Source organism: Mycolicibacterium chlorophenolicum (assembly GCF_001044235.1).
GTDB lineage: Bacteria > Actinomycetota > Actinomycetes > Mycobacteriales > Mycobacteriaceae > Mycobacterium > Mycobacterium chlorophenolicum.
Genome location: NZ_JYNL01000030.1, coordinates 282819 through 336975 on the forward strand (window position 1 = coordinate 282819; position 54157 = coordinate 336975).

The 54157-nt window shown below is 67.1% G+C and carries 60 protein-coding genes and 2 pseudogenes (2 of these 62 only partly in view); 24 read left to right on the forward strand and 38 right to left on the reverse strand.

Annotated features, from left to right (window positions below):
• A protein-coding gene (locus MCHLDSM_RS16015; protein ID WP_048470980.1) for a GNAT family N-acetyltransferase crosses the window boundary here: on the reverse strand, positions 1-342 show its 5' portion. 165 nt of this gene lie to the left of the window's left edge; only the first 342 of its 507 coding nucleotides appear in the window; its start codon is at positions 340-342; its stop codon lies beyond the left edge, outside the window.
• A gap of 233 nt (positions 343-575) precedes the next feature.
• Here MCHLDSM_RS16015 and MCHLDSM_RS16020 point away from each other — a divergent pair, with 233 nt between their 5' ends.
• Positions 576-878: a WhiB family transcriptional regulator gene (locus tag MCHLDSM_RS16020; RefSeq protein ID WP_082168906.1), complete on the forward strand. Its 303-nt coding sequence runs from the start codon at positions 576-578 to the stop codon at positions 876-878.
• Here the strand turns inward: MCHLDSM_RS16020 and MCHLDSM_RS16025 are convergent.
• Genes MCHLDSM_RS16025 through MCHLDSM_RS16050 form a run of 6 tightly spaced genes read right to left on the reverse strand, consistent with a single transcriptional unit; the run spans position 859 to position 4890 of the window.
• Positions 859-1524 (reverse strand): O-methyltransferase, encoded by a 666-nt coding sequence (locus MCHLDSM_RS16025; RefSeq protein ID WP_048470982.1) that lies wholly within the window; start codon positions 1522-1524, stop codon positions 859-861. The genes MCHLDSM_RS16020 and MCHLDSM_RS16025 overlap by 20 nt on opposite strands.
• A 20-nt stretch (positions 1525-1544) precedes the next feature.
• Positions 1545-2246, reverse strand: a complete 702-nt coding sequence (locus MCHLDSM_RS16030) for an Ntn hydrolase family protein (RefSeq protein ID WP_048470983.1) — start codon at positions 2244-2246, stop codon at positions 1545-1547.
• 35 nt (positions 2247-2281) lie between these two features.
• The gene (locus tag MCHLDSM_RS16035) at positions 2282-2959 is read right to left on the reverse strand and encodes an arsenate reductase ArsC (protein WP_048470984.1); all 678 of its coding nucleotides are present in this window, start codon (positions 2957-2959) and stop codon (positions 2282-2284) included.
• A gap of 3 nt (positions 2960-2962) precedes the next feature.
• Positions 2963-4042: an ACR3 family arsenite efflux transporter gene (gene arsB, locus MCHLDSM_RS16040; protein WP_048470985.1), complete on the reverse strand. Its 1080-nt coding sequence runs from the start codon at positions 4040-4042 to the stop codon at positions 2963-2965.
• The gene (locus MCHLDSM_RS16045; RefSeq protein WP_048470986.1) at positions 4039-4395 is read right to left on the reverse strand and encodes an ArsR/SmtB family transcription factor; all 357 of its coding nucleotides are present in this window, start codon (positions 4393-4395) and stop codon (positions 4039-4041) included. The genes arsB and MCHLDSM_RS16045 overlap by 4 nt, the downstream gene beginning before the upstream one ends.
• Positions 4396-4452: 57 nt before the next feature.
• Positions 4453-4890: an ArsI/CadI family heavy metal resistance metalloenzyme gene (locus MCHLDSM_RS16050; RefSeq protein ID WP_048470987.1), complete on the reverse strand. Its 438-nt coding sequence runs from the start codon at positions 4888-4890 to the stop codon at positions 4453-4455.
• Positions 4891-4995: 105 nt separating this feature from the next.
• Between MCHLDSM_RS16050 and MCHLDSM_RS16055 the strand changes: the two genes are divergently transcribed.
• Positions 4996-5355: an Rv2640c family ArsR-like transcriptional regulator gene (locus tag MCHLDSM_RS16055; protein WP_048470988.1), complete on the forward strand. Its 360-nt coding sequence runs from the start codon at positions 4996-4998 to the stop codon at positions 5353-5355.
• A 3-nt stretch (positions 5356-5358) separates the two neighbouring features.
• Here MCHLDSM_RS16055 and MCHLDSM_RS16060 read toward each other — a convergent pair whose 3' ends face one another.
• The 5 genes from MCHLDSM_RS16060 to MCHLDSM_RS16080 all read right to left on the reverse strand — a co-directional run bounded on the left by MCHLDSM_RS16060 (position 5359) and on the right by MCHLDSM_RS16080 (position 9839).
• The gene (locus tag MCHLDSM_RS16060; RefSeq protein WP_048470989.1) at positions 5359-6156 is read right to left on the reverse strand and encodes an SDR family NAD(P)-dependent oxidoreductase; all 798 of its coding nucleotides are present in this window, start codon (positions 6154-6156) and stop codon (positions 5359-5361) included.
• A 30-nt stretch (positions 6157-6186) separates the two neighbouring features.
• A complete protein-coding gene (locus MCHLDSM_RS16065) occupies positions 6187-7212 on the reverse strand; it encodes a cation diffusion facilitator family transporter (RefSeq protein ID WP_048470990.1) in 1026 nt (341 codons plus the stop codon).
• Positions 7209-7622 carry an ArsR/SmtB family transcription factor gene (locus tag MCHLDSM_RS16070; protein WP_048470991.1) on the reverse strand — a complete coding sequence of 138 codons (414 nt, stop codon included), beginning with the start codon at positions 7620-7622 and terminating at the stop codon, positions 7209-7211. Before MCHLDSM_RS16070 ends, MCHLDSM_RS16065 begins: the two co-directional genes overlap by 4 nt.
• 78 nt (positions 7623-7700) lie before the next feature.
• The gene (locus MCHLDSM_RS16075; RefSeq protein ID WP_201780381.1) at positions 7701-8822 is read right to left on the reverse strand and encodes a hypothetical protein; all 1122 of its coding nucleotides are present in this window, start codon (positions 8820-8822) and stop codon (positions 7701-7703) included.
• A 597-nt stretch (positions 8823-9419) separates the two neighbouring features.
• Positions 9420-9839, reverse strand: coding sequence for a hypothetical protein (locus MCHLDSM_RS16080; protein WP_048470993.1), 420 nt, complete (start codon positions 9837-9839; stop codon positions 9420-9422).
• Positions 9840-10226: 387 nt separating this feature from the next.
• Here MCHLDSM_RS16080 and MCHLDSM_RS16085 point away from each other — a divergent pair, with 387 nt between their 5' ends.
• The 3 genes and pseudogenes from MCHLDSM_RS16085 to MCHLDSM_RS16095 all read left to right on the forward strand — a co-directional run.
• Complete coding sequence (locus MCHLDSM_RS16085) at positions 10227-10622, forward strand: ArsR/SmtB family transcription factor (RefSeq protein WP_063840634.1); 396 nt, start codon at positions 10227-10229, stop codon at positions 10620-10622.
• A complete protein-coding gene (locus MCHLDSM_RS16090) occupies positions 10619-12586 on the forward strand; it encodes a heavy metal translocating P-type ATPase (protein WP_011891568.1) in 1968 nt (655 codons plus the stop codon). The genes MCHLDSM_RS16085 and MCHLDSM_RS16090 overlap by 4 nt, the downstream gene beginning before the upstream one ends.
• A gap of 19 nt (positions 12587-12605) precedes the next feature.
• Positions 12606-13103: pseudogene (locus tag MCHLDSM_RS16095) on the forward strand (cadmium resistance transporter); the annotation flags it as partial.
• A 168-nt stretch (positions 13104-13271) separates the two neighbouring features.
• On the opposite strand, the gene MCHLDSM_RS16100 reads toward MCHLDSM_RS16095, so the two are convergent.
• The 8 genes from MCHLDSM_RS16100 to MCHLDSM_RS16135 all read right to left on the reverse strand — a co-directional run bounded on the left by MCHLDSM_RS16100 (position 13272) and on the right by MCHLDSM_RS16135 (position 21049).
• Positions 13272-14135, reverse strand: a complete 864-nt coding sequence (locus tag MCHLDSM_RS16100; protein WP_048470994.1) for a TniQ family protein — start codon at positions 14133-14135, stop codon at positions 13272-13274.
• A 2-nt stretch (positions 14136-14137) separates the two neighbouring features.
• Positions 14138-15151, reverse strand: coding sequence for a TniB family NTP-binding protein (locus MCHLDSM_RS16105; protein WP_011891572.1), 1014 nt, complete (start codon positions 15149-15151; stop codon positions 14138-14140).
• Positions 15139-17091 carry a TnsB C-terminal domain-containing protein gene (locus MCHLDSM_RS16110; RefSeq protein WP_036372924.1) on the reverse strand — a complete coding sequence of 651 codons (1953 nt, stop codon included), beginning with the start codon at positions 17089-17091 and terminating at the stop codon, positions 15139-15141. The genes MCHLDSM_RS16105 and MCHLDSM_RS16110 overlap by 13 nt, the downstream gene beginning before the upstream one ends.
• A 137-nt stretch (positions 17092-17228) precedes the next feature.
• Positions 17229-17960, reverse strand: coding sequence for a TnsA-like heteromeric transposase endonuclease subunit (locus MCHLDSM_RS16115; protein WP_235718637.1), 732 nt, complete (start codon positions 17958-17960; stop codon positions 17229-17231).
• A gap of 591 nt (positions 17961-18551) precedes the next feature.
• Positions 18552-18977, reverse strand: a complete 426-nt coding sequence (locus tag MCHLDSM_RS16120; RefSeq protein WP_053083004.1) for a PIN domain-containing protein — start codon at positions 18975-18977, stop codon at positions 18552-18554.
• Positions 18968-19174, reverse strand: a complete 207-nt coding sequence (locus tag MCHLDSM_RS16125; protein ID WP_048470995.1) for a hypothetical protein — start codon at positions 19172-19174, stop codon at positions 18968-18970. The genes MCHLDSM_RS16120 and MCHLDSM_RS16125 overlap by 10 nt, the downstream gene beginning before the upstream one ends.
• Positions 19175-19352: 178 nt before the next feature.
• The gene (locus MCHLDSM_RS16130) at positions 19353-19787 is read right to left on the reverse strand and encodes a pyridoxamine 5'-phosphate oxidase family protein (RefSeq protein ID WP_174545874.1); all 435 of its coding nucleotides are present in this window, start codon (positions 19785-19787) and stop codon (positions 19353-19355) included.
• A 56-nt stretch (positions 19788-19843) separates the two neighbouring features.
• Positions 19844-21049 carry an alpha/beta hydrolase gene (locus tag MCHLDSM_RS16135; RefSeq protein ID WP_327083154.1) on the reverse strand — a complete coding sequence of 402 codons (1206 nt, stop codon included), beginning with the start codon at positions 21047-21049 and terminating at the stop codon, positions 19844-19846.
• Here MCHLDSM_RS16135 and MCHLDSM_RS16140 point away from each other — a divergent pair.
• Positions 20954-21505: a YaeQ family protein gene (locus MCHLDSM_RS16140; protein ID WP_048470997.1), complete on the forward strand. Its 552-nt coding sequence runs from the start codon at positions 20954-20956 to the stop codon at positions 21503-21505. The genes MCHLDSM_RS16135 and MCHLDSM_RS16140 overlap by 96 nt on opposite strands.
• 70 nt (positions 21506-21575) lie before the next feature.
• Here MCHLDSM_RS16140 and MCHLDSM_RS16145 read toward each other — a convergent pair whose 3' ends face one another.
• Entirely contained in the window at positions 21576-22226 is a 651-nt protein-coding gene (locus tag MCHLDSM_RS16145) for an HD domain-containing protein (RefSeq protein WP_048470998.1), read from the reverse strand.
• Between the two features lie 129 nt (positions 22227-22355).
• Here MCHLDSM_RS16145 and MCHLDSM_RS16150 point away from each other — a divergent pair, with 129 nt between their 5' ends.
• Positions 22356-23309 carry a GlxA family transcriptional regulator gene (locus tag MCHLDSM_RS16150; protein ID WP_231508343.1) on the forward strand — a complete coding sequence of 318 codons (954 nt, stop codon included), beginning with the start codon at positions 22356-22358 and terminating at the stop codon, positions 23307-23309.
• Between the two features lie 23 nt (positions 23310-23332).
• Here the strand turns inward: MCHLDSM_RS16150 and MCHLDSM_RS39365 are convergent.
• The 6 genes and pseudogenes from MCHLDSM_RS39365 to MCHLDSM_RS16170 all read right to left on the reverse strand — a co-directional run.
• Positions 23333-23449, reverse strand: a pseudogene (locus tag MCHLDSM_RS39365) (SDR family oxidoreductase); the annotation flags it as partial.
• Positions 23450-23519: 70 nt separating this feature from the next.
• Positions 23520-23966: a cupin domain-containing protein gene (locus MCHLDSM_RS16155; RefSeq protein ID WP_053083010.1), complete on the reverse strand. Its 447-nt coding sequence runs from the start codon at positions 23964-23966 to the stop codon at positions 23520-23522.
• Positions 23963-24901 (reverse strand): NADP-dependent oxidoreductase, encoded by a 939-nt coding sequence (locus tag MCHLDSM_RS16160; RefSeq protein ID WP_048470999.1) that lies wholly within the window; start codon positions 24899-24901, stop codon positions 23963-23965. Before MCHLDSM_RS16160 ends, MCHLDSM_RS16155 begins: the two co-directional genes overlap by 4 nt.
• An 11-nt stretch (positions 24902-24912) precedes the next feature.
• On the reverse strand, positions 24913-25551 hold the full coding sequence (locus tag MCHLDSM_RS16165; protein WP_048471000.1) for an HD domain-containing protein: 639 nt from the start codon (positions 25549-25551) through the stop codon (positions 24913-24915).
• 184 nt (positions 25552-25735) lie between these two features.
• On the reverse strand, positions 25736-25882 hold the full coding sequence (locus tag MCHLDSM_RS38465; RefSeq protein ID WP_168440048.1) for a hypothetical protein: 147 nt from the start codon (positions 25880-25882) through the stop codon (positions 25736-25738).
• Positions 25883-26046: 164 nt separating this feature from the next.
• Positions 26047-26418 (reverse strand): VOC family protein, encoded by a 372-nt coding sequence (locus MCHLDSM_RS16170; RefSeq protein ID WP_201780383.1) that lies wholly within the window; start codon positions 26416-26418, stop codon positions 26047-26049.
• 131 nt (positions 26419-26549) lie between these two features.
• Between MCHLDSM_RS16170 and MCHLDSM_RS16175 the strand changes: the two genes are divergently transcribed.
• The gene (locus tag MCHLDSM_RS16175; RefSeq protein ID WP_048471001.1) at positions 26550-27392 is read left to right on the forward strand and encodes an alpha/beta fold hydrolase; all 843 of its coding nucleotides are present in this window, start codon (positions 26550-26552) and stop codon (positions 27390-27392) included.
• Between the two features lie 18 nt (positions 27393-27410).
• On the opposite strand, the gene MCHLDSM_RS16180 is transcribed toward MCHLDSM_RS16175, so the two are convergent.
• Positions 27411-28556 carry an LLM class flavin-dependent oxidoreductase gene (locus MCHLDSM_RS16180; RefSeq protein WP_048471002.1) on the reverse strand — a complete coding sequence of 382 codons (1146 nt, stop codon included), beginning with the start codon at positions 28554-28556 and terminating at the stop codon, positions 27411-27413.
• Positions 28557-28680: 124 nt separating this feature from the next.
• On the opposite strand from MCHLDSM_RS16180, the gene MCHLDSM_RS16185 reads away from it, so the two are divergent.
• Together MCHLDSM_RS16185 and MCHLDSM_RS16190 are read left to right on the forward strand one after the other, a co-directional pair.
• On the forward strand, positions 28681-30366 hold the full coding sequence (locus tag MCHLDSM_RS16185) for a GMC family oxidoreductase (protein WP_048471003.1): 1686 nt from the start codon (positions 28681-28683) through the stop codon (positions 30364-30366).
• 93 nt (positions 30367-30459) lie between these two features.
• Positions 30460-31269, forward strand: coding sequence for an LLM class F420-dependent oxidoreductase (locus tag MCHLDSM_RS16190; RefSeq protein ID WP_048471004.1), 810 nt, complete (start codon positions 30460-30462; stop codon positions 31267-31269).
• Positions 31270-31303: 34 nt separating this feature from the next.
• Here MCHLDSM_RS16190 and MCHLDSM_RS16195 read toward each other — a convergent pair whose 3' ends face one another.
• On the reverse strand, positions 31304-31777 hold the full coding sequence (locus MCHLDSM_RS16195; protein WP_048471005.1) for a winged helix-turn-helix transcriptional regulator: 474 nt from the start codon (positions 31775-31777) through the stop codon (positions 31304-31306).
• Positions 31778-31889: 112 nt separating this feature from the next.
• On the opposite strand from MCHLDSM_RS16195, the gene car reads away from it, so the two are divergent.
• From car to MCHLDSM_RS16210, 3 genes are read left to right on the forward strand one after another with little or no spacing between them, the layout of a single operon-like run.
• Positions 31890-35393 (forward strand): carboxylic acid reductase, encoded by a 3504-nt coding sequence (gene car, locus MCHLDSM_RS16200; protein ID WP_048471155.1) that lies wholly within the window; start codon positions 31890-31892, stop codon positions 35391-35393.
• Between the two features lie 26 nt (positions 35394-35419).
• Positions 35420-36232 (forward strand): oxidoreductase, encoded by an 813-nt coding sequence (locus MCHLDSM_RS16205; RefSeq protein WP_048471006.1) that lies wholly within the window; start codon positions 35420-35422, stop codon positions 36230-36232.
• Positions 36233-36276: 44 nt separating this feature from the next.
• Positions 36277-36777, forward strand: a complete 501-nt coding sequence (locus MCHLDSM_RS16210; RefSeq protein ID WP_234714004.1) for a DUF302 domain-containing protein — start codon at positions 36277-36279, stop codon at positions 36775-36777.
• On the opposite strand, the gene MCHLDSM_RS16215 is transcribed toward MCHLDSM_RS16210, so the two are convergent.
• The gene (locus tag MCHLDSM_RS16215; protein ID WP_048471008.1) at positions 36758-37660 is read right to left on the reverse strand and encodes a helix-turn-helix domain-containing protein; all 903 of its coding nucleotides are present in this window, start codon (positions 37658-37660) and stop codon (positions 36758-36760) included. The genes MCHLDSM_RS16210 and MCHLDSM_RS16215 overlap by 20 nt on opposite strands.
• A 13-nt stretch (positions 37661-37673) precedes the next feature.
• Positions 37674-38468 (reverse strand): SDR family oxidoreductase, encoded by a 795-nt coding sequence (locus tag MCHLDSM_RS16220; protein WP_048471009.1) that lies wholly within the window; start codon positions 38466-38468, stop codon positions 37674-37676.
• Positions 38469-38653: 185 nt separating this feature from the next.
• Between MCHLDSM_RS16220 and MCHLDSM_RS16225 the strand changes: the two genes are divergently transcribed.
• Together MCHLDSM_RS16225 and MCHLDSM_RS38470 are read left to right on the forward strand one after the other, a co-directional pair.
• On the forward strand, positions 38654-39301 hold the full coding sequence (locus MCHLDSM_RS16225) for a dihydrofolate reductase family protein (protein WP_048471010.1): 648 nt from the start codon (positions 38654-38656) through the stop codon (positions 39299-39301).
• 67 nt (positions 39302-39368) lie between these two features.
• A complete protein-coding gene (locus tag MCHLDSM_RS38470; RefSeq protein WP_168440045.1) occupies positions 39369-39518 on the forward strand; it encodes a hypothetical protein in 150 nt (49 codons plus the stop codon).
• Between the two features lie 26 nt (positions 39519-39544).
• On the opposite strand, the gene MCHLDSM_RS16230 is transcribed toward MCHLDSM_RS38470, so the two are convergent.
• Positions 39545-39991, reverse strand: a complete 447-nt coding sequence (locus MCHLDSM_RS16230) for a pyridoxamine 5'-phosphate oxidase family protein (protein WP_048471011.1) — start codon at positions 39989-39991, stop codon at positions 39545-39547.
• Positions 39992-40160: 169 nt separating this feature from the next.
• Here MCHLDSM_RS16230 and thiD point away from each other — a divergent pair, with 169 nt between their 5' ends.
• Positions 40161-41009: a bifunctional hydroxymethylpyrimidine kinase/phosphomethylpyrimidine kinase gene (gene thiD, locus MCHLDSM_RS16235; protein ID WP_048471012.1), complete on the forward strand. Its 849-nt coding sequence runs from the start codon at positions 40161-40163 to the stop codon at positions 41007-41009.
• Between the two features lie 49 nt (positions 41010-41058).
• Entirely contained in the window at positions 41059-41625 is a 567-nt protein-coding gene (locus MCHLDSM_RS16240) for a dihydrofolate reductase family protein (RefSeq protein ID WP_048471156.1), read from the forward strand.
• A gap of 16 nt (positions 41626-41641) precedes the next feature.
• Here the strand turns inward: MCHLDSM_RS16240 and MCHLDSM_RS16245 are convergent, their stop codons facing one another.
• On the reverse strand, positions 41642-42538 hold the full coding sequence (locus MCHLDSM_RS16245) for an LLM class flavin-dependent oxidoreductase (RefSeq protein WP_048471013.1): 897 nt from the start codon (positions 42536-42538) through the stop codon (positions 41642-41644).
• 146 nt (positions 42539-42684) lie between these two features.
• On the opposite strand from MCHLDSM_RS16245, the gene MCHLDSM_RS16250 reads away from it, so the two are divergent.
• Positions 42685-43914: a S1C family serine protease gene (locus MCHLDSM_RS16250; protein WP_063840635.1), complete on the forward strand. Its 1230-nt coding sequence runs from the start codon at positions 42685-42687 to the stop codon at positions 43912-43914.
• Between the two features lie 14 nt (positions 43915-43928).
• Here the strand turns inward: MCHLDSM_RS16250 and MCHLDSM_RS16255 are convergent, their stop codons facing one another.
• Together MCHLDSM_RS16255 and MCHLDSM_RS16260 are read right to left on the reverse strand one after the other, a co-directional pair.
• The gene (locus MCHLDSM_RS16255) at positions 43929-44966 is read right to left on the reverse strand and encodes an alcohol dehydrogenase catalytic domain-containing protein (protein WP_048471015.1); all 1038 of its coding nucleotides are present in this window, start codon (positions 44964-44966) and stop codon (positions 43929-43931) included.
• 13 nt (positions 44967-44979) lie between these two features.
• Positions 44980-45843: an NAD(P)-dependent oxidoreductase gene (locus tag MCHLDSM_RS16260; RefSeq protein WP_082168909.1), complete on the reverse strand. Its 864-nt coding sequence runs from the start codon at positions 45841-45843 to the stop codon at positions 44980-44982.
• Positions 45844-45902: 59 nt separating this feature from the next.
• Between MCHLDSM_RS16260 and MCHLDSM_RS16265 the strand changes: the two genes are divergently transcribed.
• Positions 45903-46433, forward strand: coding sequence for a nitroreductase family deazaflavin-dependent oxidoreductase (locus MCHLDSM_RS16265; RefSeq protein ID WP_048471016.1), 531 nt, complete (start codon positions 45903-45905; stop codon positions 46431-46433).
• Here the strand turns inward: MCHLDSM_RS16265 and MCHLDSM_RS16270 are convergent.
• The gene (locus tag MCHLDSM_RS16270; protein WP_048471158.1) at positions 46387-46854 is read right to left on the reverse strand and encodes an SRPBCC family protein; all 468 of its coding nucleotides are present in this window, start codon (positions 46852-46854) and stop codon (positions 46387-46389) included. The genes MCHLDSM_RS16265 and MCHLDSM_RS16270 overlap by 47 nt on opposite strands.
• Before the next feature lie 66 nt (positions 46855-46920).
• On the opposite strand from MCHLDSM_RS16270, the gene MCHLDSM_RS16275 reads away from it, so the two are divergent.
• Together MCHLDSM_RS16275 and MCHLDSM_RS16280 are read left to right on the forward strand one after the other, a co-directional pair.
• Positions 46921-47487 carry an FKBP-type peptidyl-prolyl cis-trans isomerase gene (locus MCHLDSM_RS16275; protein WP_048471159.1) on the forward strand — a complete coding sequence of 189 codons (567 nt, stop codon included), beginning with the start codon at positions 46921-46923 and terminating at the stop codon, positions 47485-47487.
• Between the two features lie 112 nt (positions 47488-47599).
• On the forward strand, positions 47600-49021 hold the full coding sequence (locus MCHLDSM_RS16280; protein ID WP_048471017.1) for a GGDEF domain-containing protein: 1422 nt from the start codon (positions 47600-47602) through the stop codon (positions 49019-49021).
• A 5-nt stretch (positions 49022-49026) separates the two neighbouring features.
• Here the strand turns inward: MCHLDSM_RS16280 and MCHLDSM_RS16285 are convergent, their stop codons facing one another.
• Together MCHLDSM_RS16285 and MCHLDSM_RS16290 are read right to left on the reverse strand one after the other, a co-directional pair.
• Complete coding sequence (locus MCHLDSM_RS16285; protein WP_048471018.1) at positions 49027-49887, reverse strand: MurR/RpiR family transcriptional regulator; 861 nt, start codon at positions 49885-49887, stop codon at positions 49027-49029.
• Positions 49888-49892: 5 nt separating this feature from the next.
• Positions 49893-50687, reverse strand: coding sequence for a class II glutamine amidotransferase (locus MCHLDSM_RS16290; protein ID WP_048471160.1), 795 nt, complete (start codon positions 50685-50687; stop codon positions 49893-49895).
• A gap of 126 nt (positions 50688-50813) precedes the next feature.
• Between MCHLDSM_RS16290 and MCHLDSM_RS16295 the strand changes: the two genes are divergently transcribed.
• The 3 genes in view from MCHLDSM_RS16295 to MCHLDSM_RS16305 are tightly spaced (at most 16 nt apart) and all read left to right on the forward strand, a layout consistent with a single transcriptional unit that may run on beyond the window.
• Positions 50814-52121 (forward strand): type I glutamate--ammonia ligase, encoded by a 1308-nt coding sequence (locus MCHLDSM_RS16295; RefSeq protein ID WP_048471019.1) that lies wholly within the window; start codon positions 50814-50816, stop codon positions 52119-52121.
• Positions 52122-52137: 16 nt separating this feature from the next.
• Positions 52138-53658, forward strand: a complete 1521-nt coding sequence (locus MCHLDSM_RS16300) for an APC family permease (RefSeq protein WP_109788858.1) — start codon at positions 52138-52140, stop codon at positions 53656-53658.
• Positions 53655-54157, forward strand: partial view of an aspartate aminotransferase family protein gene (locus tag MCHLDSM_RS16305; protein WP_048471021.1) — the 5' end (the start) only. It continues 805 nt past the right edge of the window; only the first 503 of its 1308 coding nucleotides appear in the window; its start codon is at positions 53655-53657; its stop codon lies off the right edge, out of view. The genes MCHLDSM_RS16300 and MCHLDSM_RS16305 overlap by 4 nt, the downstream gene beginning before the upstream one ends.

A 54157-nucleotide genomic window follows, 5' to 3' on the forward strand; every position in this document is an offset into this window, starting at 1 on the left:
TCCGCTGCCGCGGAAAGCCGGCAACACGCTCAGCGATTCGATCTCTCCGACGCGTGGTCCGGTCACCCACGTGTCGGCGATCCAGCTGTCGTCGACGGGCATCGGGTAGGCCAGTCCGTAGCCGACCAGCGTGTCACCGCTCGATGCGAGCAGCAGCAGTGTGTCGGGCTCGTCGAGCAAGCGCTCATACAGGGCGCGGCGGACGCGCCACGTCTCGGCGTCCGTCACGTACGGCGCCAGCTCAGGCATGCTCTCGACGTGGCGATGATGCACCGCCACCCACAACGGTCCCAGCGCATCGATATCGTCCGGGCCGCCGACGCTGATCTCCCAGTCCGGCATGCGACGACGCTATGCCGCCCGGCCGTGCCGTCACAAGCGACCATCCCGTGCCGACGCGATCGATGCGTGACGAAGGTCCTTGCGAATGAAGTACTTGGGTACTGACGACGCGTCGCCATTCCTCACTAACGTCGTTTGCGGTGAGTCGTGGACAGAGCGGTGCCCCATCGAGGGGGAATGGGGCACCGCGCGTCGGCCCGCCCGATGACGCCGTGACACGGGGGGATGAGCAGATGACGATCGTGGACGAAGCCCGTCAGCAGTGGGTGTCGCAGGCGCGGTGCCGGGACACCGACCCCGACGAACTCTTCGTCCGAGGTGCCGCGCAGAGGCAGGCCGTTCTGATCTGCCGCCGCTGTCCCGTCATCAGGGAGTGCGCCGCGGAAGCCCTCGACAACCGGCTGGAGTTCGGCGTGTGGGGTGGGCTGACGGAGAGGCAGCGCCGCGCACTGCTGAAGGCCAACCCGAACGTCACGTCGTGGGCCGAGTACTTCGCCGGGCGGGCCGCACGACACCTCAGCCGGTACGGCAACTGATCTCCATACTGTCGCCGCCGCGCACGGGGAAGCTCACGCTGACGTAGCCGCTCACCGGATCGCGGACGCGATCGAGGTACGGCGCCAAATCCGGCATCGACGTGTTGTCCGCAACCACGAGCGCACCCGATGACAGCCGGGGCTCCAGCAGGTCGAGGACGGGACCGTACAGCTCCTTCCATCCGTCGAGGAGCACGAAATCCACCGAACCCTCGAGGGTGGGCAGGGTCTCGAGCGCATCGCCCGCCAACACGGTGATGACGTCGTCGAGTCCGGTCTCGACGAATGTCTCGGTGGCGGCGGCGACCTTGGCCGAGCTCAGTTCGGTCGTGATGACGCGCCCGCCGCCGTTGTCGCGCACTGCCGCGGCCAGGTGCACGGCCGAGATGCCGAGCGACATGCCGAACTCGACCACCGTCGCGGGCTTGGCGGCACGCACCAGCGCATAGAGCAGGCGTCCGGCGTCCGGCGTCACGGGCAGGTAGAAGTCGCTCATCGCGTCCGCACGCTCTTGGGCGGTGGCCGCGGCGAGGCGGGCGAAGTCGGCACCCTTGTCGCCACGCAGTTGCGCCATCTGTTCCTCGGCCTCGCCGTACATCCGGTCGAGAGCTGCGGCGACGCGGGGATCGGTCAGCGTGGTGCCCATGACGTCGAACCTCCTTCCTGTCAGCTCTCGAAGAGCCTGTCGAGAGTCTCCCGCTCCAGATCGCGCCACCGCCGCACCTGGGCGCCCGCCTCGTCGATGTCGTCGGGGGAGAGGTGATCGGCGCCGTCCGGCGTGATGCGGCAGATGTCCATCGGGCCGCCGACCGTCGGTGACGTCTCGTCGAGCGCGTGCAGCACCCGCAGCGCCGCGATCACGCCGTACTCCACCGGCCGCTGGTTCATGCGGAAGTTCGACAACAGGGCACGCGCCTGCTGGGCCATCGGCGCGCCGCTGCCGATGGCCTGGAAGCCGATGTCCTCGTAATGGCCGATCAGCCCGTGCGGATCCAGGTCGACGATGAAGGGCTTGTCGTCGGAGTACCCGGCGGCGAGCACATACGTCGCCGGCGTGGCGCCGCTGGTCTTCTGCCCCGGCACGTCCTCGATGAAGTTCTCGTAGTGATGCTGCAACACCGGGACCACCCGCGCCTGCAGCGCCCGCCCGACGTCGCTCGCCTCGACGATCGTTTCGGGTTGGGCGTCGAACATCTGCTCCAGGTCGTAGAGCACTGCGCGCGAGCCGCTTCCGGCCCAGGCGGCGTGCTTGCCCAGGCCGTGCAGTTTCTGCGCCGGGTACGTCAGCCCTCGATCGGGCTCGGTGATCTGGGAGTCGGCGGCGAGCACAAGGCCGTCGGCGCATCGCAGGGCCAGGACAACGGTCACCTACGCGATCGTGTCATGCCGGGGTCCGGTCAGGTTCACCGGTGGGCGGTATCGACGCCGAGCTCGGCGAGAAGTCGGCGCACCCGTTCCTCGATGTCGTCGCGGATCGGCCGGACGGCGTCGACGGACTGCCCAGCCGGATCGGGGAGGTCCCAGTTCTCGTAACGCTTGCCCGGAAAGATCGGACACGCGTCCCCGCACCCCATGGTGACCACGACATCGGCGGCTTGCACGATCTCGTCTGTCCAGGGCTTGGGGAACTCGCCGGTGATGTCGATTCCGACTTCGGCCATGGCTTGGATCGCCGACGGGTTGATCGCCTCACCCGGCTCCGAGCCGCCGGACCATGCAACGGCATCATCGCCGGCCAGGTGCGTGAAAAAGCCCAACGCCATCTGAGATCGCCCGGCGTTGTGCGTGCACAGGAAGAGCACGGTGGGGCGCGCGTCGGTGATCTTGCCCTCTACGCGGGCCAGCGCGTGCAGGTGCTGGCGTGCGAACCGTTCGGCGAGCAGCGGGAGAAAGTTGGAAACGGTTGCATGGCTGGCGAATTGGTCATACGCCGAATGCAGGAACCGTTCGACGGTATCCACGCTGAAGGTCTCGCCGAAGTCGCGATGCAGACGCGTGGCGGCGGTGAGCAGTGCGTGCTGCTGATCGATGGACAGATCGTGGCGTATGTGCCGCTTGAACGAAACCGGGCTGTCGGTCATGGTCTACTCCTGTGTTGCGGGCGTTGGGTGAGTGAATCGGTGCCGCAGCGCCAGCGAGACGTAGACGAGGCCGACGAGGACCGGGACTTCGATGAGCGGTCCGACGACCCCGGCGAGCGCCTGTCCGGAGGTGGCCCCGTACGTCGCGATGGCCACCGCGATCGCGAGCTCGAAGTTGTTCCCTGCGGCGGTGAACGCGAGGGTCGTGGTGCGTTCATAGCCCAGCTGCAGCACGGCGCCGAGCAGGTAGCCGCCGCCCCACATGAGGGCGAAGTAGGCGAGCAGCGGGAGCGCGATGCGTGCCACGTCCCACGGCCGGCTGGTGATCTGATCTCCCTGCAGCGCAAAGAGAATCACGATGGTGAAGAGCAGTCCGTACAGTGCCCACGGGCCGATCCGGGGCAGGAACGTCGTCTCATACCAGTGACGTCCCTTGGTCCGCTCGCCCAGCCGCCGCGACAGGTAGCCGGCGAGGAGTGGGATACCGAGGAAGATCAGCACGGACTTGGCGATCTGCCACGGCGAGGTCGAGATGGTCGTCTGTTCCAGGCCCAGCCACCCGGGCAGCACCGACAGATAGAACCAGCCGAGGACGGCGAACATTAGCACCTGGAAGATCGAGTTCAGGGCGACCAGCACCGCGGCCGCCTCGCGGTCACCGCAGGCCAGGTCGTTCCAGATGATCACCATCGCGATGCACCGCGCCAGACCCACGATGATCAGGCCGGTGCGGTACTCGGGTAGATCAGGCAGCAGCAGCCACGCCAGCGAGAACATCAGGGCCGGGCCGACCACCCAGTTCAGCAGCAGCGAGCTGATCAGGAGTCTGCGGTCGCCGGTGACGCTGTCGAGGCGGTCGTAGCGCACCTTGGCGAGCACCGGGTACATCATGATCAAGAGGCCGAGAGCGATGGGCAGTGAGATTCCGTCGATCTCGATCGCGTCGAGCGCGGTGTTCAGTCCCGGCACCAGACGACCCAGCAGTAGGCCGGCGGCCATCGCCAGGCCGATCCACACCGGCAGGAACCGATCGAGACGCGAAAGCTTCTCCACCACAGCAGAATCCGCAGTCGTACCGGTCACGTCAGTGCTCCGTCGTCGACAACATCGAGGACGGCGGCGAGAGAGCGCAGCGTGTGGGGGACCACGGAGTAGTACACCCAGGATGCGCGCCGTTCGGCCGCCAGCAGTCCGGCCTCTTTGAGGACCTTGAGGTGATGGGAAATCGTCGGCTGGGTGACGTCGAGGCCGGCCGAGATGTCGCAGACGCAAGCCTCGCCACCGGCGTGGCTGGCGACGAGGCTGAACAGGCGTAACCGAACGGGGTCGGCGAGCGCTTTGAGCTTGCCGGCGACGTCCGCCGCGGCCTCGGCCGACAGGGGTTCACGCACGACGGGCGCGTACGCGCACACATCCTCCCGCAGTGACTTCGACATGCGTCGATATTGATGGATGTCGAATCGGGCGTCAAGCGAACGTGTCGTGAACGCGGGTCAGCAGCAGTCGGCGGCGGCGTGCGTGTTCCCTTCCGAGGGCTCGAGATGATCGGGGCTGCGGCCGAAGGTCTCCGAATCTGCCAACACCGTGTACACCTCCCACCTCTCACCGCCGGGGCCGGTCACCCAGACCTTGTCCTGGGTGGCGAAACAGCACGTGGTGCCGATCTCCTCTTCGGTGAACATGCCTTCGCCGGCGAGCCGGGCGATCTCCGCGTGCACCGTCTCGCTGGACTCGACCTCGACGCCGAGATGGTTGAGTGTGCCGCCTCTGCCGGGATTTTCGAGCAGCACCAGTTTCAGCGGTGGTTCGGCGACGGCGAAGTTCGCGTACCCCTCTTTCACCTTGGCCGGCGGCGTGTTGAAGAGCTTCGAGTAGAACGCGATGGCCTGGTCGAGGTCATCGACGTTGAGAGCGAGCTGGATGCGGGACATGGGTGCTCCTTCCGGGAACCTCTGCGACTTATGTCGAATTCAAGTCCTGCGGTGAGCGTGCCAACCTTTTTGACTTAAGTCAAGATCCTCGGCCATACTGGTCGGGTGCCGAAAGCTCTGCCGATGATCGACATGTCAGCCCCGGTGTGCTGCGCACCCGTGGCGTCCGGGCCGATGAGCGATGCCGATGCGTTGCAGATTGCGTTGCGCCTCAAGGCGCTTGCCGATCCGGTCCGGGTCAAGCTGATGTCGCTGCTGTTCAGTTCGACCGAGGGGGAGCAGAACAGCGGCGATCTCGCTCGGGCGCTGGAGGTCACCGAGTCGACGGTGAGTCACCACCTGAGTCAGCTCCGGAGGGCCGGCCTGGTGGAATCCGAACGCCGGGGCATGAGCGTGTTTCACCGACCGCACGCCGACGCGGTCGCGGCGCTGTGCGTGGTGCTGGATCCGAACTGCTGCCGGTAGCTTTCAGGAGTTTCCCCACGTTTCGGGCAAGTTGTGCCCGCCGTCGACCACGAGTACGGAACCGGTGACGAAGGATGCGGACTCGTGGGCGAGAAAGGTGACGCACGAGGCGATCTCGTCCGGTGTCGCGCTGCGCCCGATCGGTCCGGCTTGCGCTGCTGCGGCTTCGAACGGCAGTTGTGAACCCGTCGCGACATAGCCGGGTGCGACGACGTTCACCGTGATCCCGCGTCCGATGACCTCGAGTGCGAGAGATCGGCTCAGCCCGACCAGCCCCGCTTTCGCGGTCGTGTAGGTCGATTGACCGGGCATGGCATTCACCGTGCCGGTGGTGGAACCGACGGACACGATGCGCCCGTACCCGCGCCGCGCCATCTCCGGGACGGCCGCTCTGCACATGACGAACGCGGTGGTGAGGTTGCGTCCGATCGCTTGGTTCCATTCGGCAAGCGACAGGTCGGCGACGTGAGCGTCGGCATCCCAGCCGGCCGACACGGACGTCATACCAGCGTTGTTGACCAGGATGTCCAGCCGGCCCCACCGGCTTGTCGCGGCCCGCACGATCTCTTCCGCCGAGCCGTCCCGGGTGAGGTCGCCGACGACGCCGATCGCCGAATCGCCCAACTCCGAGGCGCGGTCGTGGACTCGCTCTGAGGTTGCGCCGAGGACCACCCGCGCGCCTTCCTGAACCAAGTGTCGGGCGACTGCTGCGCCGATTCCGTCCTCGGCTCCGGCGCCGGTGACGATGGCGACCCGATCGGCGAAGCGCGGCGAGCTGGGCGATGTTGACGGTGTGGACACGAGTTCACGGTAGGCGCTGAGCGAACGCGGTTACAGCAGGGGGCGTTCCGTGTCCGGTCCGCCGTGAACGCTCGACGGGTAGGCGTGGACGAGGGCGCTGGCGAGTTTGGGCACCGCATGGGTGAGGGCGTGTTCGGCGTCGTGGGCGATCCGATGGGCGTCGGCCAGGCTGGTGGCCGGGTCGATGTCGAGTTCGGCGTCGGCGTGGATGCGGTGGCCGATCCAGCGCATCTTCACGCTGCGCACGGCAGTCACGCCGGGTTCGGCGGCCAGGGCCGTCTCGGCGGCGTCGACGAGCTCGGGGTCGACGGCATCCAGCAGCCGCCGGAACACGTCGCGCACCGCGGTGCGCAGCACTGCCAGGATCGCCGCGGTGATGAGCAGGCCCACGATGGGGTCGGCCAGCGGGTATCCCAGCGCGACACCGCCGGCGCCGAGCAGAACGGCCAATGACGTGAAGCCGTCGGTGCGGGCGTGCAGTCCGTCGGCGACCAGTGCGGCCGAGCCGATACGGCGCCCGACGCGGATGCGGTAGACCGCGACGAGTTCGTTGCCGATGAAGCCGACCAACCCGGCCGCGGCGACCCACCCGATGTTGTCGATCGGAACCGGGTTGATCAGGCGGCGAACGGATTCCACGCCGGCGATGATCGCCGAAAGGGCGATCATCGCGATGACGAACAGCCCCGCCAGGTCCTCGGCGCGACCGTATCCGTAGGTATAGCGGCGGGTGGCGGCTTTGGTCCCGAGCGCGAACGCGATCCACAGCGGGATCGACGTCAGCGCGTCGGAGAAGTTGTGGATGGTGTCGGCCATCAGCGCCACCGATCCCGAGATGGCGACGATGGCCACCTGCACCACGGCGGTCGCGGCGAGCGCGACGAGACTGATCTTGACCGCACGGATGCCGGCGGCGCTCGACTCGAGGGCCCCGTCGATGCTGTCGGAGTGGTCGTGGCTGTGCGGAGCGAAGATCTCCTTGACCGCTGCGCGCACACCGGTGGGGTGATCGTGCTCGTGGGCGTGCTCGTGGTGATCAGCGTGTTCGTGCGTCATGGGCGACGTCCCTGAGATCGCTTGGGATCGATCGTGATCGGATGCAAGCTGGCCAACTCCTCGGCGTCGCGGTGGTGGCCGGGCACATCCGGTCCGGCATGTTCGGCGTTGAACACCGCGTCGGTGACGAGCTGGCCGACATGGTCGTTGTCGAGGCTGTAGAAGATGGTGGTCCCGTCGCGGCGGGTCCGGACGAGTCGCGCCATCCGCAGTTTGGCCAGATGTTGGGACACCGACGATGCCGGTTTGCCGATGTGCGCGGCGAGATCGTTGACCGACATCTCGCGACCCACCAGCGCCCACACCACTTGTACGCGGGTGGCGTCGGCCAGCATCCGGAACACCTCGACGACCAGGTTCACCTGATCCTCGGGCAGTCGGCGGCTGCATGCACCGCTATCTGCATTCATACGCAGATAGTAGGCCTCACGCCCTGGTAGGCCAACTCGACGGCGCCGGCATCGCAGCACCCGTCCGGTGATCGCAGCCTAAGGAGAGGCGGATCCCGGCTTTCCGTTGGCTCCGTTGTGTCCGAGTTTTCCTCCGGCACCGCCGATTCCGCCTGCCCCGGCCTTGGCCGTGCCGGGCGTGGTCGCGTTCCCGCCATTGCCGCCGTCGCCGCCCTTGCCGGTCAAGCCGGTCGAGTCGCCACCGTGACCGCCCGCACCGCCGGTCGCCGAACCGGCGCCTGTCGACGCGTCGCCGCCGTTGCCGGCCTTGCCGCCTTGACCCGATTGTCCGGCGCTACCGCCGTCGCCACCCTTGCCGCCCGTGGCGGTGGAGTCGCCGGCCGCGGTGGCGGTACCACCCTTGCCGCCGGTGCCACCGGTAGCTCCCACCGACGACTCGCCGCCGGCGCCGCCCTTGCCGCCGATGGCCGCGCCGTGCGTCCCGCTGGTGGCGTTTCCGCCGTCGCCGCCCTGGCCGCCGATACCCGCGGCGAAGTGGTTCAGGCCGCCTTGGCCGCCGGCGCCGCCTTGGGCGCTACCGTTCACCGAGGTGGCATTGCCACCTTTGCCACCCGCGCCGGCCTGACCGGTGAACGTGCCACCCTTACCACCGGCACCGCCGGCGCCCCCTGTTGCGTCGCCTTCGTTGACGCTGGTGGTGGCCGGATTGTCTGCGGCGGAGTTGGTGATGTCGGCACCGGTACCACCCTTGCCGCCGTTACCGAAGAAGCCGGCGTCGCCGCCGTCTCCGCCCGCGCCCCCGTTCACGCCCGCGACACCGTTGCCGCCGTCACCGCCGTTGCCCCAGTAGAGGCCGGCCTTGCCGCCGCTACCGCCGTTGGCCCCGTTGCCGCCGCTGCCTCCGAGAAAGCCGCCGTTCTGCCCGTTGCAGGCTGTTCCGACGCAGTCCGCGGCGGCACTCGCCCCGTCACCGATCAGCCAGCCGCTCGGCCCGATCATGGGCCGCAGGGCGGGCGTCGATGTGGCCGCGAGATGGGTCGTGCCGCCCGCGCGGCCGAGGCAATTCGCACTCGTCATGAGACAGTCCTGGCTGGTCGACGCGAGCCGGATCTCGTACGAGACGGGTGACGTCGAGTCGTGCGGCGCCAACGACAGCACGCCGGTGAACGCCATCGCCGCCCCCGCGAGACCAGCGGTCACGCCGGCTGTCAGAGGCGCGCGCCATGGCGCCGAATGAGTGACTGTGCGGGAGAGGCCGGACATGGAGGAACCCCTTAGGAGTAGCGGGAGAGACGTCGTCGAGCTACGGAGGTGCATGGGCCACCGTGAGGCTGTGTCGGCGTTGATCTTGTTGACGAACCTAACTCGGCCGACAGCCCGGATCAACGAAAGTTGCCTGTTCCCAGCGTGTTCATAGCAGATGCACTGCGTTCGACGATGCGCTCACGATCGACTGCGGCCGCATCTGTACGACAATTGGCCACAAGGATTTGCAGCTTGTGCTCTATTAACCTCAGCTCATTTGGCGGAAATCAAATGGTGATCAATGATGCTGCAGCACAGTTACTTTGATTGAACACGGCAGCGGGGGAGAAGGGGTTCCTGTGGAGCTTCGGCGCTCCGACGACATCGCGGTCACCGCGAACGGACCGCAGTTCCAGAAAGGGCTGGCCCGCGTCGGGTCGACTTCGGTGACTCGACATCGTGGTCGGAATGCTCAGCTGTCGAAGCTGGGCGTGTGCTGAGAACGGACGTGGCGGCCGCGGCGCTCGATGCTCACGACATCCAGCCCTGGTATCAGGCGCCGGTGATGCGCGGCTTCCTGCCGGCGCTGGGAGCCGCCGATTCGTCTGCGGTATCCGCGTCGTAACCGACGAACGTCGATTGGAAAAGGCCCTGGGCGGCCCTTGGGCCGAAGCTGAGTTGCCATGGCGATCGACCGCCGCCGACGACCAGTGGCGTCGGATAGGCGATCGACAACGTCGCCGCCTGCGGCACCAGGAGCTGCGCGATGATCTCCGTGTTTCCGTCGTAACGAATGAGGATGTCGAAGTACGAAACGTCGCCCTGATTGGACAGCTGGATGCTGCTGATGCAACACGTCCGACTCGGCTCGTCATCGAGGCTTGCGAACGGAATGCCCGGGCCCCATTCGTTGAACCACCAGAACGGCCGTTGCGGGCGATTCGGCCAGTGCGTGGTGTTCGGGCCGCTCATAGTCCGTGAGGCTATGCCGTCATGGGTCGCGCTGTCCGTTCTCATTTGATCTGACACAGGACCAGTGAGCTGAACTGCGGTGTATCAGATCGGATGAGAATTCCACTTGACCAGCTTTATCAGCCGATCTGATACACCGCAGTTCAGCTCACTGGTCCTGTGAGCTGAACTGCGGATGTCCGTTCTCATTTGATCTGACACAGGACCAGTGAGCTGAACTGCGGTGTATCAGATCGGATGAGAATTCCACTTGACCAGCTTTATCAGCCGATCTGATGCACGACCGAATTCGTCTGCGACGCTCGCCGCGACCGGGAGCAGCTCCGAGAATGGCTGTCACGAATGCGCCCCTTTCGCTAAATCGGCTTCGATGGTTATCATCGTTGTGTGACGATGAATAAGCGGGACACCTGCCTGGCCGGCAACACGTCCGACCTCGATGCCGCGGTGGCACTGTTCCACAGTCTCTCCGATGCGACGCGGTTGACGATCGTGCGCCGCCTGGCTGACGGGGAGGCGCGAGTTGTCGATCTGATCGGTGAGCTGGGGTTGGCGCAATCCACCGTCTCCGCGCACGTGGCGTGCCTGCGGGACTGTGGGCTGGTCACCGGCCGCCCAGAAGGCCGTCAGGTGTTCTATTCCTTGTCTCGCCCCGAGCTGCTGGACGTGCTCGCTGCGGCGGAAACGCTGCTGGCGGCCACCGGCAACGCGGTGGCGTTGTGTCCCACCTATGGAACCGGCGCCCGGGGTGCGGCGATCGACACCGAGGAGACGCGGCAATGAGCGATGCCTGTGGCTGCGGCAGCGACGAACCCCGCAGCGCCGAGGAGCAGGAGCGTGAACCCGAACGGCTCTGGCAGATCACAGAATTGCAGTTCGCCGCGCTCTCCGGGGTACTGCTGCTGGCGGCGTTGATCGCCAACCTGGTCGGCGCCGCCGACCCGGTGGTGCTCACGTTGGAGGCAGCGGCGCTGCTGGCCGGCGCCTATACCTTCGTGCCGTCCACCCTGGGGCGGCTGGCCAAGGGCAAGATCGGGGTCGGCACGCTGATGACCATCGCCGCCGTGGGCGCGGTGCTGCTCGGCGAGGTCGGTGAGGCCGCGATGCTGGCGTTCCTGTTCTCCATCAGCGAAGGCCTGGAGGAATACTCGCTGGCCCGCACCCGCCGCGGACTGCGCGCACTACTGTCGCTGGTGCCCGATGAGGCCACCGTTCGCCGCGACGGCACCGAAACAACCATCGCGCCAACAGAATTGCGCATCGGTGACCTCATGGTCGTCAAACCCGGAGAACGAGTCGCCACTGACGGCATCATCACCCGGGGCCGCACCGCCCTGGACCTCTCGGCCATCACCGGCGAATCAGTGCCCGTTGAAGCCGGCCCCGGTGATGAGGTGTTCGCCGGGTCGATCAACGGAGCCGGCGCCCTCGAAGTAGAAGTCAGCACCACCGCCGAGGACAATTCCCTGGCCCGCATCGTGCGCATCGTGGAAGCCGAGCAGTCCCGCAAGGGCGCCGCCCAACGTTTGGCTGACCGCATCGCCAAACCCCTGGTCCCCGCCGTGATGATCGCCGCCGCCCTGATCGCCGTCGCGGGGAGCCTGCTCGGTGACCCCGCCACCTGGATCGAACGCGCTCTGGTGGTGCTGGTCGCCGCCTCGCCCTGTGCTCTGGCGATTTCGGTACCGGTCACGGTCGTCGCCGCCATCGGCGCCGCCAGCAAGCTGGGCGCCCTGGTCAAAGGTGGCGCCGCGCTGGAAGCGCTGGGCAGGATCCGTGGGGTCGCCCTGGATAAGACCGGTACCCTCACCGCCAACCGGCCCACCGTCATCGAGGTGGCCACCACCCCCGACGTCACCCCCGAGCACGTCCTGGACCTCGCGGCCGCCGTAGAGGCCCGCAGTGAACACCCCCTGGCCGCGGCGATCCTGGCCGCCGCCGGCACCGTCACCCCCGCCGCCGACGTCGAGGCAGTCACCGGCGCCGGACTCACCGGCCACCGCGACGGGCACCGCATCCGGCTGGGCCGCCCCGGCTGGCTCGACCGAGGTCCGCTCACCGCCGAGGTCACCCGGATGCAGCAGGCCGGAGCCACCGCCGTCCTGGTCGAAGACAACGGACAGGTGATCGGTGCCATCGCCGTGCGTGACGAATTGCGGCCCGAGGCAACCGAAGTCATCACCCAGCTGCGCCGCGACGGCTACCAGGTGGCGATGCTCACCGGCGACAACCACGCCACCGCGGCCGCCCTGGCCCGCGAAGTCGGCATCGACACCGTGCACGCCGATCTGCGCCCCGAAGACAAAGCCCGACTGATCGAACAGCTCCGCACCCAGCGCCCCACCGCGATGGTCGGCGATGGCGTCAACGACGCCCCCGCACTGGCTACCGCCGACCTCGGCATCGCGATGGGCGCCATGGGCACCGACGTCGCCATCGAAACCGCCGACGTCGCACTCATGGGTGAAGACCTACGCCACCTGCCACAAACATTCACCCATGCCCGCCGCGCCCGACGGATCATGCTGCAAAACGTCGGCCTATCCCTCGGACTGATCATTGTGCTGATGCCGCTGGCTTTGTTCGGGGTGCTCGGGTTGGCCGCCGTCGTGCTCGTCCATGAACTCGCCGAAATCGTGGTCATCGCCAACGGTGTGCGCGCCGGCCGCACCACAGCACTGACCGCACTCACCGCACAGCGGTCAACCAACCTAGCCACCGCGACCGCAGTGGGTGCCCCGTCGTGACCACCGATGGCACACACCCATGATCCTGTCGTCGGTTCTGCCCGCGATCGGGCTGTTCATCGTCACCAACATCGACGACATCATCGTGCTTTCACTGTTCTTCGCCCGCGGCGCAGGACAACGCGGGACCACCTCCCGGATCACCGCCGGCCAATACCTGGGATTCGCTGGAATTCTCGGCGCCGCCGTCCTCGTGACCCTAGGTGCGGGCGCATTCCTGCCGCCCGACGTCATCCCGTTCTTCGGACTCATCCCCCTCGCCCTGGGACTGAAGGCGGCTTGGCAAGCCTGGCGCGGAAACGGTGACGATGATGGTGACGCGAAGGTTGCGGGCAAGACCGTCAGCGTCTGGGCGGTCGCTGGCGTGACCTTCGCCAACGGCGGCGACAACGTCGGCGTCTACGTCCCGGTCTTCCTCAGCGTCGGACACGCAGCCGTCGTGGCCTACTGCGTCGTCTTCCTTCTTCTCGTCGGGGTGCTGGTGGTCATCGCCAGATATGTTGCCACCCGCACCCCGACGAGAAGAAGGAAGACGACGCAGTAGGCCACGACGGCTGCGTGTCCGACGCTGAGGAAGACCGGGACGTAGACGCCGACGTTGTCGCCGCCGTTGGCNACGTATGCCTCACGGTCGGCTGGCAATGGGTTTTCCTACGAATATGGTTGCAAGATAAAGACTTTTGCATCAGGTATGAACGATCATTGATTTATCGCGGGACTTCCGGATGATCTGCTGGTTGTGCAGCCAGCCGTCGAGGGCCGCGGTGGTCGCCGTCTCATCCTCGGCGCCGAACACTGCGTTCGCGGCTGCCAAGAGAGCTACGCGGGCGACACTGGGATCGCCGGTGCGGTTCAACAATGCTGGCCGCTGGTCAATGATGACTGCGGCCATCCGGACTGTTTCGACGTAGGTGGCGATGTGCAGGTTGACCGTTGAGATGCTGGCCCATCGCCCCCGTAATGCGATACCGGTGGCCGCGCTATCACCGAGACCGTCATCCCGTCGGAATCGGCGCTGCCGCAGCACTATACGTGATGCGTCGTTGATCGCTAGCTCAACGATGTCGGGGGCATTGCGCTTGGCCAGGGCATGATGTGCCCTGGCAGATCGGGCAACAGCTGGATGGTGTTTCAGTGACATCTGATCGTCCCATCGCTGGGCGGAGGGGCCAATCCAGCGGCCGTGGCGATGACAGACGGTGAGGTGGTCGGGCAACCAGCAATGGACCGGCTGGGGCACCCCTCGCCGTGCTGTGCAGTACCGGCAAATCGGGCGGGCACGTGCCCGCTGGCGGGTGAGATCACGTTCATCAGCGGTCAGGCCCCGCAGTCGGGCGCAGAGGACATGTCGTGGGTAGCCGCTGAGGCGGGCGAGGCGCTCAGGGTCGACGTAATGGCTCTCGCGTGCGGCGTAGTCGCGCAGGCTTTGGGGTGGGATTCTGTTGGCGTGGGCGAGTCGGGTGGTGAAGGAGTACACGGTCTCATCGCGAAATGCGGTGACTGACTGCGGAAGTGGTCGTGGTGGGAGTCGGGGCCAGTCGGTGATCACTGCTATCCGGCGCTGCGTTGGGCTGAGGCCTGAGCCGCGTAGTCGATGAGGACGCTGTCCAAGCCCTCGCGGTCGATGTGTTCGGTGTGGTCCAGCATTGCCCGGATGGCTGCCGAGCGGATGAGGTGGGCGAGGCTTCCGATCATTCCGCCGGTGCGCTGGTGCAGGTGTTTCGTCTGGCGCACGAGCGTGCCCGGCTCGTGTCGGTGCAGTCGCAGGGTTCCCTCCATCGCGGCGACCAGAGCCCGCCACTCCTGCCCATACGGGAAGGCCGCTGTGTTGATGACACCGCAGCGCCCGGCAAGCTGGCGGCCGCGAGTACCGGTAAACACTCCGGAGCGTTCGACGTCAATGCCGGCGTAGACGAAGGTCGCGGGCAGGTGTTCGGTGAAGTACTTGAGGTGATCGGAAAGTTCTTCTCCGGCACGGGTATCGAGATTGAGGTTATGGATCTCGTCGACGACCACTATGTCGGTACGCGCATCGATGAGCACTTGGCACACCGCGTCGGCGATATCGGTGACGTTCATCCGTCGTACCGGTGGAAGCCCGAGGAAGCGGGCGAATTCCATTGCGAGCTTGCGTGCTGAGCCCTTCGGTGGAGCGGTCACGTAGACGACAGGGATGCGGGTTTTGTCCGAGTAACGGGTGCGGATCCGAAGTTCGTGGAACCGGCCGAGTTGTTTGATGGCCGTGGTCTTTCCGGTGGCTGCGCCACCGGAGACGATCAGCCCTCGCCGGGCGCCGATCTCGCGTTGATTCAGCAAAGTGAGCAGCTGACCCTCGTTGGTGATCTTCTGGATCGCCGAGGTGGTCACCACGACGAGCTCGGAATGGTGGGCCACCCTGGCCTCGTTGTAGGCGATCCGATCAGCATCGTCGAGATCGGACCAGTCTTGGTCGGGCAGCAAGGTGAATTCAGGCCGGTCAGCGTCAATGAACCGTCGCCACCCTTCCAGGGTTGTCGTCGGCTGCCGGCGCTCCTCGAGTTGACTGATCGGACTCACCAATGCCACTGCTCGGCCTCCTTACGTGCGTCGAACACCGGCAACGGGATGACATCAGCAAGATCGTCATCGTCGGAGTTCGCTGGCCTGTCGGTGCTCACCTCAGACGGTTCCTGGTTCTGGTTGGTGCCCTCGACACTGGGGTGTGGCCAGGACGGCTCGGGGATGGATCGGGCCCTGGCGGCTGCGCGTCGAGCTGCTGGCGGGTCCTGCTGGGTGTCGGGGCCGCGTTCGGCACGGTCCAGCAGGGCGTCGGCCGCCGCCGCGATCTCGGCTTCGGTCACCGGATCTGCGCCCCTTTCGGCGACGATCGCTTGGGCCTGTTTCCACACGGTGTCCCCGAACGGCACTGCAGCGGTGCGCATGTGGGTCCAGGTCGCGGTGATCCAACCGTCGTCGTGGTGATTGCGAACCCAAATCTGAGAGACGTCATAGGGGTCGTAATGAACCTCCCACCGGCCGTTGCGGGAACGAACCCCAGAGTCGACTCGCCGGTACGGGTTCAATGCCCGGGCATCGTAGGTCCGGTGATTGACCCGGATACCCGCTGAGCCGATGGTGCGCCACGTCGCGGGCAACAACTCGATGTAAGCATCAGCGCTCAGAGGCACCGGGACGTAACCAGCGACTTCGACCAGGGCCGCGAACTTCTCGTTCGGCGTCAGCGCTTTGCCCGGGGTCACCGGGTCACGTAGTCCGTCGTGGGGACGGTTCTGCCACACCGCGACGAGCCACTCATCGAGCAACGCCTGCAGTTCCACCAGCGACCACACTGCGTCCTGGTCGGCGTTCTTGCCGCGACGTTCCACGCTGGAACCGACATACCCGGCGACATACTGGGCGAACAATGTACCCACCGACTGCAGGGTGCGTTCCACCTTCGGTTTGTCGGTGGGCTGATCCGGATGAGCGGGTTGCAGGTTGATGCCCAGTGAGCAGCACGCCTGCTCAAATGTCTTGGAGAGAAACGCTTTCCCGTGATCACAGACGATGGTCTCGGGAGCGATCACCGGGCGAGCCGCGGCATCGGCGAGCCGTTGATCGATATCGGTCAAACGCCGATGCGGCAACACCGAGCGTGACAACCGCAACGCATCGGACCAACCCGGGCGCATCGGCTCTGGGGTCAGCGCCTTGGCCAACAGCAGCGCGGCATCGACGGCCTTGGTGGTGGGCCGCAGAACTGCCGCCGGGATCGAGCGGGTGACGTTGTCGACCATGGCGGTCAGCTCCACCCGATCGACTACACCGTCGTCAAGGACCACCCGCACGTCCAGCGGGGTGGAGTCGATTTCCACCATTTCACCGGGACGGGCCGCGGTTACCGTGCCGAAGGGGCCGTCGGGTTGCTTGGCCAATGACCTGCGAGTACGGGCGGAACCGAAGGTGTGTTTGCCTTCCTCCAGGCGTTTGACGAGCCGGTAGAAGGTCGCCTGTGACGGGGCCTTCGGGGCGTCGTCGGGACCGTATTCGGCCAACAGCGCCTTCTCCAGCTTGCGCTGAAGTCTGCTCACCGTGCCGGTTGATAGCTCAGTTTCGTTGTCGATCAGACGCCGGACCACGGCAACGACACGCTCATCGACACGGCCCAACACTGGACGTTTGGCGAGATAGCGGCCGTCCACCAATCCCAGAAGACCTTTGGCCTCGTAGCGAGATCGCTGACGCTGCAGGGTGATCAACGCCAGATCGTGACCGGCTGCTCGAAGCTCCTCAAGCTTGGTCAGCTCCCTCTGGCGAAGGGATCGGACCGCCGGATCGAACTCTGGCCGGATTGGCTGCCCAGGCGGACTTTCGGGTCGGCGCCCGGTCAATACCTCAACGATGTGCTGCTCCCACCATCGTGCGCGATCAGCGACCTCCTCGGGGACACCTTCGAGCGCCTCAACAGACCACAGCACCGGTCGTGACCCCGCCAGAACCTCCAGAGTCGAATCGGCCAATACCATCGACAGGGGAACGGTTGTGCGTTCACCAACAGCGTCGACAAGCCGTACCGATCCTCCGGCCAGACTTGCGACCGTGAAAACCCGTGAACCTAGACGGATTTCATCGCCTTCACGGATCACACCGCCTCGAAGCGAACTCATAACGCTGCCGCGCTCACTGCCGTCCGATCGTCGAGGACCGTCCGGGACAGATCGACCACCAAGCGTCGATGCCAGAGCAGATGGAACAGCACAGGCAGCACCACCAGCGGGTCGCCCACCGCCGTCGCGCCCTCCAGAAGGGGCTGCTCGCGGGCGAAACAGCTCAACAGTTCTGCCGCCACGCCAGGTCGCAACGCTCTCGGATGCCGGTACCCAGACAGCCACCGCAGGTTCGCCGCCAGCACAGGGTCCAATACACCGACGCGCCGGTACTGCCAGCCGGCCGCAATGCACACGACCTCCGAGCGGGCGAACAACTCCGCATCAGACTCAGGAATCCGGTCATCGGGACGAACATCGACGATCACGACCGTGCCGTCGGATCTGCGAGCGTAGTAGTCGGGCACATGATGACGGCCATCGGGCCATCGCAGCCGAAAAGGTTGGGAGGCAACGCCAACGGTTTCAGGATTAGCATCCAATGCCATCAGCTGATCCCGCTCAACCCACGATTCATAACCGATGTGCCGGCGCGTCGTCGCGAACCACCACAGCCCAGGAAAATTCCGTTGCCCACGAAACGACGGAAACGACCGCACCGGCTCGCAATCGACATCGAACCGGATCCCATGAGCCAACTCCAATGGAAGACGGGAAGTCCCATCCACGTCGGCTACCTCAAACACCGCATCGCACCGGCCCGCGGCAACAGCATCACCGGCCAGCATCGACATGCCCAGAACGGTACCGGCTGTATCAGATCAAATGAGAAAGGCGCGCCGATGTGTCACATCAAATGAGAATGCTTCAGATCGGATGAGAACTGACANGACATGCCCAGAACGGTACCGGCTGTATCAGATCAAATGAGAAAGGCGCGCCGATGTGTCACATCAAATGAGAATGCTTCAGATCGGATGAGAACTGACACGCGCCGCAGAGATTCTGTCCCGGCTGCTCCAGCGCAATACGTCACAGTGACGAAAATGTCCTAGGCGGGCGGGAGAGGCGCACGGCGGGAACGTTGCCGCCTCAACGGCTTTGGGCTGGTTCGTCTCGCGCACAGCAGGTGTCAGATCGGCACCGGCCCGTCGATGGTTTGAGGGATCTGGCAGGCACTCGTGGCGCCGTCGGTGTCAGCCGGAGTCCGACGGTCGGGCGGCTCACGGCGGGATGGCGTTCGTCGTTGTGGTCCGCACGGCCGATCAGTGTTATCAACGCAGGTGGACGTTCTACCGATAAGCCACATTATGTCAACTTAACTACTGCACACTGCACTGCGCGCCAACGGGTTTCAACTCCACCGCACCTGCCCTGGCCTAACTGATAGTGCCCCGTTCCAACGCCCACCGATGCTGGAACGGCAATACCTCGGCAGCGATCTCGAAATCGGCGTCGTAGTGCAGCAGTGTCACATCGTGGGCGTTGGCAAGGATGGCGATCAGTAGGTCGGCCATGCCGACGGCGCGATGACGACCAGTGCCGGCCAGCGATCGCTGCGCATCCAACGCCGCCTGCCAGTGTTCATCGTTGGTCGGTAGGTACTCGTATGCGAGGCGGCGATCTGACCACATCTGCGCATAGTCCTCGGCGGTGCGGGCGCTGTAGAGCGCCTCGGCATCAAGCTGAGCGGTGGTTGCGACCAATCCGGCCTCGATAAGCGGAGCAAGTCGGTCGGCGACCTCGGGGTTTGTCATCCGTGCCGCGGCACTGGTGTCGATGAGATAGCGCGCTACTACCGCCACACATCACCTCGTTTACCAGGGTCAGTCATCTCCCCCATGCCGCCAGACTTCAACCACGCGATCTGGCGAGCGCGTGCAGACGCCGCTGCAGCCTGCTGCAACGCGATGCGGACGGTATCTGATACGCCAGACGTCTTGAGTTCCTTTTGCGCGGCGGCCAACAGGTCGTCATCGAGGTCAATCAAACGTTTGGTCATCTCGCCACCCTCACGTATATACGAAGTCCTGGTTGAGTATATACGCGTGCGTCCTCAGTCGGCTGCACAAGCCGTGAACGGAGAATATGCAGCAATCGAATATGCGGGATTACCAGTAGACTCCGCCCTGTTTGGCAGATGAATCAGGGCCGTTCTCGTCCACCGCTCGCGCCTGCGACTACGACGCTTTGGAGTAGTCGACGCTGAGCCAGTGCGCAGGTCGCATCCGGAACAACAGCGACTCGGCGTCAGGATGGTCTCTGGCGAACGACTCCGTGAACGCGTTGCCTCCCTCCTCGCCGAGATAGCGAACGGCGATCGCGCGCATGGTGGCGTCGTCGGCTGTCTCGATCGAGGTCAAGGGTCCCTCGGCAGTGACGTAGCGGTAGGGATAGGTTTCATCCTGAGCAGTGATGGAGAAGCGCCCGGCATTGGTGATGAGGCGGGCTTTGAGCGACCCCGCCAAGCTGGAGACGAGAACCTCGCCGCCGGGCTCGTAGGCGTACCAGATCGGTACTGACAGTGGTGCGCGATCAGGCCGTTCGACGGCGATGACACCAACGTGCAGATCGGCCAAGTAGGTCTCGCGTTCCGTGCTGGTCATTTTCGTCATGCTCTGACCAACCCTGTGTCCCCCGCCACGATTCCCACCTCAGTCGCGCGGAGGCATTACCGGATTCCCGTCGGATGATCCCCGAGTTCGGGTGGTAAGTACTCGGTGAAGAACGCCGCCAGACGCTCGATGGCCTGGTCGACATACTCTGGCTCGTCGTACATCTCATAGTGTCCCGCGCCCTCGACGACCAGCAGGTCGACCGGGTTCGGTGCGAGTTCCCACAGTCTCATGCCCGCCTCGTACTGCCCCGTGCTCCCTCGCCGGCCCGCGACGATCACCTGCAGGGGCTGAGTGAGCAGTTGGTGGACGAGGTGGAAGGCGTCGTAACCCATCAGCAGTCCGTCGCTGCGACGGAGGCGGCGGTTTGTCGAGTTGGGGTGCTGACCGCGGGGTGTGCGGTAGTACCGGATCGCCTGCAGGGTGTCGATGTCGTCGATACCGGCGGCCTTGGCATCGTCGAGGGTGTCAGGCAACCAGTTCAGCCGGTCGAGGTCGTCGCCGGCGAGTCGCGTCGCAGCGAGTCGGTCGAGTGCGGCGACGGGACCGTCGGGCGAGAACGCGGCGCTGCGCCATGACGTACCCATGTCGCCGGCGACCACGGTGGCCAGTGCCTTGATGCGGTGATCGGTGCGCGCGGTGTGCACTGCGTAACCGCCGCCCGCGCAGATCCCCAGCGCGCCGATTCGCTGGGGGTCGATACCCGGCACAGTGGCAAGGTAGTCGATCGCATACGAAATGTCCTCACCCCGCCGGTAAGGGTCTTCCAGGTCACGCGGTTCTCCCCCGCTGCCTCCTTGGTGCGCAGGGTCGAAAGTTATTGCAGCGAAGCCATTTCGGGCAAGGCGTGAGGCGTAGGTGGCGCCGATTTGCTCCTTGACACTGCTCCCCGGTGTTGACAACACTACCGCGGGTCTCGAGCCGGCCGAGTCGAAATCATCTGGCAGGTGCAGCTCACCAGCAAGATCAATTTCGCCACGGGGAATGGATACCTGGCGCGTCATCTGTTCGGACCCCTTCGGTCGGCAGTAGGCGTGCACTGTGTCGATCGGTAGTAACAACCGTTGAAGCCGTCTATGTTCCGCAGTCCGCCGCAGATTATGCGCGACTGACCACTCGAAGCGGCCTGATTGCTCGGGGAACACCACCAGGGTGGACACTATGACGTGGCCCTTTCTGCAACAGTATTCAAAGTCGAACTCGGCGTCTCCGATGTCGATCACGGTTACTACGCCGATCACACGCTGACCGTGGCCCGTCATCCCAGCGAGACCGACGAGCGGATGGTGGTGCGCCTCTTGGCGTTCGGGCTGCGCGCACACCGGCTCAGCGACGTCGACGGTGAGTTGGCGTTCGGGGCGGGACTGTCCACCCCTGGCGTACCGGACGTGCGGCTCGCGGACTACACGGGCCGGATCCGGGAGTGGATCAACGTCGGGCAGCCCGACGAACGGGTCTTGGGCAAGGCGGCCAGCCAGGCCGACCAGGTGCTGCTGTTCCCCTTCGCCGCCGGCGTGGCCACCTGGTGGCGCACCGTCGGCCCCAAGGTGGCGGGCCTGGCGAACCTGTCGGTGGTCCAGATACCGCACGAACCGGTGCAGCTACTGGCCCAGACTGTCGATCGACGGGTCTCGGCGCAGGTCATGGTGATCGAGGGTCAGGTGACGATGACCGTAGGCGGAGTCGACGTCACCTTCACACCCGAGCCATTGGACTGAGCGTCGGAATACGAGTCACCGCGTATCGGCTCGCTGTCGACGAATCCGGTCGCATCCCCCCTCCATTCGGCTACTCGGGCCACGTGTTGTGCAGAATGAGGTCCACGAAGTCGACCCGCTCGAAGGTCGGATCGAAGTGTGCGAGCACATCATCGTTCATCGTCCCGAAGGTGGTGTCCGGCCGGTGCTTCATCCCCTCGTGAAACGCCGCGAGGATGCGATTCTTGAAGTCAGGGCGGGGGTGCGCCGCAGTCACCGCGTCGACTGCGTCAGCGGGGAGATCATCGCGGCCGAGGCCGAGGACGTCCGTCTCCACGCCGGCGATGACCAGGGCGGTCTCGGGGTCGAGGAACTGCGGTATGCCCGGGGTGGTGTGCAGTGCGATGCCCAGCCACACCTTTCGGGCGTCCGCCACATCGACGCCATGCTGCAGCAGAAAGTTCTGTGCCGCGTTGGCACCGTCGACCTCGAAGCGCAGATCAGATGTGCGGTAGCGCTCGGTCAGACCGAGGTCGTGAAACATCGCTGCGACGTAGAGCAACTCGAGATCCGGCCGTAGGCCCCTGCGTTGGCCGTGCAATGCGCCGAAGGCGAACACTCTGCGCGAGTGGTCGAAGAGCAGATCGTCTTCGGCCTCGCGAATGAATGCGGTCGCCTCGCGCACCAATGTGCTGTCGGGGATGGTGATGCCGGCGATCGTCTGAATCGACTGGGTACTCATGTCAGAACCTCCTCAGGTGGACTACTACGGTCAAGTCAACGCAGGTGGAGACGTCTTCAACTACGGCGAATGAGCCGTTCGTCCCACAAGTTGCGACACAATGGCGCAGTGGCCGCGGCGGGTCCTCATATGCGGGTGGTGGTGATCGTCGTCTTCGACGACGTGACGATGATGGATGTCGCGGGTGCCGGCGAGGTATTCGCTGAGGCCAATCGATTCGGGGGCGAGTACTCGATCAAGATCGCGTCGGTCGACGGGAGCGATGTGATGACGTCGATCGGTGTCCGTCTCGGCGTCACCGATTCCATCGCGTCCGTCGAATCCGCAGACACGGTGCTGGTCGCGGGCAGTGACAACATTCCGGCGCGACCGATCGACCCCGCACTCGTCGAGGCCGTCAGATCGCTGGCGGGTCGAACCCGGCGCCTGGGCTCGATCTGCACGGGGTCGTTCATCCTCGCGCAAGCCGGCCTGCTCGGCGGCCGCCGCGCAACCACGCACTGGCGGAACATCCGCTCGCTGGCCCGGGCTTTCCCCGACATCACCGTCGAGCCCGACGCGATCTTCGTTCGCGACGGCGACATCTACACCTCCGCTGGGATCTCGTCGGGCGTCGACCTCGCGCTCGCGCTGGTGGAACAGGACCACGGTGCCGACCTCGTCCGCGATGTCGCCCGCTGGCTGGTCGTCTACCTCAAGCGTGCGGGTGGGCAGTCTCAGTTCTCCGCGTTGATCGAAGCCAACCCACCGCCGCAGTCAGCCTTGCGAGTGGTCACCGAGGCGATCGCGGCCGATCCTGGAGCGGACCACAGCGTGCCGAGCCTCGCTGCCAGGGCAGCTCTGAGCACACGTCAGCTGACCCGGCTGTTCCGGTCGGAACTCGGGACGACACCTGCGGACTACGTCGAGATGGTGCGCATCGATGTCGCTCGCTCTGCCTTGGACGCCGGCCGCACCGTCACGGACGCGGCGCATCTCGCGGGGTTCGGGAGCACGGAGACTCTCCGGCGGGCATTCGTTCAACGTCTCGGTGTTCCACCAAAGGCCTATAGGGACAGGTTCCGGACCGCCATGCGAACCTGAGCACGTCAACGTCCTCGTCGAGTCTCCGGAGCCGTGCGAGCCAAACCGACGGGCACACTGCCTGTCCGCGCCACCCAATCGGCCACCGCACGACGAATCCCTTTGGACGCCCCCGTGATCAGAACACGCCGCGCATCCATTTGCCGTTCCTTCGCTCCTCGTTGACGATGACGTTGCTTCTCCCTTGGCGTCGCAATTCGTACGCCTCGTTCATGGCTGCGGGTCCTCGACCTTGAGTGGGGATCCCGTGGTGGCGACGAAGACCACCAGCAGCTTCGCCTCGTCGGTGCCGCTGGTGTTCTCGGTGGTTTCGTGGTGAGCGCCCGGCGGCTCGGACCAGCTCTGTCCCTGGTGGTAGACCTGCGCGGCCGCGCCTTCGAGTTGGCTCCTCACGTCACCGGAGAGGACATAGGCGTAGACGAAGGCGTCGCCGTGCCGGTGAGGGACCGCCCGTGCCCCAGGTGGAAACGTCACGATCGCCGACGTGAAGGTCTTGCCCGGAACGTTCGGCAGTGCCTCAGAGAACAAGGGCGTCAAGCTCTCCGACCGCGGCGCCCGCGCCGCGTCGGTCGGAGTCGATTCCGCGGTACCGCAGCCGACGATCAACGTCGCGGTCAGCGCGGTCACGAAGCCGGTGGTGAGGCGGGTTCGCGTCATCGCCGGCCCCATTCCTGCTCATCGGCCACGCGGATGATCGTCTTGCCCGCACCACTGCGTGGTCCGGTGAACGCGTCGACCGCCTCGGCGAGGGGGCGCACCGAGCCGACGCGGGGCCGTAACCGGCCCTCCCGTACGCGCGTGGCCAGAGCTTCGAGTTGCGAGCGGTCCGGTTCGACGACGAAGAACACGGCGCGCCCGCCCCGTGGACGCGCCTTGGGCGGTGCGGCGATGGTCACGACCGTGCCGCCGGGGCGCACCACGTCGACCGACCGCTCGAGGATGTCGCCGCCGATGACGTCGAACACCACGTCGACATCCCCGATACTGCTCAGGTCGTCGGCGCCGAGATCGACGAACGCGTGCGCTCCCAGGTCGAGTGCGACGTCGCGGTCATGCGGCCGCCCGGTTCCGATGACCCAAGCGCCCACCTCCCGCGCGAGCTGGACCGCGATTGATCCCACGCCGCCTGCGGCACCGTGGACGACGGCGGTTTGGCCGGTCCGCAGACCGCCGTGGACGAACAAACCCTGCCACGCGGTGAGTCCTGAGATGGGCAACGCCGCGGCCACGACATGGTCGATGTCGGCGGCCAACGGTGCAAGGTTGCGCGCCTCGACGGCGGTGTATTCGGCCAGTGAGCCGTCGCGGGCCCAGTCGGCGAGGCCGAAGACACGTTGACCGACGGTCAGACCGGTTGTGCCGTAACCTAATTCGACGACGACTCCGGACAGTTCGTGACCCGGAATGCTGGGCGTGCGGTCACGGCCCGCCCGGTCGGTCCACGTGGCGGGCCACTCCAACTCGCCGGGAGTGAAGCCGGCCGCATGAACGCGTACGACGACGTCGTTTTCGGCCGCGTGCGGGTACGGCACGTCTGTGAGGGCCAACCCCCCGAAGCCCGCGTCACGGTCGCGTACTGTGATGGCTTGCATGACAGCTCCTTTCAGCTCGGCCAGGCGGAACCGAGAATGCGCTGAACCGAGGTCGTGCGCTCGAAGCCGGGGATGAAGTGTTCGAGGACGTCGGAGTTCACCGTTCCATTCGTCGTGTTGGGGCGGTCCTTCAGTCCGTCGAAGTAGGCGCTGAGGAACTCGTTCTTGAAGTCACCGCGCGGGTGGACGGCGAGAATGTGCTCCAACTGGTCTGCGTCGAGCCGGCCGAGCCCGAGACCGATGACGTCGGTGAGTACGCCGAGGTTGGTGGCGGCGATTTCCGGACCCATCCGATCCGGAATGCCCGGAGTCGTGTGCAGGGCGATCGCCGTCCACACCGTGTCGGCTGCTGCACCGGAGAAACCGTGCTCGAGCAGGAAGGCCCTGCCGTGGTCCGCTCCATCGACCTCGAACCGCTGCTCCTCATCGGAGAACGGCCTCATCAGTCCGGTGTCGTGAAACATGGCCGCCAGGTAGAGCAGTTCGGCATCGGGCTCCAGGCCCAGCCGCTGGGCGTGGAGCTGGCCGAAGAAGAACACGCGGCGAGAATGGTGATAGATCAACGGGCTGGTGTCGTCCCGGACGCGCTGGGTCGCCTCGGCGACCGCCGCGGTATCGGGGACCTCCACCCCGGCAATGACGTCGGACATCTGTCCTGTCCCTTCTTGTCGTTGGTGTGGGTGACATCCATGCTGATCCCGCCCGCACCGCGCGCGCCGCCTTCCTACGGCCACGAACCCCTCAATAAGCGACAAGAATGTGGAGCCGGTCAGGACATGGGGATACCGACCAACGGGGCCGTGCCGGCGTCGCGACGCTCGAACCGGCCGGCCATCAATCCGTTTTGTCGTCGTCGCGGTGCGCAGCTTCAATGACCTCGGGCGACGCCGGCTTGGCCAGCCAGGCCCTGATCCGGAGCAACCCGCCGGCAACCGCACCGACCGCGAACACCGCGACGACGATCCACACTGCAGAAGACATAGACCCAGTGTCCGCTTGCAACAGGTCGTATGCCGCCGTTACGCACGACTCCCCGCGAACAACCACGCGTCCCTCCGCGCAGCAACCGCGCGGGCTTCGTTCGGGACTCTGCTACCCGCATGCTCGCCGACCGTGAAGTCGTCGGCCGGCGAGCACATGGACGATCACTCCGACGGCGGCTCGTACAGCTGGAGATCGTTGCCTTCGGAATCCTTGAAGGAAGCGATTCGGCCCCAAGGATGGTCGCTGATGTCGCCGACGAACGACACACCTGCGTCCTTCAGTCGAGAGACCTCCTCGTCGAGGCCGCCGTCGGGCTGGAACGTCAGCAGCGCGCCTCCGCTCCCGTCCGCGCCCGACGATTCGCGGGCATTCAGGCCGATCATCAATCCGTTGGCATCCAACTCGGACCATTCGTCCGAATCTCGTTTCACCTCGAGACCGAGTGTCCCGCCGTAGAAGTCCACCGCACGCTTCATGTCTTTGACCGGTAACCACACCGTTGCCACACCTGACGCCATTTCCGCCACCTCCATCTCGATGTTGCCGAACGCACAGTGCGATACCCCGTGGCGTCATCGTGAGTCCTGCTGAATTGTGACGTCTCGATGCTCGCCACTCGGTGGTGCAGCGATGAGTTCTGTGCGTCAAGACGGTCAGTTCCGCCATGACCACCACAGACGGCCTCATCTCCCGCACGCTCGACGTTCCCGGCGCCCGCCTGCATTACGAAGTCCGCGGCTCCGGTCCCCTCGTGCTCGTCATCGGCTCGCCGATGACGGCCGCGGAGTTCGCTCCCCTGGCCCACGCCCTGGCCGGTGACCGCACCGTCGTCACCTACGACCCGCGCGGCTTCGGGAGCAGCCCGGTCGATGACCCCGACGGGCCGTCGAACCCCGAACTCCGAGCCGACGACGTGGCGGCGATCCTCGACGATCTCGGCGCGGCGTCGGCCGACGTCTTCGGGTCCAGCGGAGGAGCCGTCACCGGTCTCGCACTGGTGGAACGGTTCCCGGGCCGTGTCCGCACGTTGGTCGCCCACGAGCCGCCACTGCTGGAACTGCTGCCCGACGCCCAGGCGCAGCGGGCGGCAACCAAGGACATCACCGACACGTTCCTGTCCGACGGACTGCACGCGGCATGGAGGAAGTTCATGGTCAACGCGGGTTTCGACGTAACCGCCCCCGGCTCCGATCCTGTCGGGCAACCCGAGGCGGAGGGTGAACCGACGACTTCCGAACGCGAACTCGCCGAGGGTGCCCGCTTCTTCGTGCATGACCTGGCACCGACGACGCAGTACCTGCCCGACTTCGACGCGTTGCGGGCATCGACGTCGCGCATCGTGATCGGGCTCGGAGCCGAGTCCGGCCACCTGCTGACCCACCGGACGTCCGTCGCCGTCGCAGAGCGGCTCGGCGTGCCCACCACCGAGTTCCCCGGTGATCATGGTGGATTCATGGGTGCCCCAGGGGAGTTCGCGCAGCGTCTTCTCGAGATCCTCGCGGCCTGACCCGCGTCACATTGCGGCTCAGAGTCTCCCGAGCCGGTGAATGATCTTGGCAAAAGGAACCATCGCCTTGAGCCCGCGGTACAGGCTGGGTTGCATCGCACTGGCATTGCACACCACCGCGTAGCGAAGCCCATGATCACGCCACACGGCCATCTGGTCGACCACCTCAGCCGGCGTTCCGGTGAGGATGCTCTCCTTCAGCAGCGCGATCGGAACGTCCTTGGTCATCGACAGGACGGTCTGCTCATCCAACAACTGAGGCATCAGATCCTGCAGACCGGACGCCGTCGTGCCCATCGGATGCGTCACGCCGTGGCGGGCCCACGCATCGCCAGGCAGGTTGAGCGCGGCCGACTTGGCGAACGGCGCCGCCAGGGCTTCGTCGACCTCGTCACGGCTGCGTCCGGTGAACACCATGATGAACGCGGCGGGACGGACTGACTGGGGATTTCGACCCGCGTCTGAGGCGGCGGAACGGACCACGTCCAGACCCGCCGCGTAGTCCTCGGGCCGGAACAAGAATGCGGGAAACCAGGCATCCGCGTATCGGCCGGTGTTTCGCAGCATGCGCGGGGCGTGGGATGCGATCCAGATCTCGGGCCATCTCCCCCGGTACGGAGGCAGCGCGAACACGGCGTTGCGCAGCGGGAAGTACGGTGAATCACGGTTCACCAGTTCGCCGTTCGAATTCCACAGCGCGCGGATCGTGGCCAAGCCTTCTTCGAATCGCGTGACCGGATGCGACCAATCGACGCCGTACGGTTCATTGCCCTCCCGCTCCCCTGTCCCGATGCCCAAGATGGCTCGGCCGCGGGTGAGCAGGTGCAGCGTTGCCGCGGCCTGTGCCGTGACCGCCGGGTTCCGGCGACCAGTGTCGGTGACACCGACCCCGAGTCGTAGTCTGCGTAGCCGATGCCGACCGGCGATATGACCGAGCGTGGTCCACGGTTCGAGGTAGGCGTCGATGTTCGGTATCAGTCTGGCCGCCCCGACGTACTGCGACGAGGCGACCGAACGGGGATACAGCGAGTTCAGGTGATCCGCCACCCAGAAGGAGTCCGCGCCCATGGCGGCGGCAGTCAGATAGGACGCGTCGACGGAAGCCGTCGCCGCACCGCGGACGTTGACCGGCAATTCGGCTACCCCTACGCCGAACTTCTGCATTCCCCTACTGTTCATCACCCGGGCTCCCGTTCCTGGATGCGAAAGACCCTTTGTGGTGTGCCGTAAGCCCGTCGTCGAGCACACTGGGACACGCATCCGACAGCAATGGAGGAACGGTGCGGACATGAGCCCTGTGGCCGAATTCGACTTCGTCATCGTGGGGGCGGGCAGTGCGGGCTGTCTGCTCGCCAATCGGCTCAGCGCCAATCCGGATCACCGGGTGCTCCTCGTCGAGGCCGGCGGCGACGACGACTGGTTCTGGATCAAGGTGCCGGTCGGCTACCTCTACACCATTGCCAACCCCCGTACCGACTGGTGCTTCACGACGGAGGCCGATCCCGGTCTGGCCGGCCGCAGCATCATCTACGCGCGGGGCCGCGTGATCGGCGGTTGCTCCTCGATCAACGCCATGATCCACATGCGCGGGCAGGCCAGCGATTACGAGCTGTGGGCGCAGGCCACCGGTGACGAGCGGTGGCTGTGGGGTGGCCCGGACCGTCCGGGCGAGACCCTGGCCCTCTACAAGGAGTTGGAGGACTACTTCGGCGGAGCCGACGACTGGCACGGCGTCGGTGGTGAGATCCGGGTCGAGCGGCCGCGGGTGCGCTGGAAGATTCTGGACGCCTGGCAGGCCGCCGCCGCCCAGGTGGGTATCGCCCCGATCGACGAGTTCAACCGCGGAGACAACGCCGGCAGCGCGTACTTTCACGTCAACCAACGGCGTGGCCGACGCTGGTCCATGGCCGATGCCTTCCTTCATCCCGTCTCCCACCGACCCAACCTCACCATCTACACCGGCACCCAGGCCGTTCGGCTGCTGCTGGACGACCAGGTGCACGCGGAGCAGCGGCGCGGCGCCTGGACCACGGCGCAGCACCGCGCCACCGGGGTGCGCTTGCTCAAAGACGGCCAGACCGTCGACGTCCGGGCCCGCCGGGAGGTGATCCTGAGCGCCGGAGCGATCGGGTCGCCACATCTGATGCAGGCCTCGGGATTGGGCCCGGCCGGGCTGCTCACTCAGCATCACGTGCCGGTGGCTGTCGATCTGCCGGGCGTGGGTGAAAACCTTCAGGACCACCTGCAGCTGCGGACGGTCTACCGGGTGCGGGGCGCGCGCACGGTCAACACGCTGTACCGCAACTGGATCACCCGTGCAGGTATGGGGCTGCAGTACCTGGTGATGCGATCAGGGCCCATGACCATGCCGCCTTCCACGCTGGGCGCTTTCGCCAAGAGCGATACGGCACTGGCCAGTGCTGATCTGGAGTGGCACGTACAGCCCTTGTCGTTGGCCAAATTCGGGGAACCGCTGCATCCGTTCGGAGCGATCACTCCCTCGGTGTGCAATCTGCGGCCCAGCTCGCGTGGTCACGTACGCATCGCCGGCGCAGACCCGCTGACCCACCCCAAGATCTCCTGCAACTACCTGTCCACCGACGCCGATCGCGATGTCGCGGTGCGGGGCCTGCGGATGACCCGGAAGATCATGGCGGCGCCGTCCCTGGCTCCCTACCACCCGGAAGAAATGCTTCCCGGGCCGGAACTGTCGAGCGACGACGACCTGCAGCAAGCGGCCCGTGAGCTGGGGACCACCATCTTCCATCCGGTGGGCACCTGCGCGATGGGAGCGTTCGACACCCACGGTCGGCCGAGATCGGCCGCCACGGTGCTCGACACCGACTGCCGCGTGTACCGCGTCGCCGGGCTCCGGGTCGTCGATGCTTCAGCGATGCCCACCATCACCTCTGGCAACACCAACGCGCCGGTCATGTTGATCGCAGAACGTGCGGCGCGGGCAATCCTGCGATGAGCCGGTCGAGTTTCGGCCGTGCTGATCCGGAATAAACCCCGCGGCCGGTGAACTTGGCTCAGGAGTCGCCCCTTCCTCGACTCAGGAGCATCCATGACCCGTCCCGTCCGCGTCGCCGTGCAGATCCAGCCGGGCGGCGCGCCCGATTACCGCACGTGGCGCGACGCCGTCCTGGCCGCCGACGACCTCGGTGTCGACGTGATCTTCGGCTATGACCATTTCCACCGCCCGGCGATGAAGGCCCTCGTCGACGGCAAGCCTGTTCTGTTCGACGAGCAGCCCGATGTCGCGAACTTCGAAGGCTGGACCGCTCTCGCGTCGTGGGGCGAGATCACCTCGCACGCCGAGATCGGGCTCCTCGTCACCGGTGTCGGCTACCGCAACGCGGACCTGCTCGCTGACATGGCACGCACCGTCGATCACATCAGCGGGGGCCGGCTCATCCTGGGCCTCGGCGCCGGATGGTACGAAAAGGACTACACCACCTACGGTTACGACTTCGGAACCTTCGGCTCCCGCTTCGACCTCTTCGACGAGAGCTTGATCCGCATCGAGAAGCGGCTCGCCGCACTGAATCCGCCGCCCGTCCGCAAGGTGCCGATCCTCATCGGCGGCACCGGACCCAAACGCTCACTGCCCGCCGTCGCCCGGCACGCCGACATCTGGCATGCGTTCCAGGAGCTCGATGCATTCCGTAAAGCCAGCGACCGCGTCGACGAGTTGGCCGCCTCTTTCGGCCGCAGCGGCGCCGACATCGAACGCTCGACGCTGTGGGTGAACGCCGACAGCGCAGATGCTTTCCGCGAGGCGGGCGTGACGCTGTTCCAGACCGAGCTCACCGCCGACGACGGGTACGACCTTGCGTCGCTCAAGGAGGTCCTCTCCTGGCGGGACAACGGGTGAGCGCCCCAAGACGTGCCTAGCGCCCCCCGGGGCTTCAGCTCCGCAGGGCTGCTTGGATGTCGCCAGCTGTCACCGGGTGGCCCTTGCCGCAACGCACCTCGACCTCGATGGGCGCCCCGCAATCGATGTGAGTCAGGCCCACGCGGCCGCCGTCGGGGCGGGCCCACCGGTCGCCCCACCGCAACAGGGCCAGTAGTACGGGAAGGAGTTCCTCCCCCTTCTCCGTGAGGTGGTACTCCTCTCGGGCGCGTTGCCCGGGTTCGTGATACGGACGCTTCTCGAGGATCCCTTCGTCGACGAGTTCACGAAGCCGGGTCGCGGTGATCTTCTCGCTGAGCTGCGCGCGGCGCACGAATTCGTCGAAGCGACGGGCTCCGTAGAACACCTCGCGCAATAACAGCAGGCTCGCTCGGCGCCCGACGATGTCCAGCGCGGCCGCCATGGAGCAGTCGTCTGCGCGCCAGGAGTCCCGATCGCCGAGTCGGCCGACCAGTGTCGCGGAAGTCATGTCTGACATCGTGCCATGCTGACTTGCCTTGAGTAAAGCCAGCGCGCTAGTGTCTGGCTAGACGTCAGTACAGTCAGATGTGCTGCGAAAAGCGAGGGATGGCGCCTTGACCATTGAGACTCCGGCGAAGCCGACCGTCGAATCGGATCTGTCCGACCCGCAAGTCCGGGCGTCCCTCCCCCGCCAGGACGTCATCGACGCCGCCCGGCGGCCGGAACTGCGGCTGTCCCAGGTACTGCAGACCCTGGTCGAGGGGTATCAAGATCGCCCGGCCCTCGGTAGCAGATCGACGACCACCGCCGCCGACGAGGTCACCGGTCGTCGCACAACGCACCTCCTGCCGGCCTTCGACACCATGTCCTACGGAGAACTCTGGTCGCGAGTGCGTGCCGTGGCCGGTGCATGGCACCACGACCCGCAGGCGCCGATCGTGGCCGGCGACTTCGTCGCGACGATCGGATTCGCCAGCGCCGACTATCTCACCCTCGACCTGGTGTGCGGCTACCTCGGGCTCGTCGCAGTTCCGCTGCAGCACAACACCTCTGCGGCGCGCCTCGCGCCCATACTGGAGGAGACCACCCCGCGCGTACTGGCGGTCAGCGCCGCCTACCTCGACCTCGCTGTCGAGGTCGCCGTAGACCGGCCGTGGCTGTCCCGTCTGGTCGTGTTCGACTACCGGCCCGACGATGACGACCATCGGGACCGCCTCCGCCGGGCCCGTCACCGATTCGCCGACATGCACAGAGACGTCGTCGTCGAGACACTCCCCGACGTGATCGCGCGCGGCGCGCAGCTCGCCGAAGCGCCCTTGTTCACCGACGGTGCGGACGACCGGCTGGCGATGATCCTCTACACCTCCGGAAGCACCGGCGCACCCAAGGGGGCGATGTGGACCGAACGGATGGTCGCCACGCTGTGGACCATCCCGCTCAAGCAACCCGACGCTGTGGTCATCAACCTCAACTTCATGCCGCTCAACCACATGGGCGGACGGCTGCCGTTGTCGGCGGCGTTCCAGGCCGGCGGCACAAGCTATTTCGTCGCCGAGCCTGACCTGTCGACGCTGTTCGACGACTGGGCGCTGGTGCGCCCCACCGACCTGGGTCTCGTTCCGCGTGTCGTGGACATGCTGTACCAGCGTTACCGGCAGATCGTGGACCGCCTGACGGTCGACGGTCTCGACCGCGACGCCGCCGAGCACACGGCGATGACCGAGATCCGCGACCGGGTGCTGGGCGGGCGGGTCGTATCCGGCTTCGTCAGCACCGCACCGCTCGCCGCCGAGATGCGGTCCTTCCTGAAGTCCTGTCTGCAGGTGAACGTGGTCGATGCCTACGGCCTCACCGAGATCGGTGCCGTCACGACCGACGGCATCGTGGTCCGGCCACTGGTCATCGACTACAAGCTCATCGACGTCCCCGAGCTCGGCTATTTCGCCACCGACAAGCCACACCCTCGCGGGGAGCTCTTGGTCAAGAGCGTGGCGGCCATGCCCGGTTACTACAAGCGCCCCGAGATCACGGCAGAGGTGTTCGACGCCGACGGCTACTACCGCACCGGCGACATCGTCGCCGAACTGGCGCCGGACCACCTGGCTTACGTGGACCGACGCAACAACGTCATCAAGCTCTCGCAAGGCGAGTTCGTCGCCGTCGCCAAGCTCGAGGCGGAATTCGCGCGGACACCGCTGATCCGGCAGATCTTCCTCTACGGCAACAGTGAACGATCCGCTCTCGTCGCCGTCGTCGTACCGACCCACGATGCCCTGACGGCACACGGCGGAGTGAGCGATGAGCTGAAGGCGGCGATCCGCGGCGAGATCTCCGGCACGGCCCGCGATGCCGATCTGCAGCCGTATGAGGTCCCGGTCGATTTCCTCGTCGAAACGGAGCCGTTCAGTGCCGCCAACGGGCTGCTGTCGGGGGTGGGCAAGCTGCTCCGCCCGAAGCTGAAGGAACGCTACGGTGATGCCCTGGAACGCCTCTACGAGGAGCTCGAGACCGCCCGCGCCGATGACGTCCGTGCCCTGCGGGACAACGCCGCCCACCAACCGGTCATCGACACCGTCGTCCACGCGGCGGCCGCTCTGCTCGGCAGCGCGACTGTCACGCCCGAGGACCAATTCATCGACCTCGGTGGCGATTCGCTTCTGGCGCTGACATTTTCCGATCTCCTCCAGGAACTCTTCGGCGTCGAAACCCCGGTGGGGTTGCTGACCGGGCCGACGACCACGCTGGCGGACATCGCAGACCACATCGAGAAGGAGAAGGGCGACGGACCGTCCGGTCCCACGCCGGACAGCGTGCACGGACCGAACGCGGCGACCATTCGCGCCACCGACCTGACGCTGGACAAGTTCCTCCCCCAGGAACTCCTCGCCCATGCCCGGACGCTCCCGCCGCCGACAGGGGACGCCCCCGCCACCGTGCTGCTCACCGGCGCCAACGGCTATCTGGGCAGGTTCCTCGCGCTGGAGTGGCTGCAGCGGCTCGCCGAGATCGGCGGAACGCTGATCTGTCTGCTGAGGGGTACTGACGACGACTCCGCACGGGCACGGCTGGAGCAGATCTTCCGCGATGCGGACCCGGACCTGAGCGCCCACTTCCGTGCGCTGGCGGCCGAGCACCTCGAGGTCATCTCCGGCGACATCAGCACGCCGCACTTCGGCCTCGACCCACAGGTGTGGGACGCCCTGGCCACGCGCGTCGACCTGATCGTGCATCCAGCCGCTCTGGTCAATCACGTGCTGCCGTACCGACAGTTGTTCGGGCCCAACGTCGTCGGAACCGCCGAGATCATCCGGCTGGCACTGAGCGAGCGGCTGAAGCCGGTCAACTACCTGTCGACCGTCTCCGTTGCCATGACCGTGGATCCCGACGTCTTCACCGAGGACGGCGACATCCGGGAGATCAGTGCGGCGCGCCCGGTCGACGACTCCTACGCCAACGGCTACGGCAACAGCAAGTGGGCCGGAGAGGTGCTGCTGCGCGAGGCCCACGACCTGTGCGGTCTTCCGGTCTCGGTGTTCCGCTCCGGCATGATCCTCGCCGACCGCCGGTATGCCGGCCAGGTGAACGTCCCCGACATGTTCACCCGTCTCATCTACAGCCTGCTGGTCACCGGTCTCGCGCCGGAATCGTTCTATCAGCGGCTGCAGGAGGGCGGACGGTCGCGTGCGCACTACGACGGACTGCCCGTCGATTTCGTCGCGCAGTCGATCACGGTCCTGGGAGCCGGCACAACGCGAGGCTTCCGTTCCTACGACGTGATGAACCCGCACGACGACGGCGTCTCGCTGGACGTCTTCGTCGACTGGCTCATCGAAGCGGGTCATCGAATCGACCGTGTCGACGACTACGGACAGTGGCTGATCCGCTTCGAGACCGCGCTGCGTGCGCTGCCCGAAGAGCAGCGCCAGCACTCGGTACTCCCCCTGTTGTCGGCCTACAGCCGTCCGGACACACCGGTGCTCGGCTCACTTGCTCCAGCGAGTGTCTTCCGGGAATCCGTGCAGGCGAACGCCATCGGCGCCGACGCCGACATCCCGCACCTGTCCCGGCAATTGATCGACAAGTACGTCACCGATCTGCGGCGCCTCGGACTCCTGCCCGCCTGACAGCTCGAACAAAGGAACACATTCGCATGACTTCATCACAACCGGTCGCACTCGTCACCGGTGCCAAATCCGGTCTCGGCAGATTTGCCGCGCGCGCCCTGGGCAATGCGGGATTCCAGGTGGTGGGCACGAGCCGAAAAGCCTCGGGACGAGGCGATGACCAGGACCTAGCACTGGTCGAACTCGACGTCACGCGCGACGAATCCGTGGCCGCCGCCGTCGACGCGGTGCTCGCACGATTCGGGCGCATCGATGTCCTGGTCAACAACGCCGGCATGGGCCTCAACGGAGCGAGCGAAGAGAACTCGATCGCCCAGTCGCAACGGCTCTTCGACATCAACGTCTTCGGTGTCATGCGGATGACCAACGCGGTCCTGCCGCACATGCGCGCACAGGGCAGCGGGCGCATCGTGAACATCTCGTCGATCTTCGGATTGATGCCGGCGCCCTTCATGGCTGCCTACAGCGCAACGAAATTCGCTGTCGAAGGATACTCCGAATCCGTCGACCACGAAGTCCGCGAGGACAACATCCGCGTTGTTCTGGTCGAGCCGGGTGGCACCAGAACCGGGTTCGACGACAACACCGCCGAACCCGACAACCCGCTGCCGGCATACGATCACCGGCGGCGACGTTCGAATCAGGCTGTCGCCGAACAGGTCAACAACGGTGACGATCCCGAGGTCGTGGCCAAGGCGATCGTCGCCGCCGCCACGGACAAGAGTCCGAAACTGCGTTATCCGGCCGGATCCGCGCGACAGCTGAGCGCGTTGCGTCGCTTCGCTCCTCGCGCGGCGTTCGACCGGCAACTGCGCAAGTCCCTCGCTGTGGGGCAGTGAGACGCGGAATGAGCCGGCTCGAGGTTCGCAGAGTCGAACACGCAATGAGGCGCCTGAACATCTTCACCGGTATCCCGTTCGGGGATTTCCGTACCGCGTTCGAGAAGGCCGTGCCCGTCTTCGATCCCGCGCCGTACGCGGACATCATTCGCGAGGGAGGGTCATGGAACGACATCGAAGCCGAGGTAGCGGCCCGCGCACCATATGACCTTCTCCTGTACGCGGTCCTCGAGGCCACAGCTCTGATGGAGTTCGCCGGTCATCGGGGCCAGGCAGTCGAGTACCTGATGGGTAACCACGTCATCGCCGAGACGATGTACCGACTCGATCGGAATGCGCTGCTGTACGCGCCCCTTCGCGTGCTGCTGCGCAGCGACGGCTCGGGTGACGCGGTGTTCGCCATCGATCAGCCGTCGACGGTTTTCGCAGGGCTTGACGACCCCGGCGCGGCCGCGACCGGTGTGCTCCTCGACCGCAAGGTGGCGGCGATGATGCGCAGTATCGGCGTCGCCATCAGCGACGACCTCACCTCGCGAGACGGGTGAGCGCGTCCGGCACCCACTGCGCCAGCAGCGCCAGTTTGTCGGCGGTCGGCCCTCCGGCGGGCGAGGTGTAGACGTTCAGATGCAGGCCAGGGTCGGTGGGAAGATCCATCGACTCGAAGTTGAGATCGAGCCGTCCCACCACCGGGTGGTTCACCCGCTTGCTTCCGTACCCGTGCAGGCGCACGTCCTGAGATGCCCACCGCTGCCGGAACAACTCACTGCACGTTGACAATTCGTCGATCAGGGCGACGAGCTCCTCGTCCTGGGGATCACGGCCCAATTCCAGACGAAGTGTCGCGGCCACATTTCGCGCCACCTGGTCGTAGTCGACGAAGAACTTCTCGGCTTCACGAGAATTCACGTACACGAACCTCGCTGTGTTGGCGGGTCGTCGCGGATCGGCCAGCACCGGTGAATACAGCGCGCGACCCAGCCGGTTCATCGCGAGCACGTCGTGGCGCGCATTGCGGATCAACGCCGGCGCGCCGGTCATGGCGTCGAGCACCTCCTGCAGTGCCGGTCGCACCCCCGCGGGAGATGCCCGGCGCGGTCGAACGCCGGCTCCCCCGGACTGGCGCGCGAGATGGAACAGGTGATCGCGCTCTGCGTCGTCGAGTTGGAGTGCCGTGGCCAGCGAGTCGAGCACACCGTCGGAGGTGCCGGCCAGGTTGCCGCGCTCGATACGCACGTAATACTCCACCGACACCCCGGCGAGGAGCGCCACCTCCTCGCGACGCAGGCCCTTGACCCGACGATGACCGCCGTAGGCGGACAGGCCGGCCATCTCCGGCGCGATGCGCGCGCGACGCGACCTGAGAAACTCCCGGATCTGCGTGCGCAGATCTACCTGATGGTCACGCCACCACCGTAGGCCGCACCGCAACCGAGTGGGCGTCTCACGCGGTCGTGGCGATCCCCCCGTCGACGGGGATGACAGTGCCGGTCAGGTAGGCGCCTGCCCGGCTGGCGAGGAACACGGCGACACCCGCCATGTCGTCGTCGCGGCCGATTCGGCGCAGCGGGGCCGACGCCGCGATCGCCTCGCCGAACTCGTCGAGTGTTGCCGCCATCATCGTCGACGGAAACGGTCCCGGCGCCACCGCGTTCACCGTGATGTGCTGCGGGCCCAGTTCCTTGGCGAGCACTCTGGTGAGTTGATGCAGCGCAGCCTTGCTGCTGGAGTACGAGTAATTGGGCCGCGCTGGGATGTGGATGGCGGCGATGCTGCCGATGTTGATGACCCGCGCGGGATCGTCGGCGGTCCCGGCGCTGCGCAGCGCCGGCAGCAGCGCCTGCACGAGCCAGAACGGCGATTTCAGGTTGAGGTCGATGACGGTGTCCCAGGCTGCGTCCGGGAATGTCGCCAACGGTTCGTCCCACATGGCACCCGCATTGTTGACGAGGATGTCGAGATTCCCCGAATCGGCCGTGACGAGCGCAGCGAGGCGCTCACACTCCTCGTGCCGGGACAGATCGGCGGGGACCGCCCGGACGTCGCCGAATTCGGACAGGTGGTCCTCCGCCCGGGCGCACGCGTCGGCGTCACGTGAGCTGATGACCACGCGGGCGCCGGCTTGCAGGAGCCCCCGCGCGATCATCATCCCGATGCCTCTGGTGCCGCCGGTGACCAGGCCTTGTTTGCCGCTCAGATCGAAACGTTCTGCATGCGTTGTGAATCGGTTCGCTACCACGTGTGACCTTCCTGATGCCGGCTCGCCTCCGGCTTCAACGTAGGCGGTCTTTCCGACGCCAGGGAGATCCCCGCGGTACGGGTACTGGCAGTGTCCCCTTCGCCGGCGCGCGATGAGTCCGACGGATCGCCCCGGTCAGTAAATGTGTTCGTCCGGTCCACTCCGATCTTTCGAAGGAATCGCCCATGTTCCGCACCCGGGTGCACAACCTGAACATCTCCGTCGACGGCTACGCCGCCGGGGAGCACGTCACCTTCGACGCGCCGATCGGCGGTGCCGACCGCCTGTTCAGCGGATTCGACGGACGCTTCATTCACGGGGTCGATCACGTGGATGCCCCTATCACGGTGGACCGCGCCCTGACGACGTTGTGGAGTCAGGGCGTCGGCGCCGAGATCATGGGGCGCCGAAAGTTCGGCCCCCAGGAGGGTGAGTGGCCCGAAGACGGGTGGCGCGGCTGGTGGGGCGATGAGCCGCCCTTTCAGACGCCCGTGTTCGTCATGACCCACCACCCGCGCCCCCCGATCGAGTTCGCCAACGGAACCAGCTTCCACTTCGTCGACGCGCCGCCGCGGGAGGTGTTGCGGCAGGCCCAGCAGGCTGCGAACGGTCTTGACGTGCGTCTCGGCGGGGGCCCGTCGACGGTGCGGCAATTCCTCGAGGCCGACCTGGTCGATTTCATGCACCTGGTGGTGGTGCCGGTGACGCTGGGACGCGGCGTCTCGCTCTGGGAGGGTCTGAGCGACGTTGGAGACCGCTTCACGGTCGAAACCGTCACCTCGGCGAGCGGACTCACCCATCAGCTCTGGAACAAGAAGAACCGGCGCGGTTGAGCACCACCCGGACTGGGCACCCTCCGCCCGTTGCACTGAATGCTCGCGGACGAAAGAGGACCTGCTGATGACGATGCCCAGTGACGCTGCGGACGCGGTGGAGAACCAGGGGTCCAACGAGGGGCCGCGCGATCACAAGGGTGTCGACACCGAGCACAGCGCCTATGTCGATGAGAACAACGTGCCCCATCCCGGTGACGCCAACGAGGCTGACTGACGCGCGGTCGGTCCCTCGTCGCAGGCTCAGGTGCTGGGCTCGCCCCTCTCGTAGCGGCCGGTCTTCTCCGTCAGGTGGATCCGGTACACCGTGCCGGTGAACTCCGCTCCGGAGTGGGCCGCAGCATGGGCGGCGGCGAACTCCGGTCCGAGCTCGGGTGCCAGCCGATCCAGGAGTAGGTTCAGGCCCTCTCGGGCGGCGGTCCCGTCGAGCAGTTCGACTGTCCCCCAGCCGATCACGCTGCGCCAGTTCGACAGGTCGGTGATGTTCTCGACCTCGAAGCACACCGCGCCGCCCTGCTGCAGGGCTGTGAGCTTCGCGCCCGGCATCGAGTGCCCGTACACGCAGCCTTCGTGGTAGACGTAGCAGACCGGCACCACGTAGGGCCGTCCGTTGCTCAGGCACCCGATGCGGCCGACGACGCCTTGGCTCAGCTCGGCCTCCACATCCGCATGATCGAGGTCGCCCAGCATCCGCTGCCTCCCAGCTACCGTGCACTTCTGTCATGGACACGTCGATGCTGCGCCACCCGCTGCGCCGGGGTAATGGGCGAAAGACCTTTGGTGTGCGGCCGTCGGTCACGGGTGCCGATCCAGCGGATAGGGTGACACCCACTCCACCGTCTCACGAAGCGATCGATACATGGCCGACACGCCGCGCAGCCTGCCGCTGACGCCGCCGGGACAGACCCCGCGCCGCGTCATGACAATCGCGGGCTCGGATTCCGGCGGCAGTGCCGGTCTGCAGGCCGACATGCGGGCCTTCGCGATGCTGGGTGCGCACGGGTCCGCCGCCCTGACGGCCGTGACGGTCCAGAACACATTGGGCGTCAAAGCTTTTCACGAGGTGCCGGCAGAGGTGGTGGCCGCGCAGATCAGTGCGGTGGCGTCCGACATCGGGATCGAGGCGGCCAAGACCGGCATGCTGGCCTCGACCGCGATCATCCGGGCCATCGTCGCGACCTGGTCCGCCGAGGGGCTGCACGGCACTGTTCCCCTGATCGTCGACCCGGTATGCGCCTCCAATGCGGGAGAGCCGCTTCTGCACCCCAGCGCACTCGATGCCATGCGCGACGAGTTGATCCCCCTGGCCACGCTGGTGACCCCGAACCTCGACGAAGTACGCCTGCTCGTCGGCATCGACGTCGTCGACGACGACACCCAGCGCGACGCGGCCAGGGCGCTGCATGCGCTGGGGCCGCAGTGGGCTTTGGTCAAGGGCGGACACCTGCGCACCTCGCGCATCAGCTCCGACCTCCTTTTCGACGGTTCGGAGTTCCATCAGTTCGCCGCGGCTCGCGTCGACACCCGTCACGACCACGGCGCCGGCGACACGCTGGCCGCCGCGATCACCGTGGCACTGGCCCATGGTCTTCCGGTGCCCGATGCGGTCGCATTCGGCAAGCGGTGGGTGACCGAGTGCATCCGCGCCGCCTATCCCCTGGGCCACGGCCTCGGGACGGTCAACGGGATGACCCGCCTCTATCACTGACTCGCGTGGCGCCGCGATGAATTCTGCCCGTGGGTGCAGTCTGATCGGCGTGGGCACACTCATCTATGGCTTCAACGTGTCGGTCGACGGGTACATCGCCGACGCGCACGGCAACCTCGACTGGAGCGCACCGAGCGACGAACTGCACCAGTACTGGAACGATTACGAGCGGGACACCGCTCTGTCGTTCTACGGGCGGCGACTCTACGAACTGATGTCCGCCTACTGGCCGACCGCCGATCAGGATCCCGACGCCACCCCGACGATCGTCGACTACGCCCAGGTGTGGCGCGACATGCCCAAGGTGGTGTTCTCGCGGACCCTGGAGTCCGTCGACTGGAACTCCCGCCTGGAACGCGGCGACCCGGTCGAGGTGGTCAGGAAGCTCAAAGCCGAAACCGAGGGCAGGCTGGAGGTGGCGGGTGCGACGCTGGCCGCGCCGATCGTGCAGGCCGGTCTGGTCGACGAATACCGGATCGTGCTCGCGCCCACCGCGGTCGGCGGCGGCCTCCCGTTCTTCCCCGCCCTCCCGTCCCGGATCCCACTGCGACTGGTGGAGAACCGCACGTTCCCGGGCGGCACCGTGCTGCTGCGCTACGAGGCGAAACACGACTGATCGGACGGCACGCGGGTCAGCGGCGCAGCAGCGGCGCGACCTGGGTGCCCACGAATTCGACGAACTCTTCGATCGGCGCCGTCGCCCGCGGCTGGAACACCAGGGTGTCCGCACCGGCACGCAGCCACCGATGCGCAGCGCCGGCGATCTCCTCGGCGGACCCTGAAACTCCGACGTCGGCGCGCGGATCGAAGCCCCACTCCCCGATCTCGTCGCGAAGGTCTCGGCCGGCGTCCGCGCCTGTCGTGCACAGCAGATACGTGACGACCGAGTGCCGGTGCGCCCCGGATCCCTGCCCGGCGCGGATGTGAGACACCGCGTCGCGCAACTGATCTGGAGACGTTCCGCCGGTGATCACCGTCCCGGCGGCGAGTTCGCCACTGAGGCGCAGCGTCTTCGGTCCCACCGCAGCGGCCAGGATCCCCGGGGCCGGATCGGGTGGCCAGTCGAGCTGCACCTCATCGAGGTCGACGTACCGACCATGGAAGGTGACGCGTTCTCCGCGCAGGAGCGCGGTCAGGCAGGTCAGGTACTCGCGCAGGAGCGTCATCGGCGAACCGACCCTCTCGCCGATCTGCGCCATCCAGTCCTGGACGCCGTGGCCGACGCCGATGCGAAGCCGGCCGGGGAACGCGCGGGCCAGCGTCGCGATCTCCATCGCCGCCAGCGCGACGTTGCGCACCGGTACCGGCAGCACCCCGACCCCCACCGTCAGACGGCTGCTGTGCGACAGCGCGATGGCCGCCGCGGAGATGCCGCCGGCCAGGAAGCAGTCCTCCCACAGCCACAGCTCGTCGAGCCCGGCGGCATCGGCCGCGGCAGCCGCAGCGCCGATTCGCTCCGGGGCCGTCTGAGGGCGGTAGACGCAGCCGACTCGTGGGGTCGGGCCCGTCGTCGGTCCTTCTGAGGTCACGAGCGGATCCTCGCACAGTGGGCGACATCACTCGACGGCCGCGATGTTCTCGGGCTTTGCTGAATTCCCTCTCAGTTGCGTCTCAGCAGTCGTCGGCACGGTCGAAGAAGCCACACGCATTCTGACGACCGAAGGGAACGACACTGATGATGAACCCGCCCCCATCCCCCGGGTACCGACCGGGACCGGGTTACGAGTGGGCCGGCGGGACAACGCAGCGCCCCCCGAATTCGTTGCCGCACGGGGGGCACCCCGAAGGCCGCCGCCGCGCGCCTCGCGTCGTGGTCTTCGCGGGCGCCGCGGCGATCGCCCTTGCAGGCGGCGGCATCGGCGCCGCGACCGCGGTCGCTGTGCAGGACCACGCCCCGTCGGCGACGACGCCGCCGAGCGCCGAGCGCGTCCAGTCGCTCAAGCCGGCCGCCAACGCGGCCCCGGGTTCGGTCGAGCAGGTGGCCGCCAACGTGATGCCCAGCGTGGTCAAACTCCAGATCACCACGGGCCAAGGCATGGCCGAGGGTTCGGGGATCGTCCTGACCCCCGACGGGCTCATCCTCACCAACAATCACGTGGTCGCCCCGGTGGCCGAGGGTGGCGCTCCCGGCGCTCAGCCCGCCGCGTTCGACGGCGGGGACACGACAAGCACCGTGACGTTCTCCGACGGGCGCAGCGTGCCGTTCACCGTCGTCGGCACGGACCCGACCGGCGACCTCGCGGTCGTGCGCGCCCAGGGCGTCAGCGGACTGACGCCCATCGCCATCGGTTCCTCGAAGGACGTCCAGATCGGCCAGGAAGTAGTCGCCATCGGATCCCCGCTCGGCCTGCAGGGCACCGTCACCAAAGGCATCGTCAGCGCTTTGAACCGCCCGGTGACCGCCGGAGACGGCGAGGGTGGGTCCGGCGTCGTGCTCGAGGCGCTGCAGACGGATGCCGCCATCAACCCCGGCAACTCGGGCGGTCCCCTCGTCAACATGAAGGGCGAGCTGATCGGCGTCAACTCCGCCGGCGCCAGCACCGGCTCCGGCGGCGGTTCGATCGGGCTCGGCTTCGCGATTCCGTCGGACCAGGCCAAGCGCATCGCCGACGAGTTGATCTCCTCGGGCACCGCCAGCCACGGATCACTCGGCGTGCAACTGAGCGCCGACAGCGGTGACACCGCGGGCGCGGCGGTCGCCGACGTCGCGGCGGGAAGCCCTGCGGCCCAGGCGGGTTTGTCCAGCGGCTCGGTGATCACGAAGGTCAACGACCAGGTCATCGACGGCCCGGAGGCTCTTGCCGCGGCCGTGCGGTCGAAGGCGCCCGGTGATCAGATTTCGCTGACCTACCAGGACGGCTCGGGCGCGACCCGCACGGCACAGGTCACGCTCGGGTCCGCGTAGGGCGGACGTTCGGATCAGCGGCGCGGGTCGATGATCGTGATGCCCGCCGGCACGGCACTGTCGAGAGCCGGCAGTGCCGCCGCCGCATCCTCGAGCCCGATGGTCCGCTCGATGAGCTCCTGAGGCCGTAGCTCGCCGCGCTCGATCATCGCCAGCATCGCAGGGTAGTCCGCCGCCGCCATCCCGTGGCTGCCCAGAAAGTCGATCTCCCAGGCGATCACGCGGTCCATCGGAAGACGCGGGTGACCGTGCACCGGCGGCAGCAGACCCACCTGGACGTGTCGGCCTCGCCGGCGCAGGCTCAGGATCGAGCACGCGCACGCCGATTCGTGCCCCACCGCGTCGACGCCGACATGGCTTCCGCCGCCGGTGATCTCGTGAACCCGGTCGGCGACGTCGGTGCCGTCGGCAACCAGGGTGTGATCAGCCCCGAGTGCCTCTGCCGCGGCCAGCGCGGCCGATGTTCGATCGATCGCGATGACGTTGGCGCCCAACGCTTTACCGATCATGACTGCGCTCAGCCCCACGCCGCCCGCGCCCACCACGGTCAGCCACTCCCCGTCCGACAGGTGGGCCCGGCCGATGAGCGCCCGGTAGGCGGTGGCGAACCGGCAGCCCAGACTCGCCGCCGCCGCGAACGAGACGGATTCGGGAAGAGCCACCAGATTCGTGTCGGCCGCAGGCAGGGCGACGTACTCGGCGAAGGAACCCCAGTAGGTGAATCCGGGCTGCTCCTGACGGGGACAGACCTGCGCGTTGCCTGATCGGCACCACGCGCAGACGCCGCAACCGCACACGAACGGCACGGTCACCCGGTCACCGACCGTCCACCGCTGCACGCCGGCGCCGACCGCTTCGACGACACCGGCCAACTCGTGGCCCGGAACATGCGGAAGCGACAGGCTCTCGTGACCGACCCACGCGTGCCAGTCGCTGCGGCACAGTCCCGTTGCCCGGACGGCCACCACGACCCCGTCAGGGGGCGCAACCGGATCCGGCACGGCCCGGACGTCGAGTGAGCCGCCGACGCGGTCCATCACCAGTGCGCGCATCGCGAGCGGGCTCTCAGAACCCGAAGTAGACCGCGGCCATGTCGTCACCGCCGTGGCCGGCGCTGCTGGCCGCATCGAAGGCCGCGCGCACGCCGTCGATCAGCACCGTCGACACACCGGAAGCGCCGAGCGCATCCCCGATCAGCCCGGCGTCCTTGCGGACCCCGTCGACGCTGAACTGGGGAGCGTAGGAGTCCCCGATGATCGCCGCACCCTTCATCTGGAGGTAAGCGGAGTTTGCGGCCGACCCGTCGAACGCGTCCAACACCAGCTGCTGGTCGACGCCGAGCGCTTTCGCCAGGGCGAGTGACTGCCCGGCAGCGGCAGCGAGCGTGGCGATCCACGCATTGCACGCCAGTTTGAGCTTCGAGCCCAGCCCCAGTTCGTCGCCGACCCAGATCGTCTTGGTACCAACGCCATCGAACGCCGGCTGCACCCGTTCCCTCAGCGCGGGATCACCGGACGCCAGCATCACGAGCTTGCCCTGCTCGGCCGGCGCCTTCGTGCCGAGCACCGGACAGTCCAGGAAAGCGACACCGTGCCGGGCGGCGACCGACGCGGTCTGTGCGGCACCCTCGACGCCGACGGTCGCGCACTGTACGAAGACCGCGTCCTTGCGCAGGTGCGGCAGGACCGTCTCCATCACCTCGATGGTGGATGCTGCGTCGAACAGCATGGCCATCACGACGTCGGCGTCGGCGACGGCCGCAACCGGATCCAACGCCACCGTCGCGCCGTCGTCGGCCAACGGCTCCGCCCGCGCGACGGTGCGGTTCCACACCGTGACGTCCATGCCTGCACGCAGAAGTGACTGCGCCATGCCGGCGCCCATGGCGCCCGTGCCCAGAATCGCGACTCGCATGGGGTCATTGTGCATTCCGACGGCGTGCGCACCGACAGCGGCAGCGCCCGCTTCACGCGCTACCCTCGCCCAGCATGGGCATCCCCGAGGTCGAACCGACAGCGCCGTCGCCGTTCTTCAAGGCGGGCGCCAAGCTGATGGGCACCGACACCGCGCGCCGGTTCCTCAAGCGGTACGGCTGGCGCATCGACCGGGCGGTCATCAAGCTGACGAACGGGCACGTGTCGATGTCGCTCGTGCTTCCCGAAGTGCTGCTCACCCACACCGGCGCGAAGACGGGTCAGCAGCGCAGCACGCTGCTGACCTACTTCACCGATCGCGGCAGGGTCATCACCATCGCCTCGAACTACGGCGGCGAACGCCACCCCGCCTGGTACCACAACGTCATCGCGCATCCGCACGTCACGTTGTCGGCGCGCGGCTACACGGGCACCTTCGTCGCCGAGGAGATGACCGGTGCCGAACGCGACCGGCTGTTCGACCTGGCGAAGCAGTTCGTTCCGAACTACGCCGACTACGAGCGGATGGCCGGCGGCCGACGAATCCCGGTCGTGGCGTTCAGCGAGACGACGTCTCGGCCGCCAACCGACCCAACGTATCGCTGAGCTGGTCCTCGGTCACCAGCGGGAACTTCACCTTCTGGAGCAGGTCCTTGTCGGTCACCTTGGACCAGTCGTAGGTGTGGCGGACCAGGGTGGCGTTCGGGCCCTGAGCTTCCAACTCCCACAACCACTCCCAGCCGGGAGGCTCCGTGCCCGCGGGTGCGGTCTTCCACGCCAGCAGCTTGTCCTTGACGTACCCGGAGACGTGGTTGTCGGTCTTGTACTCCCCGCCCATGTGGTCGCCCTGCATGTTCATCGTGAACACCTCGCCGACCTTCTGGATCCGGTCGGCGTGGTCCACGCTGCGGACGAATCCGGACCCGTCCAGAGCCGGATGCCGCTGGGGATTGGTCAGCACGTCGAAGACGGCGTCAGCGGGTGCGTCGATGGTTCGTTCGACCGTGACCTTCTTGTCGTCGCTCATGATTCCCACAGTGCCCACACCCGGCCCGTGCCCAAACCTGCCCCCGACGGCGGTAGCGTGGCGGCGGTGAAATTCCGGAGCCTGCCGTCCTCGTTCGCCTTCGCCGCCTGTGCTCTGTCCGTCGCGGCGCTGACCGCCTGCGGGTCCGCGCCCTCGTCGGAGGCGCAGGCGCCGGCCTGCCCGACCGCAGCGCCGCAGAACCCCGGCACGTCGGAGTGGACGCTGCCGGGCGCGACAGGCAGCGTCGCCGTCACTGGATCGACGGACACCGCGGCACCCGTGGTCACCGTGACGCCGCCGTTCAGCGTTCCCGAGACCCAGGTGCACACCCTGCAGGCCGGCTCCGGACCCGTCGTCGCGGACACCGCCACCGTGTCGGTCTGCTACATGGGCGTCAACGGCCGCGACGGATCGGTGTTCGACAGCAGCTACGAACGCGGCACCCCGGTGGACTTCCCGCTCGACAGTGTGGTGCCCGGCTTCCAGAAGGCCATCGCCGGCCAGAATGTCGGTTCCACCGTCGCAGTGGCGATGACCTCCGCGGACGGATATCCCGCCGGCCAACCCGCCGCCGGCATCCTGCCCGGCGACTCGCTGGTGTTCGCGATCAAGATCCTCGACGTCACCGGCTGACGGGCCGCGAGGTCGTCGGCGCCGCACCCAGCATGCGCGCGATGGCAACCAACTTTGCCACAACTGTCACACCAGGTGTAAAACCAGCTTGGACTGGCTACTATTTCGTACCGTGACGTTAGCCAGTTTCGCCGGCACCCGCGCGGTGCGGGCGCTCGCGGTCGGCGTCGTCATCTTCACCGCATCGGTCGCCGGGATCGACAGCCGCCTCCCCGAGTCCATTGCCGTGCTCTGGCCTGCGAACGCCATCCTGCTCGCGGTCCTTGTCCGCCATCGCGCAGCGCGCCGCCATCTCGAGGTGTGGAGCGCCGCGGCGGTCGGGTACGTGGCCGCGGATCTCTCGCAAGGCACCGCCGCGACTCCCGCGGTCGTGCTGGCCGTCGCCAATCTGGCCGGGGTCGTCGTTGCCCTACTGGTGTTCGTCCGTCTCGACGTTGCCGACGTGCGGGTGGCGACGCCGTCGACCGTCGTCAGGTTGGCGTCGGGGTGCGTTGCCGGGTGCGCGGTCGGCGCCGTCATCGGCGCCACGGTCGCCGTGAGCTACTTCGGCGGTACCTGGCCCGAAGGGTGGCTGAGTTGGTTCGCCTGCGACCTGGTGAACTACGCCTGCCTGCTGCCCGTGCTCCTCACGGTCCGCCGATGGCGGTGGACATCGTGGACCGGTCTGGTGGGGGCGCTGAGAACCGTGGCCACGTCGTGGACGCTGTTGATCGCCTTGCTGGTGGTCGCCTGGCTGATGCGGGACAGCGGCAGTGCGGTGGCCTTCACGATGCCCGCGCTGATGGCGTGCGCTCTGGGCGGCCGGATGTTCGCCACCGCGCTGATGGTGATGACCTCCACGGTCGCGATGCTCGCGCTGTCGGTCGGGGTCGGCGCCAGTGCGGCGCCGGCACCCGTGAGCACCACCACCCAGATAGCGCTGGCCCTTCTCGCGCTCGGCCCCCTGCTCGTGGCGGCGGCGACGGCCGAGCGGCGCCGTCTGCTCGACGAGATCCGGCAGGCGACCACCCGCGACGACCTGACCGGCGTGCTGCGGCGGGGCGAGTTCGCGGCCCGCGCGCAGGAACTGCTGGCCCACGGTGACTCAACCGGGATGCCGACGGCGTTTCTGATGATGGACCTCGATCACTTCAAGCTGCTCAACGACCGACGTGGGCACCGCGCCGGCGACCAGGCCCTCGTGGAGTTCAGCGCGATCCTGCGCGACGTCCTGGGCTCTCAGCGCGACGATCCGCGCGGAGCGATCATCGGCCGCGTCGGGGGCGAGGAGTTCGCGGCACTCCTGCCCGGGGTGAGCGTCGAACGGGCGCGTGCGCTCGCCGAGGAGATCCGCCGGCGTCAGGAAGACCGGGCCCGAGCCGACTTCGGCGCCGACGGCAGCACCGTGAGCATCGGAGTGTCCGGCTGCACCGGCCGTCACACCCTCGACGAGTTGATGATGTCGGCCGACGCGTCCGTCTACAGCGCCAAGCGGCAGGGCCGCAACGACGTCGTCGTTTTCGCCGACACCGTGCTCAGGGCGGTCGGCGACTAGCCGGTTCACGGCAGCACCTCGTTGCGGCGACGCTCCTCCCACAGCGCCATCCGCGTCCGCGCCGGCTCCCCGATCGCGTCCATCACCAACGGGATCAGCACCTCGGTCAGCAGGAATCCCGCCGACATGCTCTGGTACACCGTGCCGACGGTGCTCGACGCGGCCAGCACCACCTCGGCGTCGGGCGCCACCGGACAGGCCATGTCGTCGGTGATCAGCAGCAGCGTCGCTCCGGCCCGGTGCACATCGGCGGCGAGCTCGGCGGCGCTGCGGTGATACCGGTGATAGTCGAACAGCACCACGACATCTCGCCGGGTGAGGTCCATCATCGTGCCGAGGTCCCTGCCCTTCGGATCCGACAGCAGCCGTACCCCGGGTCGCAGCTGCTCGAGATGGGCGGCGAGGTGCACGGCGAGCAGATGGGAGAACCGGCCGCCGTGCAGATGCAACGGGCGCGACGCGTCGGCCATCAGCGCCACCGCGGCCTCGAGCATCGGTGCGGGTAGTCGCGCCAATGTCTCTTCGGCACAGGCATTCTGGGCCCGCGCCTGATGCAGGAGACGGTCGAGTGGACTGCCTGCCGGCGGAGCATCGGCCAGCCGCGTCAACGGTCCGCTGGACTGCTGGGTCAATTCGGCTCGCAACGCCACCTGCAGGTCGGTGAAACCGTCGTAGCCGAGCGACTGCGCGAACCGCAGCACCGTCGGCGGACTCACCTCGGCGCGCTCGGCGAGCCTTGCGGCACTGGCCAACCCGGCGCTGGGGTAATCGGCGAGCAGCGCGCGGCCCACCCGGCGTTCGGCGCGACTGAGCCCGGCCAGCGCAGCGTTGGTGCGGGCCGCCACCGTCTCGCCGCGTTCGTCCATGCCGATCAATCTGCCATGATCGGCACGACGGTCACCGACAAGTCCGCCAGCGACACCGACGCCACGCTCTCGGCCGGCAGCGGGCTCCACTTCAGATCACCGAAGCCGGTCGAGCCGATCACCACAGTGTTCTCGTCGGGCCGTGCGATCCGCAACGAGAAGTAGTCCTCGAGATGCTCAGCGGGCAGGTCGGTGGCGCTGATCTCCTCGATGTCCTCGTCGAGCAGCCGGCTTCTGGCGTGGGCGTGCACGGCGATGAGTTGGCCCTCCCCCAGCAGGAGCGCGTTGAGGCTCGCGTCGGGATAGAGGTGCCGCAACTCGGCGACGGCCCGCCGCACCGCCTCGACGAGATCCGGTGCGGCCGCGCGGTGCTGGCGCAGCAACGCGAAGTAGCGCTCGCTGTCGGTGGTGCCGCGCAGCGTCGACGCGACGCTGGGGTCGAGCAGCGCCTCGAGCGCACCGACCGGTTTGATCGACCCGTTGTGGGCCATCGCCACGCCGTCGGCGGCGAACGGATGCGAGTTCTCCGGCTGCACGGCGAGCCCGTTGGTCGCCCATCGCAGATGGACCACCGACCCCCGCGCGACCTCTTTGGTGGCGGTGCCGAAGCGGGGATCCTCCAGGGCGCTGTCAGCGGAAACCTCCACGCGCGGAACATCATCGGCGTGGAGTACCGACGCCACCCCCCAGCCGTCGCCGTGAATCTTGGTCAGCGCCAGAAAATCCATGAGCACCGTGTCGCCGACGGTGTCGGCCACCGAGGTCGGCAGCACCGACGCGACACCCAGCAGACGACACATCCGCATCTCCGTTCACCCGACGACACGATCTAATGAATCGATCATAAAGGTCGAGAATTAAAGACGCTGAAACATTTATGACATAGCGTGAACCTGTCACCCACCGTTGGAGGAAGTTCGTTGCCCATGGGACACCCCGACCTGCGTGCTGAAGGCGTGGCCATCGTCGCCGGATCGGTGACCGACCTGGCCGGCGTCACCCGGGCCAAGTACGTGCCCGCCTCGCGGCTGGATGCCTTCGCGCGCTCGGGAATGGGGGTCTCCCCCTCCTGGAGTGTGTTCTGCGTGGACAGCGGCATCGCGTTCACCCCGACCATCGGCGTGGCCGGCGACCTGCGCATCCGCATCGATCCCGACGACCTCCGCGTCGTCGAGCACGGGGTGGCCTGGGCGCCCGGGTCACTGAACGACCAGTACGGTCGGCCGGCGCCACTGTGCACCCGCACGCTGCTCGCCAGGTACGAACGCGCCGCCGCCGACCGCGGCTTGGACGTCCGGATGGGCGGGGAGCTGGAATGCACCATGCTCTCGGCCGACGGAGGGCCGGCCACCACCGACGCGTGGTCGCCCTACGGCATCCGGACCTCGCTGGACCGGTCGGCGTTCCTGGTCGACCTCGCCACCACCGCCGAACGCGCAGGCCTGCCGGTCGAGCAACTGCACACCGAGTACGGCCACGACCAGCTCGAGATCTCGCTGGCGCCCGATACACCGGTGGCGGCGGCCGACGCGGTCATCCTGGCGCGGATCGTGCTCAGCCGCGCCGCCGCGCGCCACGGGCTGCGAATCTCGTTCTCCCCGGTGCCTTTCGAGGGTGCCGCCGGCAACGGCGCACATCTGCACCTGTCGCTGTCCGACGGCGACGGTCCGCTGCTCTCTGGCGGGGACGGTCCGCGCGGGCTGCGCGCCGGCGGTGCGGCCGCCATCGCCGGGGTGCTCGACACCCTGCCCGACCTCATCGGGCTCTACGCCGGATCGGCCGTATCGGCGCTGCGGCTCAAGCCCGGCAACTGGGCCGGAGCCACGGCCTGCTGGGGGTTGGAGAACCGGGAAGCCGCGGTGCGGTTCATCGCCGCGACCCCTGGGAACCCGCACGGGGCCAACATGGAGCTCAAACTCATCGACCCCAGCGCCAACCCCTACCTGGCCGCCGCGGGCTTCCTCGGCAGCGCACTGCGCGGGATCGACCGCAGCCTCGACCTGCCCGAGGAGATCCCGGAGAACCCGGCGCAGTCCGGCGTCCCGACCCGTCCGCTCCCCCTCGCCCAGCGCGACGCGCTCGACGCGATGGAGACCTCCGCCGCCGCCGCCGAACTGCTCACCCCCGACATCGTCGCCGCCCTTGTCGCCGTGCGCCGCTACGAATGCACGACCTTCGGCGACATGCCCCCCGCTCAGATCTGCGACGCCCTCCGGCTCGCGTGGACCTGCTGAAGTGAAGGAGAACCCCATGGCGCCAGAGACCCCGATCATCTCGGAGCACCCCGATCAGATCCCCCACCGCCGGCTGCCGTTCTGGGTCGCACTCGCCCTGTCGGTGGCGCTGGTCGGCCCGACCCTGGCGATGTCGGGCAACGGCCAGGGTCTGATCGGCACCGTCGGCAAATCGATCCCGCTCGTCTTCCTGATCGGCCTGGTCGGCGTCTCGCTGGTCGGCTACAGCTTCGTGCGGCTCACCCGGCACCTCAATCACGCCGGATCGGCCTACGGACTGGTGGGCGGGACCATCGGGCCGCGCACCGGCTTCTTCTCCGGTTTCGCGATGCTCGGCGCCTACTGGGGGTTCTCGATCGGCACGCTCGCCCTGACGGCGGCCTTCGTGAACTCGTTCATCGCGGCGCTGCAGCCGGGCAACGACAACCCCTACCAGGTGCCCTGGCTACTGGTGGTGGTGATCGGTGCCGTCATCTCGTTCCTGTTGTCCGGCAGAGACATTCAGCTGCTCGCGAAGATCCTGCTCGCCATCGAGGGAATCGGCATCCTGGCGATGATCGTGCTCGTGGTGGCGATCTTCGCCCAGGGCGGCGCCCCCGCGACGGGCATCGACTTCTCGGTGTTCTCCTTCTCCGGCGGTGTCTCCGCGTCAGCGGTGCTGGCCGGTGTGGTGGCGGCCTTCCTGTCCTGGGCCGGATTCGAGGCGTGCGCGTCGATGGGTGAGGAGACCGACGACCCCAAACGCAACATCCCCCGCGCGCTGGCCGGAACGCTGATCCTCACCGGCGTGCTGTTCGTGGTCGTGATGTTCGCGCAGGTGGTCGGATTCGGCACCGACGCAGCGGGACTCGAGGCGTTCCAGGGTTCCGGCAACACACTCGGCGATCTCGGCGGCACCTACATCGGCCAGTGGTTCTCGCTCGTGATCATCTTCACCGCGATCGTGTCGGCGTTCGGCTGCCACCTGGCGACCTCGGCGACGTCGGGCCGCATGCTCTACGCCTTCGGCCGCGACGGATTCGGCCCGAAAGCGCTGGCGCACATCCACGCCGGCACCGGCGGTCCGCGCCGGGCGACCTGGCTCGTGGTGGTCGTCGCGCTGGTGGTCGACCTGATCTGCGGGGCGCTCGGCTGGCCCGACATGGGCACCGGCAACGCCGCGATCAACACCTACTTCCTGTTCGCGGTCGCCGGATCGGTGTGCCTGATGGTGTGCTACCTGCTCGTCGAGCTCGCGGCCGCCTACTTCGTCGGCGCGCCGAAGTTCGGATCGGTGCACGGCGGCACGGGCAGAGTGCCCGGCCTGGTGCTCCCCCTGCTCGGTGCCGTCGTGATCGTCACCGTGCTGTGGTTCAACGTCAAGGACGCCGACAGCTGGTCGGCCGCACCGCTGCTGGGCCTCTACTGGTGTGCGCTCGGCCTGGTCATCGCGGTGGCGCTGTCCGGCATCGCCAAGCGCGTCGGTGAATCGCTGGCCGTCGAACTGGAGCTCGCGCCCCGCGGCGCCGGTGCAGCCGAACCGACCCGACCCGCGTGAGCTCGCTCTACGCCCGCGACGCGGCCGTCATCGCCGGTATCGAGAAGCTGCGCTTCTTCCCGCTCGAGGTGCAGTCCGGCCACGGGTGCATACTCACCACCCCCGAGGGTCGTGAGCTGCTCGACCTGTCCGCGACGTGGACGGCGTCCGGGCTGGGGCACGGTCACCCCGCGGTGGTCGAGGCGGTGAGCCGCGCGATCCGGGACGCGCCCGGATCCGGCGGACTGTCGGCGGTGCACCCCGATTCGGTCGGCCTGGCCGAAGACCTGCTCGCGCTGGTGCCCGGCGACGGCGAACGCCGCGTCTACCTCGGGCACGCGGGCTCGGACGCCAACGACGTCGCGCTGCGCGCATGCCGGCACGCCACCGGGCGGCGCACCGTGGTCGCGTTCGAACACAGTTACCACGGCGGGGTCGGTCTCGCGATGGGCGTCTCCGGCGTGCACGTCGACGCCGGTGCGCCCGCCGATCCCGACGCGGTGTTCCTGCCTTACCCCAA

What these genes read in the sequence shown, in the direction of transcription:
- MCHLDSM_RS16295 (WP_048471019.1), top strand. Translation starts at nt 50,814, where the DNA reads ATGGGACACCCCGACCTGCGTGCTGAAGGCGTGGCCATCGTCGCCGGA.
- MCHLDSM_RS16265 (WP_048471016.1), top strand. Translation starts at nt 45,903, where the DNA reads ATGGGCATCCCCGAGGTCGAACCGACAGCGCCGTCGCCGTTCTTCAAG.
- MCHLDSM_RS16160 (WP_048470999.1), bottom strand. Translation starts at nt 24,901, where the DNA reads ATGCAAGCCATCACAGTACGCGACCGTGACGCGGGCTTCGGGGGGTTG.
- MCHLDSM_RS38465 (WP_168440048.1), bottom strand. Translation starts at nt 25,882, where the DNA reads ATGTCTTCTGCAGTGTGGATCGTCGTCGCGGTGTTCGCGGTCGGTGCG.
- MCHLDSM_RS16260 (WP_082168909.1), bottom strand. Translation starts at nt 45,843, where the DNA reads ATGCACAATGACCCCATGCGAGTCGCGATTCTGGGCACGGGCGCCATG.
- MCHLDSM_RS16110 (WP_036372924.1), bottom strand. Translation starts at nt 17,091, where the DNA reads ATGGTATTGGCCGATTCGACTCTGGAGGTTCTGGCGGGGTCACGACCG.
- MCHLDSM_RS38470 (WP_168440045.1), top strand. Translation starts at nt 39,369, where the DNA reads ATGACGATGCCCAGTGACGCTGCGGACGCGGTGGAGAACCAGGGGTCC.
- MCHLDSM_RS16180 (WP_048471002.1), bottom strand. Translation starts at nt 28,556, where the DNA reads ATGCAGAAGTTCGGCGTAGGGGTAGCCGAATTGCCGGTCAACGTCCGC.
- MCHLDSM_RS16115 (WP_235718637.1), bottom strand. Translation starts at nt 17,960, where the DNA reads ATGCTGGCCGGTGATGCTGTTGCCGCGGGCCGGTGCGATGCGGTGTTT.
- MCHLDSM_RS16165 (WP_048471000.1), bottom strand. Translation starts at nt 25,551, where the DNA reads ATGTCCGACGTCATTGCCGGGGTGGAGGTCCCCGATACCGCGGCGGTC.
- MCHLDSM_RS16210 (WP_234714004.1), top strand. Translation starts at nt 36,277, where the DNA reads ATGAGGCGCCTGAACATCTTCACCGGTATCCCGTTCGGGGATTTCCGT.
- MCHLDSM_RS16045 (WP_048470986.1), bottom strand. Translation starts at nt 4,395, where the DNA reads ATGTCGAAGTCACTGCGGGAGGATGTGTGCGCGTACGCGCCCGTCGTG.
- MCHLDSM_RS16270 (WP_048471158.1), bottom strand. Translation starts at nt 46,854, where the DNA reads ATGAGCGACGACAAGAAGGTCACGGTCGAACGAACCATCGACGCACCC.
- MCHLDSM_RS16170 (WP_201780383.1), bottom strand. Translation starts at nt 26,418, where the DNA reads ATGGAGGTGGCGGAAATGGCGTCAGGTGTGGCAACGGTGTGGTTACCG.
- MCHLDSM_RS16080 (WP_048470993.1), bottom strand. Translation starts at nt 9,839, where the DNA reads ATGAGCGGCCCGAACACCACGCACTGGCCGAATCGCCCGCAACGGCCG.
- MCHLDSM_RS16190 (WP_048471004.1), top strand. Translation starts at nt 30,460, where the DNA reads ATGACCCGTCCCGTCCGCGTCGCCGTGCAGATCCAGCCGGGCGGCGCG.
- MCHLDSM_RS16065 (WP_048470990.1), bottom strand. Translation starts at nt 7,212, where the DNA reads ATGACGCACGAACACGCTGATCACCACGAGCACGCCCACGAGCACGAT.
- MCHLDSM_RS16255 (WP_048471015.1), bottom strand. Translation starts at nt 44,966, where the DNA reads ATGCGCGCACTGGTGATGGACCGCGTCGGCGGCTCACTCGACGTCCGG.
- MCHLDSM_RS16035 (WP_048470984.1), bottom strand. Translation starts at nt 2,959, where the DNA reads ATGACCGACAGCCCGGTTTCGTTCAAGCGGCACATACGCCACGATCTG.
- MCHLDSM_RS16230 (WP_048471011.1), bottom strand. Translation starts at nt 39,991, where the DNA reads ATGCTGGGCGACCTCGATCATGCGGATGTGGAGGCCGAGCTGAGCCAA.
- MCHLDSM_RS16155 (WP_053083010.1), bottom strand. Translation starts at nt 23,966, where the DNA reads ATGACGCGAACCCGCCTCACCACCGGCTTCGTGACCGCGCTGACCGCG.
- MCHLDSM_RS16175 (WP_048471001.1), top strand. Translation starts at nt 26,550, where the DNA reads ATGACCACCACAGACGGCCTCATCTCCCGCACGCTCGACGTTCCCGGC.
- MCHLDSM_RS16285 (WP_048471018.1), bottom strand. Translation starts at nt 49,887, where the DNA reads ATGGACGAACGCGGCGAGACGGTGGCGGCCCGCACCAACGCTGCGCTG.
- MCHLDSM_RS16020 (WP_082168906.1), top strand. Translation starts at nt 576, where the DNA reads ATGACGATCGTGGACGAAGCCCGTCAGCAGTGGGTGTCGCAGGCGCGG.
- MCHLDSM_RS16195 (WP_048471005.1), bottom strand. Translation starts at nt 31,777, where the DNA reads ATGACTTCCGCGACACTGGTCGGCCGACTCGGCGATCGGGACTCCTGG.
- MCHLDSM_RS16145 (WP_048470998.1), bottom strand. Translation starts at nt 22,226, where the DNA reads ATGAGTACCCAGTCGATTCAGACGATCGCCGGCATCACCATCCCCGAC.
- MCHLDSM_RS16150 (WP_231508343.1), top strand. Translation starts at nt 22,356, where the DNA reads ATGCGGGTGGTGGTGATCGTCGTCTTCGACGACGTGACGATGATGGAT.
- MCHLDSM_RS16025 (WP_048470982.1), bottom strand. Translation starts at nt 1,524, where the DNA reads ATGGGCACCACGCTGACCGATCCCCGCGTCGCCGCAGCTCTCGACCGG.
- thiD (WP_048471012.1), top strand. Translation starts at nt 40,161, where the DNA reads ATGGCCGACACGCCGCGCAGCCTGCCGCTGACGCCGCCGGGACAGACC.
- MCHLDSM_RS16090 (WP_011891568.1), top strand. Translation starts at nt 10,619, where the DNA reads ATGAGCGATGCCTGTGGCTGCGGCAGCGACGAACCCCGCAGCGCCGAG.
- MCHLDSM_RS16300 (WP_109788858.1), top strand. Translation starts at nt 52,138, where the DNA reads ATGGCGCCAGAGACCCCGATCATCTCGGAGCACCCCGATCAGATCCCC.
- MCHLDSM_RS16130 (WP_174545874.1), bottom strand. Translation starts at nt 19,787, where the DNA reads ATGACGAAAATGACCAGCACGGAACGCGAGACCTACTTGGCCGATCTG.
- MCHLDSM_RS16225 (WP_048471010.1), top strand. Translation starts at nt 38,654, where the DNA reads ATGTTCCGCACCCGGGTGCACAACCTGAACATCTCCGTCGACGGCTAC.
- MCHLDSM_RS16290 (WP_048471160.1), bottom strand. Translation starts at nt 50,687, where the DNA reads ATGTGTCGTCTGCTGGGTGTCGCGTCGGTGCTGCCGACCTCGGTGGCC.
- MCHLDSM_RS16050 (WP_048470987.1), bottom strand. Translation starts at nt 4,890, where the DNA reads ATGTCCCGCATCCAGCTCGCTCTCAACGTCGATGACCTCGACCAGGCC.
- MCHLDSM_RS16250 (WP_063840635.1), top strand. Translation starts at nt 42,685, where the DNA reads ATGATGAACCCGCCCCCATCCCCCGGGTACCGACCGGGACCGGGTTAC.
- MCHLDSM_RS16205 (WP_048471006.1), top strand. Translation starts at nt 35,420, where the DNA reads ATGACTTCATCACAACCGGTCGCACTCGTCACCGGTGCCAAATCCGGT.
- MCHLDSM_RS16070 (WP_048470991.1), bottom strand. Translation starts at nt 7,622, where the DNA reads ATGAATGCAGATAGCGGTGCATGCAGCCGCCGACTGCCCGAGGATCAG.
- MCHLDSM_RS16125 (WP_048470995.1), bottom strand. Translation starts at nt 19,174, where the DNA reads ATGACCAAACGTTTGATTGACCTCGATGACGACCTGTTGGCCGCCGCG.
- MCHLDSM_RS16185 (WP_048471003.1), top strand. Translation starts at nt 28,681, where the DNA reads ATGAGCCCTGTGGCCGAATTCGACTTCGTCATCGTGGGGGCGGGCAGT.
- MCHLDSM_RS16135 (WP_327083154.1), bottom strand. Translation starts at nt 21,049, where the DNA reads ATGACGGGCCACGGTCAGCGTGTGATCGGCGTAGTAACCGTGATCGAC.